General features: G+C 43.9%; 44 protein-coding genes (2 of these 44 only partly in view). 15 read left to right on the forward strand and 29 right to left on the reverse strand.

Translation table 11 applies throughout. From position 1 onward, the window contains the following. A protein-coding gene (locus tag ACFFGT_RS08980; protein ID WP_377022186.1) for a flavin monoamine oxidase family protein crosses the window boundary here: on the reverse strand, positions 1-1,449 show its 5' portion. 135 nt of this gene lie to the left of the window's left edge; the window shows 1,449 of its 1,584 coding nt (coding positions 1-1,449); its start codon is at positions 1,447-1,449; the stop codon falls past the left edge of the window. A 457-nt stretch (positions 1,450-1,906) separates the two neighbouring features. Between ACFFGT_RS08980 and ACFFGT_RS08985 the strand changes: the two genes are divergently transcribed. Together ACFFGT_RS08985 and ACFFGT_RS08990 are read left to right on the forward strand one after the other, a co-directional pair. Further along, complete coding sequence (locus tag ACFFGT_RS08985; RefSeq protein WP_377022187.1) at positions 1,907-2,263, forward strand: BlaI/MecI/CopY family transcriptional regulator; 357 nt, start codon at positions 1,907-1,909, stop codon at positions 2,261-2,263. Positions 2,264-2,274: 11 nt separating this feature from the next. After that, entirely contained in the window at positions 2,275-4,143 is a 1,869-nt protein-coding gene (locus tag ACFFGT_RS08990) for a M56 family metallopeptidase (RefSeq protein ID WP_377022188.1), read from the forward strand. A gap of 111 nt (positions 4,144-4,254) precedes the next feature. Here ACFFGT_RS08990 and ACFFGT_RS08995 read toward each other — a convergent pair whose 3' ends face one another. The 6 genes from ACFFGT_RS08995 to ACFFGT_RS09020 all read right to left on the reverse strand — a co-directional run bounded on the left by ACFFGT_RS08995 (position 4,255) and on the right by ACFFGT_RS09020 (position 16,728). Then, positions 4,255-5,340, reverse strand: coding sequence for a DNA topoisomerase IB (locus tag ACFFGT_RS08995; protein WP_377022189.1), 1,086 nt, complete (start codon positions 5,338-5,340; stop codon positions 4,255-4,257). Between the two features lie 248 nt (positions 5,341-5,588). Beyond that, complete coding sequence (locus tag ACFFGT_RS09000; protein WP_377022190.1) at positions 5,589-7,865, reverse strand: GH92 family glycosyl hydrolase; 2,277 nt, start codon at positions 7,863-7,865, stop codon at positions 5,589-5,591. Between the two features lie 69 nt (positions 7,866-7,934). Continuing rightward, entirely contained in the window at positions 7,935-10,052 is a 2,118-nt protein-coding gene (locus ACFFGT_RS09005; RefSeq protein ID WP_377022191.1) for an alpha-L-fucosidase, read from the reverse strand. Between the two features lie 9 nt (positions 10,053-10,061). Continuing rightward, positions 10,062-12,362 carry a family 20 glycosylhydrolase gene (locus ACFFGT_RS09010; RefSeq protein ID WP_377022192.1) on the reverse strand — a complete coding sequence of 767 codons (2,301 nt, stop codon included), beginning with the start codon at positions 12,360-12,362 and terminating at the stop codon, positions 10,062-10,064. 10 nt (positions 12,363-12,372) lie between these two features. Continuing rightward, positions 12,373-15,048, reverse strand: a complete 2,676-nt coding sequence (locus tag ACFFGT_RS09015) for a glycoside hydrolase family 2 protein (protein WP_377022193.1) — start codon at positions 15,046-15,048, stop codon at positions 12,373-12,375. 309 nt (positions 15,049-15,357) lie between these two features. Further along, positions 15,358-16,728 (reverse strand): alpha-L-fucosidase, encoded by a 1,371-nt coding sequence (locus ACFFGT_RS09020; protein WP_446686297.1) that lies wholly within the window; start codon positions 16,726-16,728, stop codon positions 15,358-15,360. Positions 16,729-16,979: 251 nt separating this feature from the next. Between ACFFGT_RS09020 and ACFFGT_RS09025 the strand changes: the two genes are divergently transcribed. From ACFFGT_RS09025 to ACFFGT_RS09040, 4 genes are all read left to right on the forward strand, one after another. After that, on the forward strand, positions 16,980-17,624 hold the full coding sequence (locus ACFFGT_RS09025; RefSeq protein WP_377022195.1) for an RNA polymerase sigma-70 factor: 645 nt from the start codon (positions 16,980-16,982) through the stop codon (positions 17,622-17,624). A gap of 51 nt (positions 17,625-17,675) precedes the next feature. Then, entirely contained in the window at positions 17,676-18,779 is a 1,104-nt protein-coding gene (locus tag ACFFGT_RS09030; protein ID WP_377022196.1) for a FecR family protein, read from the forward strand. Positions 18,780-18,965: 186 nt separating this feature from the next. Next, complete coding sequence (locus ACFFGT_RS09035; protein WP_377022197.1) at positions 18,966-22,286, forward strand: SusC/RagA family TonB-linked outer membrane protein; 3,321 nt, start codon at positions 18,966-18,968, stop codon at positions 22,284-22,286. An 11-nt stretch (positions 22,287-22,297) separates the two neighbouring features. Continuing rightward, positions 22,298-24,475 carry a glycoside hydrolase family 3 protein gene (locus ACFFGT_RS09040; protein ID WP_377022198.1) on the forward strand — a complete coding sequence of 726 codons (2,178 nt, stop codon included), beginning with the start codon at positions 22,298-22,300 and terminating at the stop codon, positions 24,473-24,475. A gap of 209 nt (positions 24,476-24,684) precedes the next feature. Here the strand turns inward: ACFFGT_RS09040 and ACFFGT_RS09045 are convergent, their stop codons facing one another. Together ACFFGT_RS09045 and ACFFGT_RS09050 are read right to left on the reverse strand one after the other, a co-directional pair. Next, a complete protein-coding gene (locus ACFFGT_RS09045) occupies positions 24,685-25,908 on the reverse strand; it encodes an RNA polymerase sigma factor (RefSeq protein WP_377022199.1) in 1,224 nt (407 codons plus the stop codon). 41 nt (positions 25,909-25,949) lie between these two features. Continuing rightward, positions 25,950-26,300, reverse strand: coding sequence for a YciI family protein (locus tag ACFFGT_RS09050; RefSeq protein ID WP_377022200.1), 351 nt, complete (start codon positions 26,298-26,300; stop codon positions 25,950-25,952). A gap of 215 nt (positions 26,301-26,515) precedes the next feature. On the opposite strand from ACFFGT_RS09050, the gene ACFFGT_RS09055 reads away from it, so the two are divergent. Beyond that, positions 26,516-27,502 (forward strand): aldo/keto reductase, encoded by a 987-nt coding sequence (locus ACFFGT_RS09055; protein WP_377022201.1) that lies wholly within the window; start codon positions 26,516-26,518, stop codon positions 27,500-27,502. 85 nt (positions 27,503-27,587) lie between these two features. Next, positions 27,588-27,938 (forward strand): TfoX/Sxy family protein, encoded by a 351-nt coding sequence (locus ACFFGT_RS09060; protein WP_377022202.1) that lies wholly within the window; start codon positions 27,588-27,590, stop codon positions 27,936-27,938. 129 nt (positions 27,939-28,067) lie between these two features. On the opposite strand, the gene ACFFGT_RS09065 is transcribed toward ACFFGT_RS09060, so the two are convergent. The 3 genes from ACFFGT_RS09065 to fbaA all read right to left on the reverse strand — a co-directional run bounded on the left by ACFFGT_RS09065 (position 28,068) and on the right by fbaA (position 30,151). Then, on the reverse strand, positions 28,068-28,493 hold the full coding sequence (locus ACFFGT_RS09065) for a GNAT family N-acetyltransferase (RefSeq protein ID WP_377022203.1): 426 nt from the start codon (positions 28,491-28,493) through the stop codon (positions 28,068-28,070). After that, positions 28,444-28,968 (reverse strand): low affinity iron permease family protein, encoded by a 525-nt coding sequence (locus ACFFGT_RS09070; RefSeq protein WP_377022204.1) that lies wholly within the window; start codon positions 28,966-28,968, stop codon positions 28,444-28,446. The genes ACFFGT_RS09065 and ACFFGT_RS09070 overlap by 50 nt, the downstream gene beginning before the upstream one ends. A gap of 103 nt (positions 28,969-29,071) precedes the next feature. Next, positions 29,072-30,151 carry a class II fructose-bisphosphate aldolase gene (gene fbaA / locus ACFFGT_RS09075; RefSeq protein ID WP_377022205.1) on the reverse strand — a complete coding sequence of 360 codons (1,080 nt, stop codon included), beginning with the start codon at positions 30,149-30,151 and terminating at the stop codon, positions 29,072-29,074. A gap of 268 nt (positions 30,152-30,419) precedes the next feature. Here fbaA and accD point away from each other — a divergent pair, with 268 nt between their 5' ends. Together accD and htpG are read left to right on the forward strand one after the other, a co-directional pair. Beyond that, positions 30,420-31,265, forward strand: a complete 846-nt coding sequence (accD, locus tag ACFFGT_RS09080) for an acetyl-CoA carboxylase, carboxyltransferase subunit beta (RefSeq protein ID WP_377022333.1) — start codon at positions 30,420-30,422, stop codon at positions 31,263-31,265. Between the two features lie 426 nt (positions 31,266-31,691). Continuing rightward, positions 31,692-33,575, forward strand: a complete 1,884-nt coding sequence (htpG, locus tag ACFFGT_RS09085; protein ID WP_377022206.1) for a molecular chaperone HtpG — start codon at positions 31,692-31,694, stop codon at positions 33,573-33,575. A gap of 98 nt (positions 33,576-33,673) precedes the next feature. On the opposite strand, the gene ACFFGT_RS09090 is transcribed toward htpG, so the two are convergent. Continuing rightward, positions 33,674-34,318, reverse strand: coding sequence for a hypothetical protein (locus ACFFGT_RS09090; RefSeq protein WP_377022207.1), 645 nt, complete (start codon positions 34,316-34,318; stop codon positions 33,674-33,676). A gap of 130 nt (positions 34,319-34,448) precedes the next feature. Here ACFFGT_RS09090 and ACFFGT_RS09095 point away from each other — a divergent pair, with 130 nt between their 5' ends. Further along, positions 34,449-34,964, forward strand: coding sequence for a DUF4251 domain-containing protein (locus ACFFGT_RS09095; protein WP_377022208.1), 516 nt, complete (start codon positions 34,449-34,451; stop codon positions 34,962-34,964). 122 nt (positions 34,965-35,086) lie between these two features. On the opposite strand, the gene eutC is transcribed toward ACFFGT_RS09095, so the two are convergent. The 15 genes from eutC to ACFFGT_RS09170 form a co-directional block, all read right to left on the reverse strand. After that, complete coding sequence (gene eutC / locus ACFFGT_RS09100; protein ID WP_377022209.1) at positions 35,087-35,845, reverse strand: ethanolamine ammonia-lyase subunit EutC; 759 nt, start codon at positions 35,843-35,845, stop codon at positions 35,087-35,089. A 221-nt stretch (positions 35,846-36,066) separates the two neighbouring features. Further along, a complete protein-coding gene (locus ACFFGT_RS09105; protein WP_377022210.1) occupies positions 36,067-37,437 on the reverse strand; it encodes an ethanolamine ammonia-lyase subunit EutB in 1,371 nt (456 codons plus the stop codon). Between the two features lie 70 nt (positions 37,438-37,507). Then, positions 37,508-38,857 (reverse strand): ethanolamine permease, encoded by a 1,350-nt coding sequence (eat, locus tag ACFFGT_RS09110; protein WP_377022211.1) that lies wholly within the window; start codon positions 38,855-38,857, stop codon positions 37,508-37,510. Positions 38,858-39,089: 232 nt separating this feature from the next. Next, positions 39,090-40,019, reverse strand: coding sequence for a sugar phosphate isomerase/epimerase family protein (locus ACFFGT_RS09115; protein WP_377022212.1), 930 nt, complete (start codon positions 40,017-40,019; stop codon positions 39,090-39,092). 540 nt (positions 40,020-40,559) lie between these two features. Beyond that, on the reverse strand, positions 40,560-41,159 hold the full coding sequence (locus ACFFGT_RS09120) for a Pycsar system effector family protein (protein WP_377022213.1): 600 nt from the start codon (positions 41,157-41,159) through the stop codon (positions 40,560-40,562). Positions 41,160-41,228: 69 nt separating this feature from the next. Then, on the reverse strand, positions 41,229-43,829 hold the full coding sequence (locus ACFFGT_RS09125) for an MGH1-like glycoside hydrolase domain-containing protein (protein WP_377022214.1): 2,601 nt from the start codon (positions 43,827-43,829) through the stop codon (positions 41,229-41,231). A 325-nt stretch (positions 43,830-44,154) separates the two neighbouring features. Then, positions 44,155-45,225 (reverse strand): dipeptidase, encoded by a 1,071-nt coding sequence (locus ACFFGT_RS09130; RefSeq protein ID WP_377022215.1) that lies wholly within the window; start codon positions 45,223-45,225, stop codon positions 44,155-44,157. A 12-nt stretch (positions 45,226-45,237) separates the two neighbouring features. Next, entirely contained in the window at positions 45,238-46,350 is a 1,113-nt protein-coding gene (locus ACFFGT_RS09135) for a D-TA family PLP-dependent enzyme (protein WP_377022216.1), read from the reverse strand. A 125-nt stretch (positions 46,351-46,475) separates the two neighbouring features. Continuing rightward, positions 46,476-46,940, reverse strand: a complete 465-nt coding sequence (locus ACFFGT_RS09140) for a RidA family protein (RefSeq protein WP_377022334.1) — start codon at positions 46,938-46,940, stop codon at positions 46,476-46,478. 105 nt (positions 46,941-47,045) lie between these two features. Next, complete coding sequence (locus tag ACFFGT_RS09145; RefSeq protein WP_377022217.1) at positions 47,046-48,122, reverse strand: hypothetical protein; 1,077 nt, start codon at positions 48,120-48,122, stop codon at positions 47,046-47,048. 93 nt (positions 48,123-48,215) lie between these two features. Further along, a complete protein-coding gene (locus ACFFGT_RS09150; RefSeq protein WP_377022218.1) occupies positions 48,216-49,322 on the reverse strand; it encodes a hypothetical protein in 1,107 nt (368 codons plus the stop codon). Between the two features lie 104 nt (positions 49,323-49,426). Further along, a complete protein-coding gene (locus ACFFGT_RS09155) occupies positions 49,427-50,242 on the reverse strand; it encodes a hypothetical protein (RefSeq protein ID WP_377022219.1) in 816 nt (271 codons plus the stop codon). Positions 50,243-50,271: 29 nt separating this feature from the next. Continuing rightward, positions 50,272-51,828, reverse strand: coding sequence for a vanadium-dependent haloperoxidase (locus tag ACFFGT_RS09160; RefSeq protein ID WP_377022220.1), 1,557 nt, complete (start codon positions 51,826-51,828; stop codon positions 50,272-50,274). 30 nt (positions 51,829-51,858) lie between these two features. After that, the gene (locus ACFFGT_RS09165; protein ID WP_377022221.1) at positions 51,859-52,791 is read right to left on the reverse strand and encodes a hypothetical protein; all 933 of its coding nucleotides are present in this window, start codon (positions 52,789-52,791) and stop codon (positions 51,859-51,861) included. A gap of 260 nt (positions 52,792-53,051) precedes the next feature. Continuing rightward, positions 53,052-53,606: a hypothetical protein gene (locus tag ACFFGT_RS09170; protein WP_377022222.1), complete on the reverse strand. Its 555-nt coding sequence runs from the start codon at positions 53,604-53,606 to the stop codon at positions 53,052-53,054. Positions 53,607-53,771: 165 nt separating this feature from the next. Between ACFFGT_RS09170 and ACFFGT_RS09175 the strand changes: the two genes are divergently transcribed. The 4 genes from ACFFGT_RS09175 to ACFFGT_RS09190 all read left to right on the forward strand — a co-directional run bounded on the left by ACFFGT_RS09175 (position 53,772) and on the right by ACFFGT_RS09190 (position 57,431). Further along, complete coding sequence (locus tag ACFFGT_RS09175) at positions 53,772-54,332, forward strand: YeeE/YedE family protein (RefSeq protein WP_377022223.1); 561 nt, start codon at positions 53,772-53,774, stop codon at positions 54,330-54,332. 1 nt (position 54,333) lies between these two features. Further along, positions 54,334-54,744, forward strand: a complete 411-nt coding sequence (locus ACFFGT_RS09180) for a DUF6691 family protein (RefSeq protein WP_377022224.1) — start codon at positions 54,334-54,336, stop codon at positions 54,742-54,744. Between the two features lie 371 nt (positions 54,745-55,115). Then, positions 55,116-55,703, forward strand: a complete 588-nt coding sequence (locus ACFFGT_RS09185) for a TlpA family protein disulfide reductase (protein ID WP_377022225.1) — start codon at positions 55,116-55,118, stop codon at positions 55,701-55,703. A gap of 177 nt (positions 55,704-55,880) precedes the next feature. Next, entirely contained in the window at positions 55,881-57,431 is a 1,551-nt protein-coding gene (locus ACFFGT_RS09190; RefSeq protein WP_377022226.1) for an alpha-N-arabinofuranosidase, read from the forward strand. A gap of 128 nt (positions 57,432-57,559) precedes the next feature. On the opposite strand, the gene ACFFGT_RS09195 is transcribed toward ACFFGT_RS09190, so the two are convergent. After that, positions 57,560-57,671, reverse strand: partial view of a redoxin domain-containing protein gene (locus ACFFGT_RS09195; protein WP_377022227.1) — the 3' end only. Its footprint extends 533 nt past the window's final position; only the last 112 of its 645 coding nucleotides appear in the window; its start codon lies beyond the right edge, outside the window — the gene reads right to left on this strand; the stop codon is at positions 57,560-57,562.

Here is a 57,671-nt window from a genome sequence, read left to right on the forward strand (position 1 = left end):
CTGCTTATCGGGTTTTAACAGTACCGGGTATTGTGTTTTACGGGTTTCGGTTGTATAAACCGCCCAGCCGCCTAAATTATATTTTGTTTTATGCCAGCTTACCGAAAACGAGCTCTCAAACTCCTTATCATACTGCGGGTGGATGAGCTTGCCTTTTTCCAATGCAAACTTTTCCCGTTCGGCGTAGCTTAAAGCGCCAATTTTCTGCGCTTTTTCGTTAAAGTTGTAATAACCAATCAAGATACCTTTTTTTCCTAAATAATCATAGGATGGGTAAAATATCTGCGTTAAATCATTGTTAGTGTGCGTTATACCACCGTACAAATGCTCATCCTCCTCCCAAAACCGGCGCTTAAACTGTAAGCCGATCTTCCCTGTTTGGTTATAGCTGATATAATCAATAGCCCGGCTAACATCACCGCTAAAATTATTGCTGATATTGCTTAGTACAGGCAGTGGAATGGTACAGATACACAGATCGCCGTTTAATATATGCTCTCCCGTGGCATCTTTGTAAGTTATCTTAACCCCATCGGCTACATTATTGATGGAAGTAACCTCTGCTCCCATTTTTATAAATGGCGCCACTTTCTTTTCCAGGGCTTTAGCTATCTGATCCATCCCACCTACAGCCTGGAACATGGTCATCTGCAGTTCGTAGGTATATTCGGCCACGTTATAAAAATCGGGATCCATCAGTCCGGAATGCAGCAGATCGGCCAGTTTATGCGGGTCGGCTATTTTACCGGGCTTATCGCCCGCACCAGGAGTTTCCGTATACCCCCGGCGCGCGGATGCTTTGTAGAGCTTATCGATATCCAAACCACCTTCGGCCTGCAGGTATTCAATGATCTTTTCGCCGTCCTCTTTGGTGAAGCTGCTGTCAAGACCGCCATGATCAATGCTTTTGGCCAGCATTTCGGTCATATAACCGCGGATGTCGTTATGTACCTCTCTAACTTTGATCTTTTTGTTTGATAATGGGCCTTTGCCTTCGGCAAAGTAATAAGTACCTTCGTTTACGTTATTATAAACCTGGATGGGCACACCCAGCTCTTTACAATAATGCAGCGTAAGTTCATGATTGTGAGGGATGCGCGAGGGCCCGGCATTAAAATACTGACCGGCATCAAAGCGGGCGGTAGCAGTGGGCTTATCAATTTCGGTATTGGTACTGCCGTTACGGATACTGAAACAGCGCCCGCCGGTACGCTGCCGTGCTTCCAGAATGGTACATTGATAGCCGAGTTTGCCAAGCTCATAGGCACTGGTCATACCGGCCAAACCGCCGCCTAAAATTATAATGTGTTTGCCTTTGCCGCTGCCTTCGAGGTTAAAGGCATGCGCGGGCGATGGTTTTAATAAGCCAAGGGCAAGCATGGCGGGATATGCCCCACCAGCCAGCATGGCCCCTTTTCCTAAAAAGTCCCTGCGGGTAATAGTTTTCAATAAGCGCGTATTTATGTTTTACAATCAACTCAAGCACTAAATATAATCTTTTCTATGTTTTTATGTTAAGCCAAAATCAACTTTTATTGCTGTTTCTATAAAATTAGCGAGGTTATTTTAGAGGTTGTTGATTTTAGGTTAAGATATGGTTGGGGGATTAGTGATTAGAGGTTGGAGATTAGAGGTTAGGTTTGTTTGGAATGATTTAGGCGCAGAGCGCTAAGAGGAAAAACTTTGTTCCGTGCATTGCTATCCGCAGTTATTTGTCTGAACCGGGATTTGGGGGATTTTTAGGAGGACAGGATTTTTCTTTGATTTTTTTTTACAAAATCCGATCAATCTGAAAAATCCAATAAAATCCCGGTTCAGACACCAAACGTTAAATTCTGTTAAAACGTAAAAATAAATTTGCTTTACTACGAATAGTTCGTAGATTTACGAAACAATCGTAAATACAATGGAAAAACTATCGCAACAAGAGGAAGAAGCAATGCAGGCGGTGTGGCAATCGGGTGCCGGATTTATCAAAGATTTTTTAGATCAGCTGGCCGAGCCAAAGCCACCCTACACTACTCTTGCCTCAACCATAAAAAACCTGGAACGCAAAGGATTTTTGAAAAGCGAAAAGCTGGGCAACTCGTTCCGCTACCTGCCAGTGATACAGGAAGAAGAATATAAAAAGCGGTTTATGAGCGGTTTTGTGAGCGACTACTTCCAAAACTCCTATAAAGACCTGGTAACCTTTTTCGCCAACGAAAAAAAGATCAGCGCTACCGACCTGAAAGAGATCATTAAACTCATTGAAAAACAATAAACCTTACGATCATGCCGGCAACATTTGTTTTTTTATTAAAAGTAAACATAGCCCTGCTATTGTTTTGCGCGGGCTATTACCTGGTGCTGAGGCCCCTCACCTTTTATACGCTTAACCGGATCTATTTGCTTGCAGCTATCCTGTTTGCAAGTATTTACCCGCAAATCAATTTTTCGGCCTTTGTGCAGCGGCACGGGGATCTGGCCAAACCAATAGAGCAGATCGCCATTAACTGGCAGTCGCAGGCACAGCTAATAAACCAGCCGGTGCAGGCTATTGATTACTGGTACTGGCTGAGTGTTGTTTTCTGGACAGGTGCGGGTTTGCTGTTCATCCGCCTGGCCATGCAGCTTTTATCCCTGTTACGATTGTATAAAAACTCCAAACCTCAATATATAGGCGAACATTTGGTTAGGGTGATGGATAAAGATGCTGCACCGTTCTCTTTTTGGCGCAGCATTTATGTAAACCCCACCAAACATGAACCTGCCGACCTTAAATCGATCCTGCTGCATGAGCAGGTGCATGTAAACCAATGGCATACCGCCGATATTTTACTGGCCGAGCTAAGCAGTATCTTTTACTGGTTTAACCCCGGCATCTGGCTTATTAAAAGGGCGGTAAGGGAAAACATCGAGTTTATTACCGACCGCAAGATCCTGAAAAACGGTATCGACAGTAAAACTTACCAATACAGTTTGGTGAACGTAAGCTTTAACAATACCCAACCCAGCATTGTAAACCATTTCAATATTTCAACTATAAAAAAACGGATAATCATGATGAACGCGAAAAGATCGTCGAAACTTAACCTCACCCGCTACGCTTTTGTAGTGCCGGCCGTTGTGGCCCTGTTACTGGTGTTCAGCATTTCAAAAGCTGATTTTGCCAAACCCGTGAGGATCACCCTTGCCAATGCGGTACAGCCCCTGGCCAGGATCATTAACATTAATACAGATGAAGTTCCACCAGCTAAACCGGTAAAAGCAGGTAAGCCAACCCACAAAACCCCGACTGCAAAGCCAGTGGTAACACCTGAGCCCGCGGCTGCACCTCAACCTGCAGCTACCCCATCAATAACTATTACACCAATGGCAATTAAACCGGATACCAACAAAAAGATCAAGATATTTTTAGCAGCACCTAAAAAAGATTCGGTAGTATTTGTGGTGAACGGGGTTATATCAACCAGTAAAAACTTCGACCCAACCAATATCGAAACCATGGCTCTTCTCGCTGGTGTACAGGCGGAGAAATTTATAAAAGATGCCGACGACAAAGCGATTAAAGTTGCCTACGTGATCACTAAAGACGCACCAAATAAAGAAGAACTTAAAAAAGAAATGAATAAAACCCTGATGATCAGAAAAATCACTATTAACAATACAAGTGGTGATATAATACAGGATAACGACAACAACAATGTTAACGTAGTTGCTATTGCTCCGGTTAATAAAAATGTTGATGTAAAAAATGTTAAAAGTGTTGTTGTAGTGAAAGGGATCAGCAGCACGGCAAGCGGCAGCAGCAGTAGTACGGTGACTATTAATGGTGTAAAAGCCAAACCGGTTGCTCTTTCATACAGCATCAGATCTGACGATGATGCCATAGTAGCCAGAGGCGGTGATGTTGTTGTTACCGGCTATGGTAAAAAAGCCAATATAAAAGCACTGAAAGTGAATGGATTGAGCATTGTAACCAATGGCGATAAAGACCCGCTGGTGGTTATAGATGGCAAAAACAGCTCGATGGAAGCATTGAAAAAACTGGATCCTGATAAAGTGGAAAGCATTTCAATACTTAAAGGCGATGATGCCACCAAAAAATATGGCGACAAAGCCAAAGACGGTGTGGTTGTAATAGGTACCCGTAAAAAGTAAAGTAATTGGTTGATTGGGTTGGATTAGGTGAGTAGTTTTATTTCGATAAGATCAGTTAATAGTTAAAAAGAAGTAACCCCTCTCTTAAGCAACCTTAAACATAATCAACCTTCAACTGGCCTCGGCCAGTTTTTCCGTTTCCAGCAGGTTGAGTAAAGCTTTCTCAGCAATATTAAGTTCGGCGGCTTTTACATCTTCGCGTTCATCAAGCTGGCTGATATATTTGAAAATGGTTCCCTCCTCATAGCTTTTAATAACCGATGGGTGCACGTAGTATTTTTTACAAACAGTACGCGTGTTCCCAAGGTTTATAGCCACCTCATCCAAAACACTCACTATCTTCTTTTTACACTCTGTAACGCTGTCAAACTCTCCGGCCTCTTTAAAAGCGTATAATGCACTTACGCTGCCAGCCCAGGTGCGGAAATCCTTAGCGGTAAAATCCTCACCGGTTATTTCATGCAGATAACTATTGATATCTCCCGAGCCAACACTGCATTTGGTACCATCCTCGTTATAATATTGAAAAAGCTCTTTCCCGGGGATATCCCTGCATTGTTTTACCAGCCGGGCAAGTTTGCGGCTTTGTAATTGTACTTTATGAAAAACACCTTTTTTGCCCTTAAACTCAAACCTGAGATTGGAACCTTCAACCTTCACATGCCTGTTTTGCAGGGTGGTTAAACCAAATGAACCGTAAAGCTTTTTGTACGATTCATTCCCCACCCTGATACTTGTGAGTTCCATTAACCGCACTACCAGCGCAACCACCTTTTCATGATCGAGATTACGCCTCGCTAAATCTTTATCCACCTGCTCACGAATTGCAGGCAGGTGCGCTGCAAAGGTTTGCATCCTGTGATATTTGGATTGGTTCCGGATCTGGTTCCAATGGGCATGGTAACGGTATTGCTTGCGCCCGGCGGCATCGGTACCGGTAAATTGCAGGTGGCCGTTTTCATACGGTGAGATCCAAACGTGGGTATATGCCGGTGGGATCACAAGTTTATTGAACCTTGTGATCAGCTCTTTATCTTTTACCAAAACGCCGTCCGCATCATAATAGCTCCAGCCTTTACCAGATTTTTTGCGGGTATAACCCGGTGATGAATCGGATACATAACGCAGGCCTACTGCCTTTGCAGTTACTTTCGGGTCGCGGCCAATTTTTTCGAGCTTTTTGAGGAGGCGGTTCATGGAGAGATAACATGCGGAGGGGAGATTAAGTTTTAATTAGGGATTTATCTTATGGAGATATTTTAGATTATTGCCTTAACACTCTTTAATGAAAAAGGGATGCCCGTCGGGCATCCCTTTTTCATTAATATAATTATGTCATTGCGAGGTACGAAGCAATCACATACTGTACAGGGCGGCTCTGCTTCTGTGCGGTTGCCACGCTGCGCTCGCAATGACATGGGGGAAGTGTGCTTTCATCAGAGGAATTACTTCAACACCGAAACCGCTTTATTAGCCTCGCCAACACCCCAAACCGTGCCAGGCGTATCGCCCATAGTAATAATTAACTCACCGCCTGCCATCACATCGGTATGTTTGATATAAGTTTTGGTATAATCAGCGCCGTTAAGCGTCATAGCCTGGATATACTTGTTTTTAGGGCCGTTATTTTTAACCACTACGTGGAATTTTTTATTCCCCTGCAATTGCAGTGTAGCTTCATTAATTACCGGGCTGCCAAATACGTACAGACCGTTGGCCGGGTTAACAGGGTAAAAGCCTACAGCTGATAACACATACCAGGCCGACATCTGCCCTACGTCTTCATTACCGATAATGCCATCCGGTTTATCGGTGTAAAAATCATCCAGGATAAACCTAACCTTTTCGGCAGTTTTCCATGGCTTGCCTGCGTAAGCGTAGTAGTAGCTCATCGGGTGGCTCGGCTCGTTGCCATGTGCGTACTGGCCAATCAAACCGGATACATCGGGCGATTTAAATTTACCCATATCGCCCTGGGCGATAAATAACGAATCGAGCTTGGTATTGAATTTATCTACCCCGCCCAGCATGCTGATCAGGCCTTCCACATCCTGCGGAACAAGGAAGGTGTACTGCCAGCCGTTACCTTCGGTAAAATCGCCTGTTTCATGGATAGAAATGAAAGGGCTATAAGGTGTGCGCCATGCATCCTGCGATAAACGGCCGCGCATAAAACCTGCTTTAGCATCGTAATAGTTTTTGTAATAGGCACCACGCTTGCTGAAATAAGCATAATCTTCAGTTTTGCCTAATTTTTTGGCCACCTGCGCCAGGCTCCAGTCGTCAATAGCATATTCAAGGCCCATTGAAACCGATTCGCGGCTGCTATCAGCCGGGATGTAGCCGTATTTTTTTACGTATTTAACGCCACGCTCATCGCCCATGGCGGTGGTTTTCATAGCCTCATAAGCCAAATTAGCGTCAAAGCCTTTATAGCCTTTTAACAAAGCATCGGCAACAACCGGTACCGCGCTGTAACCCACCATACAATTGGTTTCGTTAGCCATTAAATGCCAAACCGGCAGGTTGCCCTGCTGCTGATAAATAGCCAGCATGGAGTTGATCATATCGTTCACATGCTCGGGGTGGATGATGGTTGACAGCGGATTATTTGACCGGTAAGTATCCCATAACGAAAATGTGGTTACGTTATTGAAGCCCTCGTTTTTGTGTACCTTTTTGTCGGTTCCCCAATATTCGCCGTTTACATCGTTAAAAATAGATGGCGCTATCATGGTATGATAAAAGGCAGTATAAAACTTCTTCATCTGTGATAATGAATCGGCTTTAATAGTGATCTTTTGCAACTGTTTATTCCAGGCTGCATCGGCATCAGTAACTACTTTATTGAAATCCCAACCCGGTATTTCGGCTTTGATGTTAAGCATGGCATTCTCAGCGCTTACCGGCGAAATCCCCACTTTGGCATAAACTACTTCGCCTTTTGTAGTAGCAAAGCTTATTACGCCTTTTACTTTAGCCCCTTTAAGCTCGGTGCCTTTTACATTGGCAGTGCTATCATAAACGGCAAAAGTTTTGATAGGCTTAGAGAAAACCGCCGTAAAGTAAATCCGCTGATCATCTGCCCAGCCTTTTGAAAAACGGTAGCCGCAAATGGTATTTTGATCAACCTGTTTAATATAGGTTTCCATTGGTTTGTCCCAGCCAATGCCTTCCTGCAAATCAATAAGGATATGCGCATCTTTTGTTGCCGGGAAAGTGTACTTATGCATCCCGACGCGGGTACTGGCAGTAAGCTCAACACCGATATCGTATTTTTTAAGCTTTACCTTGTAGTAGCCTGGTTTTACAACCTCGTCCTTATGGCTGAACAATGATACATAACCGCTTTTTAAATTTTTGTTACTGCCTTTGTATACATTGATGGGCCCTGTTGTTGGCATAAAGGAGATATCGCCCAAATCGCCGATACCTGTACCGCTTAAATGCGTATGCTGAAAGCCGATGATGGTAGAATCAGAAATATGGTAGCCCGAGCACCAGTCCCAGCCTTCAGAGATATTGGTTGGGCCTAACTGTACCGCGCCAAAAGGAACACTGGCACCCACAAAAACGTGCCCATGAAAACCGGTACCAATGTATGGATCGACATATTGCGTTAAACCGGCCGCCTTTTTCATAGGCTGGGATTTGTGCCTTTGTGCGTACGAGCTTAAATTAACCAGGGCCAGCAAACCAGCCAAAACGAGTTGTTTTTTCATTCTTTATTTTAGATGATGGTATTGAGGTTTATATTGCTCACAAAGTAAACCCCGATACTTAATAGATTATTAATATACGCTTAATTCGGCCACGGTAATCCCATTTCCTGCAATTACATGCGTGGCTTCAAATTTAAAATACCTTGCGGATAATGCCTGCTTTAAAACTACAGGCTGCTCAATAGGGCTCGATTTGATATTGGCAAACTCTCCTGAAGCTACTTTCTCCCAGGCTTTGCCATCTTTACTAATGTAAAACACATAGCTGTCCACTATGCCATCGGCCTGCTTGTCCTGCCTTGGCAAATAGCCGAATGCTTTTATCTTTTGCTCTTTACCCAGATCAACGCTGATCTGCTGCGGGAATTGCGCATCTTCTTTTTTCAGCGTGCTGTAAAGGCTGCCGGTATTTTCATCGAAAGCATTTTCTGCTTTTCCCCAACCATCATTAGCAGCTGTAGCATCCAATACTTTCCAATCGGTTTTAGCGTAGCCGAAAGACACATAAGTACTTTCACTTTGCTGATCCTTGCCTTCAAAACTGCGGGCTTTAACCACCCCGCCTTCATTCAGTGTAAATGGCTTGCTGTAAACAGGTGAACTTAACGTTGGCTCATGCCCGTCAAGCGTATAGTGAATTGCGGTTACAGGAGCTTCGGTAGTAATGCTTATCTCCCCACTTTTGTTGCGTGACACCTTTGGCGCAGTTAAGTGAACGGGCTCTTTATAGATCCCAAAATCACTCAAAGCTATAGCTACCGGCGATGCGGTAATCCGCAGCCTTAATTTGCTGGCAGTTATATTTTGTGTTAAACGGATCAGCCTGTTACCGCCAATACTGGTTGCCGCGCCTATCTGCTCCCATTTGCCATTTAAATAAGCATCTACAGCAACAGATTCAATCCTTTGCCCTAATTTGATATTCTCGCGCAGGCGGATCACATTAAATGTTTTTGGCGAATGCAGATCGATGGTTAAAGATGGTGTAGTTACCTTATCGTCAGTTGCCCAATAGCTGTACCTATCGCCATCCAGCAAAAACTGCGGACCAAACTTTGCTTTATTCCCGCCACGTACATTACTGGCGGTAAGCGTAGCGCCCTTTGCAAGGTTAACCGCAAAAGTTTTTTTAAGCAGGTTACCAAATTCGGTCAGTGATTTTACGTCGATCTCATTAACGATACCGCGCGGATCGGGCGATAAACCCAAATCAAGCGCTGCACCGCGGCCAACACTTTTATAATACAGATCGAGCAAGGTATAGGGTGACTTTACACCTTCATCCTGAGCTTTATGATAAAACCATCCGGGGCGTAACGACACATCACATTCGGCAGGCATCCAGTATTTACCGTCGCGGGTACCCTCGGTACCTTCATAATCTTTTACGTATCCATTTGCCGGGATCTTGCCTTCATCCGGGGCATGAGGCGTATAGGTTGCCCAGCAGGTTTCACCTGCGTGGCCTTCCTCGTTACCTACCCAACGTACATCCGGGCCAACATCGCCAAATAATACGGCATTTGGTTGCAATTTGCGGGTAATGGCCCAGGTAGTATCCCAGCCATAATAAGTGGAACGGTCAATTTTCCTTACTTCGCGCTTGCCGCCATAATAGCCATCGCCGCCGTTGGCGCCATCATGCCATGAAATAAACAAAGGGCCATAGTTGGTGTACAATTCTTTCAGCTGTTCGCGATAGATCTTTACATATTCGGCGGTGCCATAGTTAGGATTGTTCCTGTCCCATGGCGAGCAGTACACACCCAGTTTCATGCACAGTTTGTCGCAAGCTTCGCGATATTCTTTCAGGATATCACCTTTGCCATTTTTATAAGGGCTTTTGCTGATATTATGTTCGGTAGTTTTAGTTGGCCAAAGGCAAAAACCATCATGATGCTTTGCAACAACCACCACGCCTTTAAAACCACCGGCCTTTGCCGCGGCGACTATCTGCAAGGCGCTGAACTGTGTTGGGTTAAAGATCTTCGGATCTTCGTCGCCGTACCCCCACTCCTTGTTGGTATAAGTATCAACTCCGTAGTGAATGATGCAATACATCCCTGTTTCCTGCCAGTTAAGCTGGCCTTGCGTGGGCAATGCACCATATGGCTTGAGGGGCTTTTGGCCAAAGCCATTTAAACCGGCGGCCAGTAACAATAAGGCAATGCCTGTAAACTTCTTCATAATTGGTTATTAGTTTTTAAACCATGACGACGGCACATCCTGCGGGGCCGAGCCATTAACACTATATTTCAGCAACAGCTTAAAGCCCCCACCACCTTCAATAAAATCAAGCTTAAACGGATGTGCACCCATTTTTAGCGCCACCTGTCCGCTGCGTTCCTGGGCCGAGTGGTTACCATCGTTATTTACCACTACGTTGTTGCCAATGTACAGCACACCTCCATCATCGCAGGTGAGAAAAAAGCTGTAAATGCCATCGGTTGGCACATCTATGTACCCTTTGTAAGTGATACCAAATGATGGCGCTTTTACTGTTGAAGGCACTTCAATTTTATCGGTTGTAAATGCGCTGTCAACTTTTGCATCCTTCATCAAACTTGTTTGTTTAAAAAACGCTTTGTAGTAAGTGGCGTTCAACCCTGGTTTTGGCGGGGCAATTTTAATCGGGCCAAGCATTTGTTGTTGCGTATAGTTCAGGCTATAGACATCGCCACGGGTACCGGCCGGTGTAAAAGCAGCCACTCTTATCAACTCTGTTTTTTTAATGCTTAAGGGCGATGGCAATACCGGCGATTTCATATCGGGCAAAGTGCCATCGGTAGTATAACGGATGGTAAGGCCTGGCAGCGGTGCGGTTATGCTCAGTTTACCTTCATCAGTAAAAACATATTCATTAAGCAGGTTTGGCAGATCGGGCAGGCGATAATTGATCTTCAGCGCATCCATCCTTTTATATTGTTCGGTTAAACGCTGCAGGTATGAATCATACTGATCTTCCCTGTGCGTCCAAAGCATTTCGGCCAAAGCGGTTAGCCTCGGCATGTACATATAATCGGCACGTTTTTCGGAAGGGATCATTTCAGACCACAGGTTAGCCTGCGCTCCTATAATTGACTTCGCTTCTTCGGCATTCAGCACTTTAGGGATGGGGTTAAAGTGATAAACCTTGCTTACCGAATACTGATCGGGCTGGTTATCAAAGTAAAGTGGCTCGCCAGGGGTCATAATCACAGTATTGCCGTTCTTTACAGCCTTAACCGGGGCATCGGGCACCCAGGTGCGCCAGTACATTACAATAGCTGTAGGGCTGATACCACCTTCAATGATCTCATCCCAACCTATCAGTTTGCGGCCTTTGGAATTAAAAAATTTCTCCATTCGGTTAATGAAATAGCTTTGCAGTGCGGGCAGGTCTTTAATGCCTTCACGCTCCATTAAAGCTTTACAGGCATCTGATTTACCCCAGTTGGTACGGTCAACCTCATCACCGCCGATATGGATATATTTCGAGGGGAAGATCTGTATGATCTCACTGAATACATTCTCTGCAAATTCAAAAGTGGTTTCGTTACAGGGGCAAATAGGTTTGGTGAACAACTCGCCCCACTTATTTTCGCCGTCGCAGGTTAAATATGGGTATGAATTGATAGCCGCCATCATATGGCCCGGCATGTCAATTTCGGGGATGATATCGATATGCTTTGCAGCAGCATAAGTTACCACACCTTTCATCTCCTCTTGAGTATAAAAACCACCGTACAGGGTTTTACCATTTTTTTGGATGATGTGCTCTTTATCTATCGTAAAATCAGGATTATCCTTAGCCCGTTTCATACAGGCCGAATCCTGGTTGTTGAACGTGCGCCATGCACCGGCTTCGGTAAGCAGCGGGTATTTTTTTATTTCGATGCGCCAGCCCTGATCATCAGTTAAATGCAGGTGCAGCTTATTCATTTTGTATAAAGCCATCCTGTCGATGAACTTTTTCAGGTAGCTGATAGAAAAGAAATGCCTTGATACGTCCAGGTGCATGCCTCGCCATTCGTAAGCGGGTTCATCTTCAATAGAAACTACCGGCAATGATAAAGTTTTTTGTACAGCACCTGTTTCAAGAGCAACAGGCAATAACTGACGGATAGTTTCAACTGCATGGAAAGCCCCGGCAGCTTCCTTTGCCTTAATGGTGATGCCACTTAAAGTAATATCCAGTTTATAACCTTCGGACGAGGAAATGCTGCTATCATAGGCAAACACTATTGAACGCATGGTGTTTTTGGCGACCTTCTTTCTGTTGCTGCCAAATGCTTTAAGAAGCAATTTGTTCATTTCATCAGCTTCGCTTTTAAACGGGGTGCCGCTTTCAACAATTAATGAGATCTCTGGTTTAATTATAAACGAGCCTTTACCTGCCACCAAATGCGTTGGATAAGGGATCAAGGGAAATTTTGAAGCTGTTTCCTGAGCGATTGCACCGCCAGCACAGGTAAGCATCAGCGCCGCTGCCGACAAATATTTTGAAATACTTTTCATTTGCTTCTGTTTATTGTTTGTCGATTGAGATGGTTCTTTCAGCAACATTCCAGCCGCCAATGGTTACAGCAAGGTTTTTATCAGCACCTGGATTATGGTCGATAACCACTTTTTTAGTTTGGCCTGGCAGCACGGTTATATAATTATCGCTGTAAAAAGCAGGCAAAATGCGTTGCTTACTCTCGGCATTAACTAATGACAAGCGGTTAAAAAATGCCAGCGCGCCGTTGCCTTCATTGGTCAAGGTCACTTCAACCTTACCGTTTTTCAGGTATTTGGCAGTAGCACCTAAATTACCGGCAGGCATTTTCTGCAGACCAGAAAAATCGCCCTTAGCATCAGGCAGCCAGTAAATATTTTCGCTGATCACTTCTTTATCCGACTTAAGCAACTGCAGGCAAAGGAATACGCCTTTGTCCTTAGCTTCTTTTTCAATTTCGTGTTTTAACGAAAGGTATCTTTTAGTAGTAGTGGGTGTTACATCGGCAAAAACCTGTGTCAGTACCTTTTCCTTGCCATCCATATCATAGGTTTTGGCCACCAGCAGCATATTGCTGTGTGTTTTAAAGGTATTGTTGGCTACCATTACCATACCATCTGTTTGGTTATACATGATGTGCAGGGGCTCGCTTCCGCTGTGCAAACCGTAAAGGCAGGCGTTAGGGTCAAGGTAATAATCATACATCTGGCCGCGCATGGCAGTCCATGGGTTTTGGGTTTTCCAGATGATGGTACCTGTATACCAATCCCACATGTGCGAGCTGAAACCTTCCATCAGCGCACGGTACTGGTCATAGTTTACCAGCTGTGCTTTTGTTGCAAAATCCTCAACATTTTTGGCTTTGCCGTATTTATCAATAAAGCCATCGTAACCAATATATTTATGATAATCCCAAACCGGATCGGTTGTTGTTTTGCCGGTTGATGCATCGTATTGCGGCAACACCATGTTTTCGGCGGGGATAAAGCGTTTTAACGATTCATAATCGCTTACACCAACCGAACCAACTTCGGAGTTGAACGGATAAGTTCTGTGATCCCAAAAAGTTGTCAGGCTTTGAACGCCGTAAGGCCCGTCACCATTGCCGCCCTGTACATTGCGCGACATTTCTTCGGAGTTTGAATACGGGATAAACCAGCGGGTATTATCCAGCTTTGGCATAATGGTATCACGCAGGGCTGCAAAAATATCCTCGGGCGGGGTGATCTCGTTACCACCACACCAAATAGCCAGCGACGGATAGTTACGTACCAGTTTAACCTGGTCGGCTACCGATTTTAAATACAGGTCATGGTCATCAGGGTATTTGCGGCGTGTCCATTGGTCGTCCAATTTCATTGGGTCGGTCCAGCGGCCATTACAATCACCTGATCCCCACATATCCTGGAAAACCAGCATCCCGTATTTATCACAAGCCTCGTAAAATTCAGGGCGTTCAATCAGCGCACCACCCCAAACCCGGATCAGGTTCAGGTTCATATCACGGTGAAAACGAACTTCGGCATCGTAACGGGCATCGCTGAAGCGCAGCATCTGATCGGAGATGATCCAGTTACCGCCTTTAATAAACACCTTTTGGCCGTTCACATTAACCTGGCGACTTTCAGTTTTGCTGTTCCACTCGGTAGTGATCTGGCGTACACCAACTTCAATATTTTTTTGATCGGATATCTTACCACCGGCAACAAACTGCAAATTAAGTTTATACAAATTTTGCGGACCGTAGCCATTTGGCCACCAAAGTTTAGGGTTTTTAAGGCTGTAATCGGCCAGTTTAACTTCCTGTTTTGAATTGGCTTTCAGCGTAACCGGCTGCGATACCAGCTTGCCATCTAAATTATATTGTAAAGTACCGCTTACAGCAGCGCCTGTAGCATTTTCAAGCTCGGCCGATACCTGTACAATAGCAGGTTGCTGCGCACCTTCCGGCAGGCGAACACCCGGAACCAGGGTAACTACATGCGGATCTTTAATAACTACAGCACCGGTATGTTCAATAGTTACTTTATCCCAGATGCCTGTATTACGATCACGGATGGGCTGGATCCAGTCCCAGCCGGCAGTATATTGAATCCCTACGCCACGGGCAATAGTACCGTCGCCGCCCTGGCCGCCATTGGGATTGCCAACAACATCCGGAGGATAAACAATAACAGCTAAACGGTTACTGCCGCTTTTGCTCAACCATTTGGTAATGTTATAGCTTTGGCGTAAAAACATGCCTTTATGCAGTTTGCTGTTCAGCTTATGGCCATTCAGGAAAACATCGCAGCTGTAATTTACACCACGAAAGTTAAGGTATGTTTGGTTGCTGCCTGCAGGTGCAGCTTCTTTAAAATCTTTGGCGAACCAGTAGGTATAATAATCACGGCCTACTTTATAAATATCAGGGATCTTTTCATTGTTCATGCCGTAAAAAGGATCAGGAACCTGTTTATTGGCAAGCTGGGTGGTTAATACCGTACCGGGAACAACCGCGGGGTTCCATGCAGCCAGATCATAATTAGATTGCGATATCGTGGCTCCGTTATCCTTAACACTATTCATTGAGGTACATTTCCAGCCGCTGTTTAGCTCATAACTGGTTTGGGCCTCCGCGTTTTGATAAACGCCTGAAGTAAGGATAGATAACACTAATGAAAATTTAAACAATGCAGATCTGCCTGCCGGACGGGTTGTTGTCATTTATTTAGATTGGATGAATGATCAAAATTATAAAACTGCCAAATCATTTTAGCTGTAAAAACTTGGCTATATTATGTGGTATTTTGTCTGATTGACGATGCAAAACCAATTGTCATTTCGACGAGCATGGGCGGGTTGTACGGTGGCGCGAGGAGAAACTATCTCTTGAGCGATAGCGAAAAATCTTATACGCGCGACTTAGCAGTTCGCTCATCGCTTGTATAAGATTTCTCCTCACTCCCATTACTCAGCCCTTCCCGTTCGTCGAAATGACATGATGTTTTTGTTTGGTGTTTGGTTACTATATAATTAATACACTATCTTAAACCCGGCCGCTTCATTAAGCCCACTCTCCCGCTGCAATTTTGCAGGGATACTGATGTCAATACCATCGGCTGCCTGTTTCCATTTAAGGCTTTGGGTACTGCCAAGCAGGGTAACTTTCTTTACCTTTTTAATATCCTTCAGTTTTACTGATACAGTAGCCGGTAAAACTACCTTTTCCTGATCGCTCAGGGCGAAGGCGTAAATGGTGTTGCTGCTTTTAGCTTTGGTATAGTATATATTACCTGTTGAATACGGTGCTACTGATTGGCTGGCATAGATTCCTTCGCCATTGATCTTCATCCACTGGCTGATCCCCTGCAAGCGTTCGTAAGCAACCGGGTCCCAGTCGCCGTCAGGGCCGGGACCAATGTTCATGAGCAGGTTGCCGCCGCGCGATACGATCTTCACCAATAACTGTACAATTTGCTGCACCGATTTATAATGATCGCCGGGAACGTAGCTCCATGAATTACCCATGGTTATACAGCTTTCCCAGGGATGATCGAGCGGCACTTCAGGTACTTCCTGCTCGGGAGTAGTGTAGTTTTCATATTTTCCGGCTACTGTACGGTCAACTACGATAAGTCCCGGTTGTTTTTGTCTGCCCATGGCGGCTATTTTAGGCATATCAATATCCTGGTCAAACTTGATACCGCGCTGCCAGTCAATAGTAGTATCAACACTGCTTTTCGGGCGTACCCATCCCCCATCCAGCCATAAAATGTCAACCTTTCCATAATCGCTCATTAATTCACCTATTTGGTTATAGGTAAAATCTTTAAACTTTTGCCAGCGCTCAGGGTATTTAGCCGGATCATAGTTTACGTTACGGTCTTTAGGCGGAAAGTATGGCCACCAGTAGTTTTCGGTATGCCAGTCGGGTTTGGAAAAATATGCGCCCACCATAAAGTTTTCTTTACGGAATGCGTTAAAGATCTCCTTAGTTACGTTACTCCTTGGGTTGGTTGAAAAAGGGGTTTTACTGCTTGTAATTTTATAATCGGTTTCTTTGGTATCAAACATGCAAAAACCGTCGTGGTGCTTGGTGGTGAAGATCACGTATTTCATACCGGCATCCTTAGCAGCCTTTACCCACTTTTCGGGATTGAATTTGGTTGGGTTAAAAGTGGTTTGCAAATTTTCATAAGCTGCCTTATAGCCATTATAGGTAGCACCATACGGACCGCGGCGTTGTGTCCAGCCTTCATCTTCGGGGCAAATGCTCCAGCTTTCAACCACGCCCCACTGGCTGTAGGTACCCCAGTGCATGAACAAACCAAACTTAAGATCCTGCCAGTTTGCTATTTTTTGCTCAACTGCGGGGTCTCCGGCAGGAACATATTGCTTTGACATATTGTGCTTTTGGGCCAACACGGCGAAACATCCAAAAACCAAAAGAAATACCGTAAATAATCGTTTCATCAAGCTATTATTTTATAAATTACTGACAATTTTATATGGTGTATTGCCTACACACTTTTTAAAATTTTTTAAAAAACATCGCAACTTACATCATAAAATTTTATTTTTCGGTTTTAATATGTTATTATTGTTACACCATTATTAAGTTTTAAATTTAGTTGATTAATTAAAAAATCGTCGGTTTGAGAGACAGAAAAGTTGATACGCTAAAATTATGGAATCTCATTTGCAACAATGATGACGAGAACGCCTTTGAGTTGATTTTCCACATCCTTAACAACTCGCTTATAAAATTTTGTGTATTATATGTACATCAACGGGAGATTGCCGAAGAGATAGTTTCAGACGTATTTGTAAAGTGTTGGCTTAACCGTAAAAACCTCACCGAAATTCAAAACCCCGAAACCTATCTGTTTGTAGCGGTAAAAAACCAATCGCTAAACCATATCAAAAAATATTCAACCATTCATCTTGTACAAATTGAAGAAACCAATTCGGTTGAATTTGTAAATACTTACAATCCTCAAAAAGAAATAGAAAACAAAGAGCTCATCTTCCGGATGGACCGGGCTATTGCGGGCCTTCCGCAACAATGCCGTATTGTTTTCAGGCTGATTAAAGAGGATGGCATGAAGTACAAGGAAGTGGCCGAAATTCTTAATATTTCGCCCCGAACAGTACAAACCCAACTTTTCAGAGCAATCAAGAAGCTTAGTGTCGTTCTGACACAATACAATAAACACAATGAAAATATGCCTAAAACCAATGCAATCAACATTTTAGGAGCTGTAATTGTGATTTTTCAATTATTTTTTTTAAACTTGTAGGTAATTAACCTAAATATTTTGTCCTATCACAAATAAGGATGCAATTTTACGATGGGCAATGATAAATTTATAGAGCTGGCGGGCAAAAAACTGTCCAATGAAATCAGCTCTGATGAAAATAACGAACTTCTGCGTTGCTTAGCTAATGATGCCTCCCTTCGTGAGCAATACGAGGCCCTTTCCGCTTACTGGAAACATAACGATGCCGAATATGCCGACAATGCCCTCGCTTTTCAAAAAATAAAATCGAAAATTAAGGCTCAGGAGGTTACCGAACCCGCAACTCCGGCAATACTTACACCCGTTAAAAAAAGCGTTACACGTTATCTTTGGCGTGCTGCCGCCGCAGTTGTTTTAATAGCAGGCTGCGCCTATATTTTTTACTCAAAACTGGCTGTTTCGGGTCATGAAATTGCGGGCACAGCCCCCAGCGCATGGCAACATAAAAATACTTTTGTTCGCGAAAAATCAACTATTGTATTAACAGACGGTACGCGTATTACGCTTAACTCACAAAGCTCATTAAAGTATCCAACAAGCTTTACAGGTAAAACCCGCGAGGTTTATTTAAGCGGCGAAGCTTTTTTTGATGTACATAAAGATCATGAACATCCGTTCATTATCCATACCGAAAAAATGAACATCAAAGTTTTGGGCACAGCTTTTAATGTAAAATCGTATCCGAATGATACATCAAGTGAAACAACCCTGATCAGGGGAGCTATTGAGGTTACACTTGATGACCGCCCGTCTGACAGGATCATTTTAAAGCCAAGTGAAAAACTGATCGTTAAAAAAGGTTCGTTTAGCACTGTTCATAAAAAGGAAAATAAACTTGCCCCCGTTACAGACAGCAGTGCGGGTACGCAATATGTTTTAACCAGCTTTACCCGGTTACACCAAGACGATAGTGCTGTTTTGGAAACTTCATGGACACAAAACAAACTCATTTTCAGAGATGAAAGCTTTGCCGACCTTGCCACCCGTATGGAACGCTGGTATGGTGTTGAGATCAAATTTAAAAATGACGGGATGAAGAAATACCGTTTTAGTGGTACTTATCAAAAAGAATCCATTACCGAGGCGCTTTATGCTTTACAACACACCGAAAACTTTCATTATAAAATTAAAAACTCAACCATTTACATTTACTGATTACCTTTCCGGAGCAACATCAGCCCCCTTTCATTCTTCCATTCTCTCCGGATATTATTTGCAATATTTATAATTGTTACATACCAATCTGGTCATTTTGTACTATTACCTGTGCTTATTATAAAATTTATGTAAATTTAGGCATCCCCAATGGATGTTGACGACAGGTTTAGGTTATCAGAATAAATGAAAATACGTTTTACGTTAATATTGTTCTTCAATTTACTGGCTATATTAACTGTATATTCCCAAACCCGCGTCACTATTAATTTAAAATCGGCCGATTTTAAAAAGGTGATATCAATTATCGAACACCAGAGTATTTATCATTTTGTTTACAGCGAAAGAAAGATCCCTATCTTAAATAAGGTTGACATAAACGTTGATAATGAAGATGTTAAAAGCATCCTGGATAAAATCCTGGCCAACTCGGGCTTTGCTTATACTGAGCTTGCCAATCACCTGATAGTGATAGCCCCTGTTGATGAAATAGTTAATGTGGTTAAAGTAACCGGTACTATTGTTGACGAAAATGGTAAGCCGCTCCCGGGAGCCACGGTTAGGGTACGGGGCTCAACCATGGGAGCGCCAACAGACCAACAAGGAGCATTTTCCTTTGAGGCGCCCGACCAATCCATATTAATTATCAGCTTCGTGGGCTATGTTACCCGGGAAGTAAAGGTGTCTGGCACAATTCCTCTTAAAGTTATCCTCTCGGTAAGTAATGTTTTAAACGAAGTTGTAGTAACCGCGCTCGGCATAAGAAAGGAAGAGAAAAAGGTTGGTTATTCGGTAACCACGATAGGCGGCGAAGTACTTGATAAAGCCAAAGAATCAAACGTGGCATACTCCCTGGAAGGCCGCATAGCCGGTTTAAGTATTAGTGGTGTAAATGGCGGGCCCGCATCGTCGGCGCGCATCCTGCTCAGGGGTGTTACCAGTTTTGGTGCAAGCGCCCCGCTTTTTATCATCAACGGTGTGCCCATTGATAATACGCAACGCGGTGCGGCCAATGAATGGGGCGGCGCTGATTTTGGCGATGGTATAAGTAACATTAACCCTGATGATGTTGAGAGCATGACTGTACTGAAAGGACAGGCTGCATCGGCATTATACGGGGCAAGGGCAGCCAACGGTGTAATTTTAATTACCACCAAAACCAGTAAAAAAAACTCGGGGTTTGGGGTTGAGTTTAACACCAACTATCAAACCGATAAGGCTATTAATACTTTTGATTATCAAACAGTTTACGGGCAGGGTTTATATGGCATAAGACCGGCAACTGTAAATAATGCTATAACATCTGGAAATTTTGGCTGGGGCGAAAAGCTGGATGGTAAACCAACCATACAATTTGATGGCAAGTATTATCCTTACTCGGCAGTTACTGATAATATAGATAAATTTTACCGCCGGGGTTATACCTACACCAATACAGTAGCTTTTAACGGCGGTAACGAAACAGGTGCCTTCCGCCTGTCTGTTTCCGACCTCAGGAATGGCTCCATCATTCGCAACAGCGGCCTAAACCGCAAAACGGTAAACTTAACCGCAACCCAGGGAATTAGCGATAAATTTAACGTAAATGTTATTGCTAATTATATCGATGAGTCATCAAACCTGAAACCAAACCTGAGCGACGGCCCGCTTAATGCCAACAACATCCAGTATCTTGCTGCCAACGAAAACCAGGCCGCCCTTGCCCCGGGATATGATTCAAACGGCAACGAGCTGCGGTGGACAGGTGATACATTTGTGACTAATCCTTATTTTGCGGTTAATAAATTCATCAACAACATAAGCCGGAACCGTCTCATATCGGCCATAACTGCCCGCTACAATGTTAAAGACTGGCTGTATGCCCAGGCGCGCTTAGGCGATGACGTACTATACGATAAACGCTTAACCATTACCCCTACCGGCACGGCCTATTCACCCGGGGGCGCAGGTTCCATGGATGAACAATCATCTACAGAGCGCTCTGAACTAAATGCCGACATATTGATAGGTGCCAAACACGATATCATAAAAAAACTGCTCAGCTTTGACTTATCTGCAGGAGCCAATCTTCGTAAAAACAGCTATGACTTTACACGTCTTTTCGGAGGCCCGTTCATTGTACCTGATTTTTATAGCTATACTAACCTCACTACAAAAAATAGCACCTACGATTACAAAAGCTCCGAAACCCATTCAACTTATTATTCGGTCGATTTTTCGTTAAAGGACTTTCTTACTTTAACCACTACCGGCCGTTACGATACTTACTCAACCCTTCCGGTCGACAACCGCAGTATTTTTACGCCATCGGTATCGGCAAGTATCCTGTTTTCGGATCTTGTACACATCCCCGGGCTTGATTTTGGAAAAATCCGCTTATCATATGCCCAAACCAGCGGCGAGCCTACCGATGTATATATCACATCCCAGTATTATACCATCAATAATCCTGTAAACGGGGTACCTGCCGGGGGCTTTAGCGATAGTTTACCTAACCTTTTTTTAAAGCCATACACCCTTACAGAAATGGAGATTGGTACCGATCTGAAATTTTTAAACGGCCGACTGGGGATTGATGTAGCGTATTTTCATCGTAAAACCAGGAACGAGATCATTAAAGGCGATCTTGACCTGGCAACTGGCTTTGCCCGGCGGTTTATACCAACAGGCTCTACCCAAAACAACGGTATCGAAGTTGAGTTAAACGGTACGCCTTTTAAAACCGCCAATTTTAGCTGGTCGCCCTCATTCAATTTCACTTATGTACAAAACAAGATCCTCCAAACAGACGGCACCCCCGAATCGGCCAATATAAGCTTTGGTACATACCGACCGCTCAATGCAGCCACAGCATTAGTTAAAGGTTTGCCCGGCCCGCAAATTATGGCTAATGATTACCTCCGAAATGATAAAGGACAAATCATTTTTGATGGCAATGGATTGCCCATGGCCGGTCCGCGGATACCAATGGGCAGCGCAGTACCTAATATTTACGGCGGGTTCAATAATAACTTTACCTATAAAAAACTCAGCCTGTCGTTTTTGATCGATTACCGGTTTGGGAACAAAATACTTTCGGCCACAAATTATAACAGCATTTACAGGGGCTTCAATAAGCTTACCCTGCCGGGGAGGGAAACCGGTGTTGTTGGCGATGGTGTAAATACCAACGGTAATAAAAATACGGTTGTTGTGCCGGCACAAACCTATTACCAGGCGCTTGCACAAAATGTTTCTGCATTAAATGTTTTGGATGGCAGGTTTATTAAATTGCGGCAGGTTACTTTTGGATATACATTTTCAAAAGGATTTCTTGACAAGACACCATTTGAAGCTATAACTTTTTCACTGGTAGGCCGAAACTTGTGGACCATCATGAAACGATCAGACAATATCGATCCTGAATCGGGCTTTTCGCCAGATATAAAATATGCGGGAATTGAGGGGGCAAGCCTTCCGCCAACCCATACTTACGGAATAAATATTAACTTTAAACTCAAAAAATAAATCATCTAAAAATGGCTTCCACCATAAAACACAAGTTCCTCTGCTGTTTGGTAATGCTTGCCGCGTTACTAAAGTTTTCTACCGTAAACGCACAGACCCCTTTTTACAAAGATGCTTCGCAATCGATTGATTTACGCGTAAAGGATCTTATTTCTAAATTAACCATTGAAGAAAAGATCTCCTTATTAGGTTACCGCAGCCAGGCTGTACCCCGTTTAGGCATCCCGGCATATAATTGGTGGAACGAGGCCTTACACGGTGTAGCCCGTGCCGGCGAGGCAACCATATTCCCTCAGGCCATTGGCATGTCGGCTACATTTAATGAGGACCTGTTAAAGCAGGTATCAACAGCCATATCAACCGAAGCCCGTGCAAAATATAACCTGGCTATTGCACAGGACAGGCACCTGCAATATATGGGCCTCACCTTTTGGACACCCAACATCAACATTTTCCGTGACCCGCGCTGGGGACGCGGACAGGAAACTTACGGCGAAGACCCATTTTTGACCGGCCGCATGGGCTCGGCCTTTGTTAAAGGCTTACAGGGCGATGATCCTAAATATCTGAAAGCATCGGCCACAGCCAAACACTTTGCCGTACACAGCGGCCCGGAAGCTACCCGCGATAAATTTGACGCTAAGGTTGATGAAAAAGACCTTCGCGAAACCTATTTGTATGCTTTTCATGAACTGGTTAAAAACCACGTTGAATCGGTAATGAGTGCCTACAACCGCGTTAACGGCGTACCAAACTCCATCAATAAAATGCTGCTTACCGATATTCTGCGGAAAGAATGGGGCTTTAACGGCCACGTGGTTACCGATTGCGGCGCTTTGGATGATGTTTACCTTACCCACAAAACCCTGCCAACCGCAGTTGAAGTAGCTGCAGCAGCCATCAAGGCCGGTGTTGACCTGGATTGTTCATCCATTTTACAAAACGACGGTATCAAAGCCATTAAACAAGGCCTGCTTACCGAAAAAGATGTTGACCAGGCCCTGAGCGCTATTTTACGCACCGAATTTAAACTGGGTTTTTATGATGATCCGGCCGCTAATCCATATCATGGGTACGGTGCCGATAGTGTTCACAACAATCAGCATTTGGCATTGGCCCGTAAAGTGGCACAGCAAAGTATGATATTATTAAAGAACAATAACAATGTTTTACCATTCAAAAAAAGTAACTTATCAAGTATCATGGTGGTTGGGCCAAACGCGGCCTCGCTTGATGCCATGATAGCCAATTACCACGGTACCAGCAGCAAGGTGGTCAACTTTGTTGAAGGCATTACCGGCGCGGTTGATAAAGCTACCCGTGTGGAGTATGACCTGGGCTGCGACTACAAAGATACCACCCATTTTGGCGGCACATGGGCTGCAGGTAATGCCGATGCCACCATCGCAGTGATAGGCCTTTCCCCAGTTTTGGAAGGTGAAGCCGGTGATGCGTTCCTGGCCGAAAGCGGAGGCGATAAAAAGACCCTGAGCCTGCCTGCCAGTGAAATTGCCTTTATGAAAGAATTGCGTAAAAGCGTAAAGAACAAGCCGATTGTAGCTGTAATTACCGCAGGCAGCGATGTTGATGTATCAGCCATTGAGCCTTATGCTGATGCCATCATATTTGCCTGGTACCCCGGCGAACAGGGCGGTAACGCATTAGCTGATATTATTTTCGGCGATGTATCACCCTCTGGCCACCTGCCGCTTACTTTTTATAAAGATATGAGCGATTTACCTGATTACAGCGATTACAATATGAAAGGCCGCACTTATCGCTACTATACCGGTCCGGTGCAATATCCATTTGGCTTTGGCTTAAGTTATACATCGTTTAACTATACGCTTGGCAGTAAATTAAAAGCTGCATATAAAAAAGCTGATACCGTTTCAGTAACCGTAAACGTTAAAAACACCGGCAAATTTAACGGCGATGAGGTAGTGCAGGCCTATATCAAATATCCAAATATCGACAGGATGCCGGTTAAAGAGTTAAAAAGCTTTAAACGCATCAGCCTGGAGCAGGACAAAGAAGGCTCGGTTACATTAAAGATCCCTGTTCAGGATTTGCAGAAATGGGACCTTGCCACGCACAAGTGGAAGCTTTATCCCGGCAGTTATAAACTGGTACTGGGCAGCAGCTCGCAGGATGAAAAGCTGACAGCTGATTTTAAGGTAACTAATTAACAAGCTGTTCAAAAGCGTCTTTAAAGAAATAGTAATATAAAAGCGTCCTTGCGAGGCACGAAGACAACCGACTGTAGGGAGCTCATTAATACCTATAAAAATCAAATTATAATTATTAATAATCCCCTATTAGCAGGTCCGCCCTGTATAGTTTGGGATTGCTTCGTGCCTCGCAATGACGTTTTTTTTGTAAGGTATGACTATTTATTTCATAATAAAGCCTTCAAATCCTTTCCTATCCTGCTTTTATCGGCCGGGGTCTTTGCCAGTTTTAAGGCGGTTTGCAAATGCAATGCAGCCTGTTCATTATCTACCCCGGTGTACAGGTAGCCCAGCAAAACATGGTACAGGTGATTTGTATCCAGCTTCAACTTTTCGGCCTCAACAATGGCTTTCTCCTTCCCTCTTACCTTTGCTAAGGCATAAGCCCGGTTCAATGCCGCTGCCGGCGAATAAGCAGCAATAAGCAACCTGTTATATAGCATCAATATATTTTCCCATTTTTCGGGGGTATCCGTTTTAACGGTATGCCAATAGGCTATAGCTGCCTCAATATGATATTTTCCTGCTTCGTTTCCTTTAGATGCAAGGTTTAAATAGTGCTTTCCTTTTGCTATCAGCTCGTCATTCCAAAGCATTCTGTCCTGGTCATCGTAACGGATCATTTCGCCGTTGTCATCTATCCGGGCATCAAACCGCGAGGCATGAAAACACATCAGTGATAATAAAGCGTTCACCTCTGGTAAGTTGGTTTGTTTATTTTCTATCAGAAGATAGTTAAGCCGCATAGCCTCTAAACAAAGGTCTTTCCGCAATGTGGCGCTTTGGCAACTGGAATAATAACCCTCATTAAACAGCAGGTACAAAGTTTTCAATACGATGCCCAGCCGGTTAACAATATCGGCCGGTGCCGGGAAAACGATCATCACTTTTTGCTCCCGCAGTTTTTCCTTAGCCCTGAACAGGCGTTTATTAATGGTTTCTTTATTTGATAAAAATGCTTCCGCAATTTCATCAATCCCAAAACCGCAAAGAATCCGTAATGCCAGGCCAATCTGCGCCTCGGCCGGGAGAGTGGGATGGCAAATGGCAAACATCATTTGCAACTGGCTGTCGCTGATGTTTTGATCGGAAAGGTCGATCTCCGCCTCGTAATTATCTTCAGCAACAAATCCTTCTGCTACTTTTTGATTAAACCTTGCGCCACGCCTTACATAATCAGTTGCTTTGTTGCGGGCCACGGTATATAACCAGGCTTTAGGGTTATCGGGCAGGCCCCTGATGCCCCATGTTTCGGCAGCTGTGAGGAACGTATCACTGGCAATATCTTCCGCGGCTTCCATATATTCAAAGCCGAAATAATGGCATAGCACCGCTATGATTTTCTGGTACTCGGAGCGGAATAAATGTGGTAAAAGCTGATCTTGCTGCATAAAACAAGCAGCCTCCCTTATATGGGAGGCTGCAAAATCATTTATACTTCCATCGGAATAATAGGGCGCACTTCAACACTGCCCCCTACCGATAATATCGGGCAGCCTTTTGATAACTCGGTGGCTTCCTCCAGCGATGGCGCTTTGATAATAGTGTAACCGCCTATTGCCTCTTTAACTTCAACATAAGGGCCGTCAGTTACCACATTGTCGGGTTTTATTACGCTGCCGGTTGTATCCAGCCTGTTACCAACGGCAACCAGTTTGTTTTGCGCAGCAATGCCGCCAATCCATTCGCGCCAGTAATTCATCATGGTTTGCATCTGCTCGGGCGACCGTTGTGCCGCGCTGGCTTCTACATCTCTTCTGAAAATCAATAAGAACTCGTTCATGTTTTTTGAATTTAATGGTTAAAAACCAAAAGACGATCAGCTTGGGTTGAATTGGACAAGCGTGTGATTTTTTTTTCAAATTACTCAGAAAAACTTAATCGGCATAACAAATATTTGCCTCCCGCAATGCATAACCTTACATAATACTTATAAATGGAGGTTGATATGCTTTTGTTATTTCACGTACTTTGATGATACACTAATACTACCAAACCATGAAATACAGGAAATTAGGAAACACCGGAGTTGAACTCTCGGCCATTGGATTGGGCTGCATGGGTATGAACCATGCTTACGGCCAGCCGGATGATGACGAATCAATAGCAACCCTTGAAAAATCAATAGAAATAGGTATTAACTTTTGGGACACAGCCGATGTTTACGCCAATGGCCGTAATGAAGAACTGGTATCAAAAGTATTGGTACCTAACCGCGATAAGATCTTTATTGCTACCAAATTTGGTTTCAGGGCCGGTGCTGATGGCAGGCTTACCGAATTTGACGGCTCACCGGCTTATATTAAAACAGCTGTTGAGCAAAGTTTGAAACGCTTAAAAACAGATGTGATAGACCTGTACTACGCCCACCGTATTGACCCGAACGTACCCGTTGAAGATATGGTTGGTGCCATGGCCGATTTGGTAAAAGAAGGTAAAGTAAAATACCTTGGCTTATCTGAAGCTTCCGTCAACTCTGTTCGCCGCGCGCATGCAGTACATCCTATCAGCGCTTTGCAAAGCGAATATTCATTATTAACCCGCGATGTTGAGGCTGAGATCCTGCCTGTTTGCAAAGAGTTGGGTATTTCCTTTGTTCCTTTTAGTCCGCTGGTGCGTGGCCTGGTGACTAATGCATTGGATGTAACCAAACTGGCTGATAATGATTTCAGGAAAAGTCTTCCCCGTTACCAGGGTGCCAATGCCGAAAATAATATGGGCCTGGCCCAGGAGTTTGCGCAGCTTGCCGCTCAAAAACAATGTACACCTGCCCAATTGGCGCTTGCATGGGTATTAGCACAGGGTGATAACATCATTCCTATCCCCGGTACAAAAAGAAGAAAATACCTGCTGGATAATGCAGGCTCAGTTGATGTGGAATTAACAGCGACTGATCTTCAGGACATTGAAACTATTTTAGCCAAATACCCTGATACCGGCGACAGGTACAATGAGGCTAATTATAAATTCGTTGATAAAAATTAACAACAACCATATCACGCAAAGACGTTAATCTGCAACCCGAATAAACTTTGCGGCTTAGCGCCTTTGCGTGAAATAATATATCCTCATGGCTTACAATGAACAAATGGCCGATCGCATCCGTGAAGCATTGATGGATCTGCCCGTAGTGGAAGAAAAGAAAATGTTCCAGGGCGTTTGCTTTATGGTGGATGATAAACTGTGCGTTTGCGTGCGCCAAAATGATATTCTGTGCCGCATTGGCGAACAACAGGCACAACTTGAACTTGAGAAAGGCAATTGCAATCAAATGGTAAGTGGTGACCGGGTAATGAAAGGCTATGTATATGTTGAGGATTTCAACTTACAAACCAGCAAAGATTTAAACTATTGGATTAACCTGTGCCTTGAGTTTAATCCGCTTGCCGAGGCTTCTAAAAAGAGAAAAAGTAAAAATTGATTGGAATAACCGTCATTGCGAGGTACGAAGCAATCCCCTATAAGCAGGTCCGCCCTGTATAGTTTGGGATTGCTTCGTACCTCGCAATGACGCTTTTTTGTTTTTAATATATTTAAGAGTTACACTTTTTTAAGACTTCACCATTTTATAATGCTTAATCCCTGCTTCTTCAAACTCCGGCCCTGATGTTTCAAATCCCAGTTTTTCATAAAAAGGCACAGCATGGGTTTGCGAATTAAGATAAATATAACCGGCACCGGCAGGCAAATCTGTTAACACCGCTTTCACCAGTTCCCCTCCTACACCATATCCCCTAAAAGTTTTCAATACGGCAAAGCGCTCAAGTTTATAACCATTATCGGTTTTACGCCAACGACAGGCTCCGGCAGGTTCGTCATCAACGGTAGCTAAAAAATGATGTGATACGTCTTCGTTCTCATACTCCAGCTCGGGTGGGCAATTTTGTTCAACAACAAATACTTCGCGCCTTATGGCATGTACTATATCAAGTTCTGCTTGTTCCGTTGCTTTTTTTACTATGATTTTTGCGGGCATTGATGTAATGCGGTTTTGTTTTAAAATTGTTAAGCTTGGTAGTATGATTTTCCCTTGCCGCATCTATAGAGTGCGTACAGGTGATATCGTCCTCTTCTTCGGCAAGCTCAGACAGTTCAACATAAAACTTATGCAGCTGGTCAAGCTCTTTTTCGGTAATATCCTCAATATCAACCATCCGGTTGCTTGCCCCCTGGTGCGATGCAAGCAGCTCATTAAGTTTCAAATGTATTGCTTTTGAATCTTTGTTTTGCGATTTCTGGATCAAAAAAACCATCAGGAAGGTAACTATGGTAGTACCCGTATTAATAACCAGCTGCCAGGTATCCGAATAATGGAACAAAGGCCCGGTTATACCCCAAACAATGATAACGCCAAAAGCCGTGATAAATGCGCCCGAGCTTCCGGTAGCTATGGTTGCCCAATTAGCAAAGCGCTCAAATAAATTCTTTTTCTTGTTGGTATTTGTAACCATGGTAGCAGATTTTTAATTTTTGTGGGAGGATAGCCTGCTGCCTGTAAACAACAAAGCGCCTGTACAACAAATGTACAGACGCTTTGTTAGTTTTTGATGAATATTATAACTTGCTGTATACGTCGATACAGTTAAGGTCTTCAAAAGCTACAGAAAGCCTTTTAACAAAGTTTTCTTCACCTTTACGTAACCAAACACGTGGATCGTAGTACTTTTTGTTTGGAGAATCCTCGCCGTCCGGGCTGCCGATCTGGCTTTGCAGGTATCCTTCTTTCGATTTGTAGTAATCTTTAATGCCTTCCCAGTAAGCCCATTGCATATCGGTATCAATGTTCATTTTGATAGCACCATATGAAATAGCTTCGCGGATCTCTTCCTGGCTTGAACCAGAACCACCGTGGAATACAAAGTTGATCGGTTTTTCGGCAGTTAAACCAAATTTTTGTTTAACATACTCCTGTGAGTTATGCAAAATAACCGGTTGTAACTTAACGTTACCTGGTTTGTATACACCATGTACGTTACCAAAAGCAGCAGCTACGGTAAAACGCGGGCTTACTTTTAAAAGGTGCTCATATGAGTAAGAAACTTCCTCAGGCTGGGTGTATAAACGTGAGCTGTCAACGTCTGAGTTGTCAACGCCATCTTCTTCACCGCCGGTAACACCTAATTCAATTTCAAGGGTCATGCCCATTTTAGCCATACGCTCAAGGTATTTGGCCGAAATTTCGATATTCTCTTCAATAGGCTCTTCCGAAAGGTCAAGCATGTGCGATGAAAACAGTGGTTTACCTGTTTCGGCAAAAAACTGCTCACCATAATCAAGCAAGCCATCAATCCAGGGTAATAATTTTTTGGCAGCATGGTCGGTATGCAGGATAACTGCCACGCCGTAATGCTCAGCCAGCAGGTGAACGTGCTTTGCAGCAGATACACCACCTAAAATACAGGCCTGAAGTTTTGAATTATCCAATGATTTGCCGGCGTAAAATTGCGCACCGCCATTTGACAGCTGAATAATAACCGGAGAGTTAACAGCCTTAGCTGTTTCCATAACTGCATTGATAGTGTTAGTACCAATAACATTTACTGCCGGTAAAGCAAACTGATGCTTTTTAGCTGCTTCAAATAGTTCCTGCACCTGATCGCCGTGCAGAACACCTCTATAATTTTTTAAATCCATTAGCGTTTATTTGGGGCTCGAAGTTATAAAATTTCTTTAAATAGGCTAAGCAATCTTAAAAGTATATTAAAACGATAGTAAAAATAGGCTTAATTTGAAAATATGATATAATTCGTTAATAATCCAATCCTTTTATTACAAAATTAGCATTAAAAATCATTTATAATTTAGGCAAACAAATTACCCCGCTATAACTTTTTATATACGGACACCACATGTTTAATATTTTTCGTTTCTTTGTACCCAATTGAAAGAGTTAGACACAGATATGGCATGGTTTAAACGAGAGTTGAAAGGGATAATTACGACCACTGAGGAAAAGAAGGAGGCCCCCGATGGCATCTGGAATAAATGCCCTAATTGTAAGAAACCTTTACACTATTCTGAACAGGTAGAAAATCAATATGTGTGCCATTACTGTGGCTTCCACCTGCGCATAGGTTCAAAAGAATATTTTTCGGTACTATTTGATAATAACGAGTTTACAGAACTTTTCCCTGATCTTACCTCAGGTGATCCCCTTCATTTTGAGGATACCAAAAAGTACGTTGACAGGCTTAAGGAAACTCAAAACAAAACGGGTTTAAAAGATGCTATAAGGGCCGGTGCCGGTAAAATTGACGGGCAGGACCTGGTTATTGCCTGTATGGACTTTAACTTCATAGGCGGCTCAATGGGCTCGGTTGTTGGTGAAAAGATAGCACGCTCTATTGATTATTGTATCCAGCACAAAGTTCCGTTCCTGATGATCTCTAAATCGGGTGGTGCACGTATGATGGAAGCCGCATTTTCATTAATGCAGATGGCTAAAACATCGGCCAAACTGGCGCTGCTTGCACAGGCAAAAATTCCTTATATTTCTTTACTTACCGACCCTACTACAGGTGGTGTAACGGCATCATACGCCATGTTAGGTGATATCAATATTGCCGAACCGGGTGCGCTGATAGGCTTTGCAGGCCCAAGGGTAATTAAAGAAACCATCAAAAAAGACCTCCCTAAAGGTTTCCAGACTGCCGAATTTGTGCAGGAGCATGGTTTCCTTGATTTTATTGTAGACAGAAGAGAAATGAAAGAAAAATTAGCTTCATTTATTAAGATGATGGCTCATTAATGATATAATCAATCTTTTATATGGTAAGGGATAAGCTTAAATGTTTATCCCTTATTTTTTTGTCCTTACTTTAAAATCGTCATTGCGCGGTACGAAGCAATCGCGAACTGTGCAGAGGCACTTACATAGCCGCTCTGTAAATCGGGGATTGCTTCGTGCCTCGCAATGACGCGTGGTGATGTCTTAATGTCCCATCAGGGTCTCTCGCAGAGGACCCTGATGTATCCGCCATGCATATTCGCTGTTCTAAATATTATGACAGGTATGAACGCGGGGAACCTCAAGGTCCTCTGCGAGAGACCCTGAGGGGACGTGAAGTCTGTTTGAAAAAATCACCCCTGCCAATTTGACAATACATTAACAATTGGAACATACATTGATGGTACAGTTGCGACAATCATTAATTCAACCATATTAAATATAGTTATGCAAGAAAAAGGCAGCATTTCGATCCACACCGAGAACATTTTCCCGATCATTAAGAAGTTCTTATACTCTGATAACGAGATATTTTTGCGCGAGCTGGTATCAAACGCGGTAGATGCTACCCAAAAAATCAAACGTTTAGCTTCATTAGGCCAATACACCGGCGAACTTGGCGACCTGCGTGTTGAGGTAGCTTTTGATGCAGACAAAAAGACCATCACCATTAGCGACAACGGCCTTGGTATGACTGCCGAAGAGATCAAGAAATACATTAACCAGATCGCTTTTTCAGGTGCTACCGAGTTCATGGAGAAATTCAAGGAAGCTAAGGATGCTAACGAGATCATCGGCCGTTTTGGTTTAGGTTTTTATTCTGCATTCATGGTAGCTGATAAGGTAGAGATCCAGACCCTATCGTACCAGGAAGGTGCAGAACCAGCTTTCTGGGTTTGCGACGGCAGTACAGAATTTGAAATTGGCGAAGGCATTTTAGAAGAGCGCGGTACCGAAATTACCCTGTACATAAACGATGAATCGGCCGAGTTTTTAAGTGAGCACAGACTTCAGGAAATTCTGGATAAATATTGCAAATTCTTACCCGTACCTATCAAATTCGGCACCAAAACTGAGTCTGAAGAGGATGGCGTTGATGAAGAGGGCAAACCAAAATACACTTCGGTTGAGGTTGATAACATCATCAATACCACCAACCCTATCTGGACAAAATCACCATCTGAATTAAAGGATGAGGATTACCTCGACTTTTACAAACAGCTTTACCCTTTCAGCGAAGATCCATTGTTCTGGATCCACCTTAATGTTGATTATCCTTTCAACCTTACCGGTGTACTATACTTCCCTAAGCTGAAAAACGATTTCGAGTTTCAGAAAAACAAGATCAAATTATTCAGCCGCCAGGTATTTATTACCGACGAAGTAAAAGACATTGTTCCTGAATTCCTGATGCTGTTACATGGCGTTATCGATTCACCAGACATTCCGCTTAACGTATCAAGAAGCTTTTTACAGGCCGACAGCAACGTTAAAAAGATCAACAGCTACATCACCAAAAAAGTAGCTGATAAATTGGCAGACCTTTTCAAAGCCGACCGTAAAGCTTATGAAGAAAAATGGACAGACATTGGTCTGTTTGTTAAATACGGAATGGTGAGCGAAGACAAGTTTTATGACAAAGCCAAAGATTTTGTTTTGGTTACCAATACCGAAAAGGAAAACTTTACCCTGCCCGAATACAGGGATAAAGTAGAAGCCAACCAAACAGATAAAGACGGTCAGCTGGTTTACATTTACACCAATGATCCGGCTAAGCAGGATTCGTTTATCCAGTCGGCCAATAAAAAGGGTTATGATGTGCTGGTGATGAACTCACCTATTGATAACCACTTTATCAGCCAGTTGGAACAAAAACTGGAGAAAACATCATTAAAACGTGTTGACGCTGATGTTGCCGATAAGCTGATCAAAAAAGATGATGCTCCTGAAATAGTATTGACAGAAGAGCAAACAACCAAAGTAAAAGGCATTTTTGATAAAGCCATTAACAAACCTGCATACAGCGTTCAAATTGAAAGCCTTAACCCCGATGAGTTACCGGTTACCGTAACAATGGACGAATTTATGCGCCGCATGAAGGATATGGCAGCTATGGGCGGTGGTATGAGTTTTTATGGTAATATGCCTGATAATTACAAGGTAATTGTAAACGGTAACCACAAACTGGTAAGCCGCATTTTACAGGAAGAAGACGAAACCGTACAGGCCCAGCTTTCAAAACAAGCCTTTGATCTGGCCCTGTTATCGCAAGGTTTATTAACAGGCGCTGAGCTTACTGAGTTTGTAAAACGCAGTGTTAGCTTGATATAATATTAAGGAAATTAACCTATAATATTTTTAAGGCCATCCGTTTAGGATGGCCTTTTGATTTTTATCATTTGTTTTTCTTATGCGGGCCAAACCTTATCCTACTTTGAAAGAAACGCTGTTAAACTTTGGTCAAGGGGAATAATTTCAAAGGGATCGTGTGTTATTTTGCAAATTTGACCATGGCTTTCAATTCCTATAAAGTCGCCGTCTTCCAGATCTTCTATATGATAAAACACCCTGCCTTTTAAGTTTACCTCGTAAACATTCTCCGGCTTAATCAATTTCAATGCTTCTTCACTTATTAACTTTTTCAAATTTTCGTAATCAGCATTGTTATTATCATAAAACTTCCTGATAAAAGTATCTGTATCAGCACTAATTATATCTATAACATGTTTATCGAATCCCTGTATTGCATACCCCGCGATAACCGCGTCAGATACGTATATCGTGTACATGAATATCTTATTCCCGCTAACATCCCGTACTTTTATATTTGTAATTTTATACCCCCGTTCGCGTTTACGCTCAAAGTCTCTGATCTGATCAGAAAAAGAAAATGCAACATAATCAGGATCGGAAGTACTGTAACCAACCAGCGATGAAGTAAATAACCCGGATTCTATTTGCTCTTTAAGAGGCTTAAACTCATTGGGCAATTTCTCAAGAGTTTTATACATGAGCATCAATTCCCAATCCTGTACAGGGCGCTTAAACTTCTTTTTTTTGAATATTCCGAACATACTTTTACAATCGAATTTTGGTATTTAAAGCTATGCAATTACGCATAATTTTGTTTAAAAGATTGTTTAAATTTGAGTGTAATTAAACCTAAGCAAGCCATTATCGTCTAAACACTTAAACATTTATATCATGAAAATATTGAACAAAATAGCCCTGGTGGCTGCATTTATATTTATTGGAGTTAACGTAACCAACGCTCAAACCAAGGCCGAGAAAAAAGCGGCCAGGCAGGCTGAGATTAAAAAGATGATTGAAGATCAAAACTTTGTATTTAAAGCAAACTACGCCCTGCCGATGCGGGGAGGCAGCCGCCCTTTAACATCTGATTATGATTTGGTAATCACTAAGGATACCATCATTTCGTTTCTTCCTTATTTTGGCCGGTCATATGTGGCACCTAACATTGGGTCAAGTGATGGCGGCATCAAAATCAACACAACTAAATTCGGCTATTCGTTAACCACTAAAAAAAGCGGTAATTGGGTGATCATGATCAAACCAAAGGAAAGAAACCTTGCCGACTGGCGTGATGTACAAACCTTTAATCTTAATATTTCACCGGATGGTTACGGCTCACTACAGGTAACCAGCAGCAACCGCGACCCGATATCGTTTAACGGTTATGTTGAAGCGAGGAGGAAATAAGTTGGGAAAAGCTTAAAGCGGAAGGCTAAAGGCCGAAAGCAAAATAAGCCAATGGTGGAAAACTTAAAATAAAGAGCAAAAGAAACATAAGCCCTGAGCATAAAGCTTTGGGCTTTTTGCTTTCAGCCTTCAGCGATCAACCCCGCATTATCTTTCAATTCCACACCCGAAAGCTTGCGTTTAAACGCTTCGCTAATTAAATAAAAAATCTTTTTTGCAGCCTTTTTATAGGTAAGGCCCTTATGCCGGATATTGGAAACGCAATTACGTGATTCATCGGTTAAGCCGGGTTTAGGATTATAAGTAAGATAAGCCCCCAAACTATCGGCCGAGCTTAAACCAGGACGCTCGCCGATAAGGATCAGCGAGAGTTTAGCATTTAATCCGTAACCAATATCATCACCGATAGCCACCCTACCCTGCTCAACCAGGCTTATTGGCGCCAGCTTTAAGCCATTAGCTATCAGCAACGGAATAAGCGCGTCAAGCAAACCGATGGTATTTTCATTTACGGCAGTTGCCGAAAGGCCATCAACTATCATAATAGCTACATCGCTTTCAGTACTGTAACCATTTAATTCATTTAACGAGGCTTCGTTAAGCCTTCGTCCAAGGTCGGGCCGCTGCAGGTATTGCCGCCGGTCGGTTACGCGACTGTGCAGGTGCAAAACCGGCTGCTCAAAATGCTTAAGGGCTTCCATAAGTTTAACCAAATTCAGTTCGGAATAAACAGCATCCCTTGCATGTGCATGCGCCAGCTTAAACTCAAGCGACTGCTTCAGCGGGATACTCGTCCCCACCCGGCCAATAGCTATCCGCGCAGCAGTAAACTCCTGCAAGGCCTTCAATGGCTCAATTTCATGTGGGATGTTTCGTTTCATTTGTTATTTCAGTATTTACAATACCATGGTTTTTATTTCCACTGCCGTCGCTCGGCTCCAGCCGAGTGACCATTATTCACAGGCTTCTGGCCTGCGTACCATGTGGGCAGCTTCGTCGGCCAGAGGCCGTGGAATAGCTGACACTCGGCTGGAGCCGAGCGACGGCGGGAGTTCAAAAAACCTTTTGCCTTTCGCCTTTATCCTTTCACCTCCTAATCATCCTAATAAAATCCCCCCAACAATCCATGCTCACTCACCGGCAGCATATTCCCCTTATCATCAACTATCCCCTGCTTTATCAGCCAAGCTTCAAACTCGGGGGCAGGTTTCAATCCCAGCACTTTACGCAGGTATAAGGCATCATGAAAGGAGGTCGACTGGTAATTAAGCATAATATCATCCGAACCGGGAATGCCCATTACAAAGGTACAACCCGCCACGCCAAGCAGGGTAAGCAGGTTATCCATATCGTCCTGGTCGGCTTCGGCATGGTTGGTGTAGCAAACATCAACGCCCATGGGCAATCCTAAAAGTTTTCCGCAAAAATGATCTTCGAGCGCGGCACGGATGATCTGTTTGCCATCGTACAAATATTCGGGACCAATAAAGCCCACTACGGTATTTACCAGTAAAGGGCTAAACTTACGCGCAACAGCATATGCCCGTACCTCGCAGGTTTGCTGATCTACCCCGAAATTGGCATTGGCCGATAACGCGCTGCCCTGCCCTGTTTCAAAGTACATTACGTTATTACCTACAGTACCCCGCTTTAACGACAAGGTAGCCTGGTAGGCTTCCTCAATCAGGCTCAGATTAACCCCAAAACTCGCGTTAGCCTTTTCGGTGCCTGCTATGGATTGAAAGCAAAGATCAACAGGCGCACCCTCATTAACTAATTGCAGTGTAGTAGTAATATGGCTCAGTACACAGGTTTGTGTCGGGATCTCGAACCTGTGGCGCAACTCGTCCATCAACGTGAGCAGGCTGCTTACCGCCGCCGGACTATCAGTTGCCGGGTTAATACCGATAACGGCATCGCCGCTGCCAAACAATAGGCCATCGATAATACTGGCCGCCACACCCCGCGGATCATCCGTTGGATGATTGGGCTGTAAACGGGTACTGAAATGACCTTTTAAACCAATGGTATTGCGAAAGCGGGTAATCACCTGGCATTTATTGGCCATAGCAATCAAATCCTGGTTGCGCATCAGTTTGGATACTGCCGCCACCATTTCGGGTGTTAAGCCGGGAGCAATAGTTGTTAAAGTGGCACAGTCGGTTTCATCGCTTAATAACCAATCGCGCAGTTCACCAACGGTTAAATGGCTGATGTGGCTAAAGGCTGCAAGGTCATGATCGTCAATAATGAGGCGGGTAATTTCATCGTTTTCATATGGGATCACCACTTCGTTCAAAAAGTTTTTGAGCGGCACGTCGGCCAGGGTAATTTGCGCAGCCACACGTTCCTCATACCCAGCGGCACAAAGCCCGGCCAGTTCATCGCCCGAGCGATAAGGCGAAGCCTTGCCCAGCAATGTTTTCAAGTCGGGAAACTTATAAACCCGGTGATGTATATTGTGACGGTACATAATTTATATCATTATTTCATTGGGTCATTATGTCATTGTTGTAAAGTGGTCAAACCAATGACCAAATGACTTAATGATTAATGACCTCCTCACTTGGGGCATTCATCATATCTTCGGTTAAAGCAACTTTGTGCTTGCCCATTGCTACAAAAATCAGCAATACAATTGCCAATCCGCCTGCAAAAATGAGGCTCATGTCCGGGTTAAAATATATTGTTGCTATTAAACATACCACACAAATCACCAAAGCTATTGCCGGAAAAACCGGGTATAACGGGGCCGAAAACGGCCGGCTTAAGCGGGGCTCCTTTTTGCGTAGTATAAAAAGACTTACCATGCTCATAATGTACATTACCACTGCGCCAAGCACCGATAACATGATGATCTGGTCTGTTTTAAATTTATAAATAAAGATGGAACTCACTACCCCGCTAACCACAAGCGCCCAGTGCGGTGTTTTAAATTTGTGGTTAATATCAGACAGCATCCGGGGTAAATAACCGCTGCGTGCCATGGCAAATACCTGCCGCGATGAGGCCAGGATAATACCGTGCAGCGATGCAATCAGCCCAAACAAGCCTATGCTGGCAAATATTTTGGTTAAACCGCTACCCTTGCCCAACACTATCCCAATGGCTTCGGGAAGAGGGTAATCCAGCTTACTTAAAATGCGCCAGTCGGTAAGCCCGCCGGTTATGATCATTACCCCCAGGGCCAGTACTACCAGGGTAATAATAGCCGAAATATAGCCCCGTGGAATATTTCTTTTGGGGTTCTCCACTTCTTCGGCCACCATGGCAACTCCTTCAATGGCCAGGTAAAACCAAACGGCAAAAGGCAATGCTGCAAATACGCCCGCCCAGCCAAAAGGCATCGGGTTGGTGAGGTAATTTACCATTTTAAAATGCGGGGAAACAATCCCCAGGTAAAGCATCAGCTCAACCACGGCAAGTATGGTAATAAATACTGAAAAAGTTGCTGATTCCTTTACCCCCAGCATATTAAGCAGAATGAAAAGGATATTAAAACCCATTGCGGCTTCGGTTATAGGAATGGCCGGATATAAAAAATGTAAATAACTCCCTAAAGAAACGGCTACAGCAGGTGTAGCCACCAGGAAATCCACAAGGGTAGCGTAACCGGCAATTAAGCCGCCAAAAGGGCCCATTGCCCGGTATGCATAAGCAAAAGCACCACCGGCATGAGGTATGGAAGCGGTAAGCTCGGTATAGCTAAAAATAAATGTAATATACATCAGCGTGATAACCAGGGTGGCTATCAGTAAACCTATTGTGCCAGAAACGGCCCAACCCAAATTCCACCCAAAATATTCGCCCGAGATAACCAGCCCTACGGCTATGGCCCATAAATGGATAGGTTTTAAAACCCTTTTTAAATGTTCTGTAGATGTTTCCGCCATACGCCTCCGTTAAGGAAAATGATTTGCCCCTTAAATTACTTAAACACGGGGTTAAATCAAAATTGACGAATGTTATGGAATTGTTAAGAGGAATGATGTATAATAAAAAACGTCATTGCGAGGTACGAAGCAATCCCAAACTATGCAGAGCAAACCTACTTAGCTGCTCTGTCAATCGGGGATTGCTTCGTACCTCGCAATGACGCTTTTTTGAAAGATTGTTATCCATCACTTACACCATCAACTTATCCTTCAAATAACCCATACTTGCTGTTATACTTGCAAAAGCATCTTTAGGCATATCATGTTCTACAAAAAAGTGCTGCATCCCAGCTGATTTTGCTGCTGCAAAAATTGGCTTAAAATCAATAGTGCCACCACCCACAGGTTGAATATTCTCCCGGCTGGCATCCAAATCTTTCACATGCCATAGGGGGAAACGACCGGGATGTTGCTTAAACATTTCAACCGGGTTTTTACCTGCTTTAACAGCCCAGGCCAAATCAAGCTCCATTTTTACATTATTCGCATCGGTTTCGCTTAACAACAAATCATAAGGAACTTTACCATCAACCGCATGAAATTCCATATCGTGGTTATGGTATGCAAACTGGATGCCTACCTTTTTTGCGGCCTCTCCAGTTTTGTTCAGCACCTCGATGGTTGCTTTTATTTCGTCGAGCGTAGCCGTAGGCGAATTAGCGCAAACCAGGTATTTAACACCACCCTCGGCAACCTCATCAATTACCTGCTGCATATTATCGCGCAGGTTCAATACAGGAGGCAGCACCATGGGTTTGCCATCAGCGCCAACAGGCATTTTTGCTCCCGGAGGCAGTTTAAATGGAGCGCCAAGTACGTGATGCGATGTCCAGCTCATACCCAGGTCGTTTACTGTGGCTTTAAACTCTTTGGGCTTCATGCCATAATAACCGCCCTTTTTACTAAAGGCCGATTCCATTTCCTTGTATCCGATAGCTGCAATTTTGCTCAGCGTACCTTTAACATCTTCGTCGATAATGCCGAAAAAAGTAAACAACTGCAGCCCTACAGGATGATGCTCCATGTTACTCAAAAAACTTGCCGCTTTACCCGATAAGGCCATGCCGCCAAGCACCAATGCGCCGGTGCCTTTAATAAAATTTCTTCTGCTGTAAATCATGCTTGATAATGGTTAATAATTAACTGGTACAGTAAAGCTAATTAATTAATAATGAGCAAAGAAATTTTATTGTGTCTTTTTTACACAATAGTTTTTTTTAAAGAATTTAGGATATGGAGGTAGGATATTTTATAGTAAAGGTTATGAGATAAATATCCCCATGTCATTGCGAGGAGGCATCAGGGAAATCCTGGAAAAAAAACGTAATGACGTATAAAATATATTTTAGCGATGGTGTGCGGGGGGCGCGTTAGTGATAGGAGCGGATACCGGCCTTGTGGCTAATGCCTTGTGCAGTATGAGCGGATAGCACGGGCCGCAGGCAACGCCCTTATTTTATAAACCAATCAAAAAAAAACATACCTAATAATCAATAACTTACAATCTCGTCATTATATGGAGGCACGACAAAGCAATCTCGTAGCTATACAGATCGGACATGCATTGGCTACGAGATTGCCGCGCTACGCTCGCAATGACATATTTTTTTAGAGATAATTTCATCTTCCGAACACCATAGTCCCTAACGGAAAAAATGCATCAAACAATTTCAGGCAAGCTGTTATGCACCATCGATGATACAATAAAAGTTATAATGGCAATGATCAGTCCGAACATAAAAACATTATAGGCAGCCCTGAGCAGGCGGTATTTGCGGCCAAGAACTACGCCCTGGGTATGAATATCTTTAATAAGGCTATCGTATAAGTATTCTTTATCGTGCAGTACGTTTTTCATCCCGGCTGCAAAGTCATCCAGTTTCATACGGTAAAAATTGCCGAAAAACAGCAGGTTAACTTTTTTATCGTTAATATCCTTAGTACTGAATTTCCCTCTTGGTATCGATGGCCGGGTTGATAAAATGGCAAGGATCATGGTAGCCAGGCTAACCGTAAGCAGCAAATACGATGGCAATACCAAAAACGAGTTGTCCTTAAGCTTTCGCAACAACAAGCTGATAATGGCCGAAATGATAATGGAATTAACCGTGATCAGGATCTGCGCCTTGTTATCGGCCATATCGCTCAGGCGCTGATCGGTACTGGCGGTAACCTTCAGCAGGGTTTCAATACCTAAATCTATATCTGATACCTCTGTAGCTTTTTGCGGTATTGTTTCCTGGTCTGTCATTGTTTTCATTTTATCCTGATAAATTTAAGCGTTTTTTGGGGATGTTGATAATACAGGTTTACCAGGGGCATATACACGCTACTCCAGGTACAAACAGTTAGCTATCAAGCCTGTCCAGCCGGTTTGATGGGCTGCGCCCAGTCCCAGGCCGGTATCACCGTCAAAAAACTCGTAAAACAGGATATGATCTTTAAAATGTGGATCGGATTGCAGCTTTGAATTTTTACCGTATACAGGTCGCTCGCCATTTTCGTTTCTCATAAACAACTTAGAAACTCTGGCATAAAGTTCGTTAGCAACCTCCTTCAGGTTCATAAAATTGCCCGAGCCGGTTGGGCATTCTATTTTAAACTCATCACCATAAAACATATAAAAACGGTGTAAGCTATCAATGATCAGATAATTGATGGGCATCCAGATAGGGCCTCGCCAGTTGCTGTTACCTCCAAAAAGCCCGCTATCGCTTTCACCCGGCACGTACGAGATGCCAAATTCAACGCCATTTACCGAAACATGATAAGGATGCTTGAGATGATATTTAGATAGTGAACGAATCCCGTAATCGCTTAAAAACTCGTTTTCATCAAGCATATATTTAAGCAGCGATTTCATCCTGTATCCGCGCAGCAAACTAATAAGGTGTTTGCCATTGCTTCCCTTCTCGTTCCAGCGCGAAACCAGCGATGCCAGGTCGGGCCGGTTTTCGGAAAACCATTTCATGCGGTCTTTAAATACCGGGCTTTCCATAATATCTTTTTCGTCCAGCACTTCGGTAGCAAACAGGGGGATCAATCCCACAATGCTCCTTACCCGCATTTTTACCGAACCATTATCCGGAAAACGGATCTGATCATAAAAAAAGCCGTCTTCATCATCCCAAAGCCCTTCGTTATTCTCTCCCAGGTTCGACATTGCATCCACAATGTAAATGAAGTGTTCAAAAAACTTGGAAGCGATATCGGCATAGGCACTGTCAGTTTCGGTAAGCTCAGTTGCAATGCGCAGCAGATTAAGCGAATACATGGCCATCCAGCTGGTACCATCGGCCTGTTCCAAATGCTGACCGGAAGGCAGATGCATATTACGGTCAAAAACACCGATGTTATCCATCCCCAGGAAACCGCCTTCGAAAATATTATTCCCCGATTGGTCTTTACGGTTAACCCACCAGGTAAAATTGAGCATCAGTTTATGAAAAACCCGCTCCAGGAAATAGGTATCCCCCTTGCCGTTATTGTTTTCCTTATCGGTTTTATAAACGTTCCATACAGCCATGGCATGTACCGGAGGGTTTACATCGCCAAAATCCCATTCATAGGCAGGCAACTGCCCGTTAGGGTGCATGTACCAATCGCGGGTAAGTAAAATCAATTGGTTCTTGGCAAAGGCCATATCAATGGTTGCCAGCGGCAGACAGTGAAAGGCCAGGTCCCAGGCAGCAAACCAGGGATATTCCCATTTATCGGGCATCGAAACAATATCTCTTGTATTGAGGTGTTTCCACTTGCTGTTTCGGGCGTTTAGTCTTTGTGCCGGCGGGCGTGGCATCCCTTTATCGCCGCTAAGCCAGTGACGCACATCAGTATAAAAAAATTGCTTGTTCCACAACATGCCCGCAAAAGCCTGCCGCTGAATAAGGCGGCGGTCGGGGTTCATGGTGGCACCGTGAACATCGTTATAAAACTGATCGGTCTCAGTTTGGCGAACGGCAAAAAGTTCGTCAAAATCCTCGAAACTATAATTGGCATCTTCAGACAGGCGCAGGCGCAACGTTACGCTTTGCCCGGCTGGGATCTTCAAATCATAATTCACAGCCGCCTTGGTGCCCATATTTCTTGGGTTTATGGTATCGGCCCCCTGAACAATATAATCGTTTATGCCATCCTTATAATACGAGCGGCCATCATCATAATTATAAAGTTTGCGCGAGTTGGTTTCATTGTCGCAGAATAACAGTTGCCCATTGCCCTCGGTATGCAGCCACATCTGGCCAAGGTCTTTATGAAAAACACTGATCACATTTTTGGAAGAAGCTGAAAGATCAGGCTTGCGCGAATCATAGCCCCAGCCCCAGGTGTTGCGGAACCATAAAGTGGGCATTACGTTAAGCGGTGCATCTTTACCACTGCGGTTGTGAATGGTTATTTTGATAAGGATATCTTCCTGGGCGCTTTTGGCGTATTCGGTAAAAACATCAAAGTATTCGTTTTGATCAAAGATCCCGGTGTCCATCAGCTCAAACTCAGGGTCCTGCCTGCCCCGGCGTTTATTTTCATTCACCAGCCAACTGTAAGGGAATTCGTTTTGAGGGTATTTATACAGCGTTTTCATGTACGAGTGCGTAGGCGTACTATCCAGATAATAATACATTTCTTTCACATCCTCGCCATGGTTACCTTCGGGATTACTGAGACCGAAGTAACGCTCTTTAATAATAGGGTCTTTTTTGTTCCACAACGCAATAGCGAAGCAAAGGTATTGCTGCCTGTCGCAAATGCCGGCTATGCCTTCCTCGCCCCAGCGATAAGCTTTGCTGCGGGCCATATCATGGGTAATGTAATTCCAGGCATCTCCGTTTGCACTGTAATCCTCACGCACCGTTCCCCACTGGCGATCGCTCACGTAGGGCCCCCACTTTTTCCAGCCTGTATCTTTTAACCTTGATTGTTCAGCATTCATAGTATAGATGGCAATTTACACTATCCCCAATTTAAGGTAAGCGTTTTGCAAAGTAGATTTAATTAAGGAAAGTTACAGATATAAAAGGCAGGTTTTACTGTTTAATGAAGAAAGCGGCGGATTTAGGGATTGTGCTTTTTTAAAATCACTTTCTGTTCGAAGTTGCACTATCGTTAAACTTCGAACAATGGAAGAAAAATATATTTGTTAAAACCCGTCATTGCGAGGTACGAAGCAATCCCCGATTAGCAGGTCCACCCTGTATAGTTTGGGATTGCTTCGTTCTTCGCAATGACGTGGTTTAAGAAGATACTGCAAACCGAACCTACGCCCAGGCATTCCTTAAAAACCGCAGCCAGTTGCCGTGCATCATATTTTGAATATCCCCGTCAGTGTAACCGCGCTTTTTTAACAGACCAGGAACCTTTTGCAGATCGGCAATGGTTTCCAGATCATAAGGGCATTGCTCCCTGCCGAAAGCACCATCAAGATCAGTACCCATGCCTACATGCAGCGCGTTACCGGCTATCTGGCAAATATGATCGATATGGTCAACCATAACTTCCATATTGCAGTTCATGCCTTTGGGTGTGGATACGCCCCTCACCCAACCCGGCACCATCATCCAGGCATCAAGGGCTGCACCTATTACAGCACCGCGGTCGATAAGTGCTTTAATCATTTCGTCGCTGTACTGGCGGTTGTGGTTCACCAATGCGCGGCAATTGTTATGGCTGGCCCAAACGTGACCGTTAAAATGATCGAGCGCTTCCCAAAAGCTGTCATCGCAAAGATGGGTAGCATCCAAAATAATATTCAGGCGCTCCATTTCTTTCAGCAGCTCATGGCCTTTAGGGCCCATATATCCTGTAGCATCGGTTCCCTGTGCATACCTTCCCGGGCCATAGTGCGCCGGGCCAACAGCCCTCAAGCCATAGTTATAAGCCCGCTCCAGATGTTTGATAGTCACTATGGAATCAGCCCCCTCCAAACTTAAAATATAGCCAACCGGCTTTTTTCCCGTTGGTGTACCGTCATTCCAAAGTTGTAAATGCTTTTCAAGTGAAGACAAATCGTTCACCTGAACCATTTCACCGGCATCTTCCATGGCTTTGTACCAGGCTACCTGTCCTTGCGTTTGTGCCCAGGCCTGCTCAGGAGAATGCCAGCCCGGTAAAGGATTATCGGGTGCAACGTAGCGCCCTATCTGGGTGGCTACTACCAGGCCGATATTGCCTTTACGTAACTCGGGCAGCGTAACAACAGCTTTGGCGCGGTCGGGTTTATCAGTTAAGCCTTCTTCGCGCTGATTTACCTCAGCAAGGGGGCGCGTAAGGTCGCGGTTCCATTCCAGAGCGTTCATGCTTAAATCCAAATGGGCATCTATAACAAACATGTGTTGGGAGATTTAAATGGTGATCTTGCGGTCGCGGGCCTTGTTGAGCCACTCGCCGCTAATATTTTCGTTCTCGATAGTATAAACGCGCTCGTACAGCGCAACAGTAGGGCAAACATGATGCGGGATGCCATAAAGTACATCACCTATATGGTATTGATGATCATCTCCCGCCTCAACTACTAAATGCTCTTCGCTTTGGCTTACCGGGTAAAGCTCAGGTGCATTTAAAAAGTAAATGCGCTTGCTCAGTTCGTTTTCAGCCGAAATCGACTTATGCCCCACATCCAAACAAAGCTTTGTTGGGCCTGGCAGAGAAATTACCCGGGTAATAACCAGCGCTGCGGGTAAAAAGTCCTGTTCGGGCATTCCCAGCTGGTAACCTTTATCCCAGTAAACAAACGTACCGGGACTGCACTCAATATATTCACGTTTGGCGTGGATAGGAAAAGTAGGCGAACCACCGGCCACAATTACAGGCTCGGGATAACCCTTGCTTTTTATAGTTTGCTGCAGCTTAAGCACAGGGCTAAACGCGAAATCACAACGTTCTGCCCGCTTTTGTAAATCAACATCATGAATGTGGCCATCATAAGCGTGCAAACCTACAGGATTAATGCCAGGCAGTACGCCGCAATCCATATAAAGCTGCAGTGCTTCAAAGCCCGGCACTATACCGGTACGGTTCATGCCCACATTCAGATCCAAATACACATCGATATTGGTTTTAAACCTCACCGCGGCATCAGAGATCTCCGTTGCAGACGCCGAGTTATCTACCAAACACGAAAAATGTGTTTGCGGATAAGCATGGATCAACCTGATGAAACGGTGCAGCTTTGGCCCTTCGGGCTGATAAGCCAGCAAAACATCAGGCGCTTTGCTCATTGCCAGCAGTTCGGCCTCGGCAATGGTAGCGCATTTAAACTTAGTGATGCCGGCAGCCAGCAGTAAAGCGGTAACCTCGGCATTTTTATAGGTTTTAACATGCGGGCGCAAGCGGGCAATATCATCAATCATGCCCGTAAGTGTGGCTATGTTTGCTTTAACCCTGTCGGGATAAACTACCAGCGCCGGGGTATCCAGCTTATCAATATCCTGTATATTATACCAGTTAGGGGTCATGGTTTATATATTTTTTTTGTGTAGAGACGCATAATTGCGTCTCCGAACATACAAAGCCGCCTGCATGGTGCCCCTGCAAACGGGACACGCAATTATGTGTCTCTACAAAATGGGAATTGCAGATTTTATTCTAATTCAAACAGGGCTTCAATTTCAACGGGGATATTATCGGGTAATGACCCCATACCAACCGCACTGCGTACGCCAATGCCGTTCTCTTCGCCCCAAATTTTGGCAAAAAGTTCGCTGGCTCCGTTAATGATAAAAGGGTGTTTTTCAAATTCGGGTGTACAGTTAACCATACCCAGCACTTTTATAACACGCTTTATTTTATTAAAACTGCCGATGTTGGCTTTTATGGTGGCTAACATAGTTAAAGCAACCTGTTGTGCTGCAAGTTTGCCATCTTCCTGGCTTACGGTATCGCCTACGCGGCCGATGATCAAAGATGCATCATCCTGCACAGGGCCGTGACCCGACAGGTAAAGGTATTTGCCATCAACTAAACATGGTTTATAAACGCCAAGTGGCTTTGGGGCAGGCGGCAGGTTCAAACCCAGCGCTGCAAAGTTTTCTTCGGGAGTGTTCATGGGCATAAAACTATCGTTTTTAAATAAAAAAGTATCATAAAATACAAAAAAGCCGGGGATCTCACTCCCGGCTTTACCACAATCAACTAAGTAGAATATATAATCTCAAAATTTAAACGACACTCCAAAATTGATAGCATAATCGGCAAATGCCGCGTCGCCGATAACGTATGTACCGGTAGCTATCGAGTTTTCTTTATCAGTAACGCTTTGTGTGCGGTCGCGTTTCAGGGCGATTGGCACGCTGGCAAAAATATTCACCCTTTTAAACGCGTAGCTAAGCGAAGGCTCGGCAGAAATGATATATCCCGGGCGACGGAAGCCATCACTTTTGCCAATAAGGTCATGAACAGGGATCCCTTCAATACGGCCACCGGCAGAGATTGTGAATACATGTGCTATGGTATAATTAACCCCTAAGCGGGCAAGATATTGATCGGGCACACTTGAAATTGCCTCGTTGGCTAATGTAGCGCTCAGTGTTTCACGGTAAGTACGTGTGCCGTTCATGTTACGTGGGTTACTCATGTAGTATAAGTTGCTATAACCACTAAAGCCACTGCCAAAACCCAGGTAACCATTTGCTTCAGCAATGATACCAACACCGCCATCGCCTAACTGGATCGACTGATCAACAGGCCGTTCGGACGGAATAACATTGTAGAAATGTGATTTGTAATTAAAATCGCCGGTAGGCAGCTTGATACCTAAACCAACCTGGATATTACCATTGCTTTTACGGCTGTCAAACAACCACCTGTTAACAATAATCCGTGAATCGCCGATACCATCCGAGTATGATTTATGACGCTCTTTACCCCCATGCTCGTATAATGACGAGCGGGTGTTTACCAGGTATGGGATACCAACCGAAACTGACCAGTACTGGTTAAAATTACGTGTAAGGTTGATATCAATAGTATGCTGATGATTGATCACTTCGTTACCTATCACCTGGCGCTGCTTCTGCTCGTCGGTACCTTTAAAGTGACGGAACGATTTAAAATAGCGCCATGAAGCGGTAAGCTCCCAGCCTTTGTATGAAGTATCCTGCGTGGTATGTTCCATGTTGCTGAACGGGCCATCGGCTTTGATGGCAACGCAGCCTTGTGCATGTACACCGGTATAAGTTAATAACAGGCACATTGCTGTGAAAAAAAGAAATTGTAAAGTATGTTTCATAATACGTTGTTATGTGTAATTGTAATTTGTAAATAACCGGTTAAATAAAGCCGGGGATCTCACTCCCGGCTTTAATTCAACAAAACCAATTCACTATTTAATTCTAAAAGTTATTCCTACGTTAATGGCGTAATCAGCAAATGCGGCATCGCCCTGGGTGTAAACACCGGTTAAAGTGGTCGAAATTTTATCCGGAACACTTTGCGTACGGTCGCGTTTCAGTGCTACGGGTACAAAGGCATAAATTGAAAATGATTTAACACGATAAGTAACACCGGGCTCGGCCGAGATAATATATCCAGGCCTGCGGAAACCGTTACTGCCACCTACAAGGTCATGCACCGGCAAGCATTCGTAACGTACCCCTGCCGAAAAATCAAACTTGCTGATGCCGTAGCTTGCACCGCCGCGGATCATTACCTGATCGGGCACGCTCATCACATCGCTGCCGTTAGCAACCGCTTTGGTGCTTGGCACGCTGCCGCGGGCCGATGACACACCATTTTGCTCCCTCGGGCTGATGAGATAGTAAAAGCCGCCATACAAACCAAACCGATGTGTAAAATTGTAATAGGTATTGATCTCGGTAGTGATACCTGTACCGCCATCACCCAACTGAATAGACTGATCAACAGGCCCGAGCGTTCTGGCATCGTTAGCGGCTGTATGATAAAAATAATCCTGGTAGTTGTAGGTTCCGGTTGCCAGCTTGATACCCAAACCAACCTGGATATTTCCGCGGCGGGCTTTTGCAGGGTTTAACAACCATGCATAGGTGGTTAGGCGTATATCGCCCAAGCCAAATGAATGGGTTTGTAAACGCTCTTTACCGCCATGCTCATACAGTGATGAGCGGCTGTTATCAAGTATCGGCAAATCAACAGCAAACGACCAGCGGTTATTAAAAATACGGGTTAAAGTTAAGTCCTGGGTGTAAGAATGATTAATAACATTGGTACCCTGTTCAATACGTTGTTTTTGTTCTTTAGTACCGACAAAGTGTTTGTATGACCGGAAGTAGCGGTTATTGCTGTTCAGCAACCAGCTGCCGCTGTTTGTAATACTATCGGGATGCTCATCCATAGTGCATAAGCCCCCCGTGCTCCTGATAGCAACACAGCCTTGTGCATTTACTTTTGCATAGGTTGTACATATGATGATAGCTGTAGCGCAAATAAGTTTCAGTATAAGTCTTTTCATAGTTTTAGTAGTATTTGGATGCATTTTCAATTGTTTAGATAATAGATTTACAAGACAGGGTGATTTTTTGCCCTGCACAATAAGGTTTTATATGTTTTGATGATTTAGCCTACTTTTAAATACGATGTTTGTTTAAAAGGCCAAAGTATATAACCAGCCGGTGCTTTTTTAACCGCAAACCACAAGGCCAGCAGTACACCATAGCTCCCGCCGCGTTCTATCCATTCAAACATTTCGTATTTGGGATAAAAGAGCTCGCTGGATATTTTCCATATGATAAAAACGAGGAGTATATTTTTAAAAGGACGAATAAGCACCATTGCAGCAGCCAACACCTCAAACAAGCCAACAAGCTGCGCTGTTTTAGCCGGATCGGCAAAACCGAGTGCATGGTACTGATTCAATAAACCTTGCTTTTGGATGAGGTTAAGCCAGCCATGCCCTGTCAGCAGCATAAAAGCAAATACCCTTAACCAGGTAATAACTTTAGCCAGGGTATCGGCATTGATACTAACGTTATCATCCATACGGGCAAACCACTGCTTTTTCCCAATCATGAAACCGCCCTGCAACAGCAGCAACACAAACGGAGCTCCATAATTGCCGGCCCGTTCAATGAACTCGGCAAAAGGCTCGCCCGATAATGGGCGCATAGATGCAGTTGCCAGTCCCCAGATCACCAGCCACGCGGCTACGGCCCGGGTGGGATAAACCAGCATGGAAATCCCCATCAATATATCAACAGTACCTACAACAGGCATCAGGGTATAGGCCATTTCTTTGCCTATACCAAAAACACCAAAGTAGTTGCACCAGATCTGCTTGGTGATAATACCGAAGCAACCATGCCCTATGAAACACATAGCTACTGCAAGGCGAAGCGTATAATATATTTTTTGATCGTTTGTTAAGCTGCGCATTGTTTATTCGTCCTCAATTCAACATCCTGTTATTTTGCGTCGGCACCATCAGCCTTGCCCCTGTTAACTGCGTACTGACCAACTTTATTGCCGGTTGTTAAACCAACTTCACAATCACTGCGGTAGTGAATAGCTCCGTATAACCTTGACATGGCAGCTGCATGCGCCATATCATTAAACTTACTGCCCCTATCCGGCAGTAAATAGGTTAACACCGTAGCAGCCGCACCGCTAAAGTTAGAGTGACCTGATGTATAAGCCGGAAAGTTTGGCACCCCGGTTAAGGTTTTGATGTTAGGATTAGCCTGCGACGGACGCTGGTTAAAGTAAAAATATTTGGTATCCCAGCATACAATAGCGGCATCCATTTCGGCCATGTTCAATAATGCAAAGTTACGTGCCCAGCGTACTTCGCTGTAGTTTTGTTTTACAAATTCATCGGCTGCAATTGCATTCCAGTGGCCGGGAGGCGTATAAGTACCAACCCCATCAGCCCAAAAGGCAACCAGTTCCTCGTGATCGCGGCTGCGGTTCTGGCTAAATGAAAGCACCTCTTCTGTTTCCTTTTTAAATTCGGCCGAGTTAGTTGCATATGGAGCCGGAGGCCTGATGGCAACTACAGTAAGCGTATCAAACAGGAAAGGAATAACCTTTGAAAACAATGGCAGCATCGGCGGCCTTTTGGGGGTTTCCAGGCTCACCCAAAATTGTTCGCCTTTTGCTGCGGTAACGGTTTCAAAGCTCTTCCAGATAGCAGGTGTGCCAATAGCTTTACCTGCACGGTCGGCACGGGCACGGGTTGCAAATATGGCAGCAACCTGCCTGCCTAATGATTCGCCTGCTGTAAATTCGCCACGGGTGTTAACCCCTGCCGAGATCCTGTATAACCGTTCTTCGTCAACTTTGCTCTGTATGTAAGCAATTTCGGTTGGGAACAATAATTTCATGATCTCGGATGTAGCACCTGATACAACAGCGTCCTCACTTGGGTAAGTTGGCAAATCAGTTGCCGGGATTAATGCTTTAATGCCCGAATCATTTTTATAAGGCGCTGTACGTTTGTACGTGTTTTTAAAATGCCACGCAGCCACCAGCGCATCATATTGCGCGGCACTTACATAAGCGTAAGCACGGGCAGCATAAGGCGGGTTGGAGAATGGAAACTCCGGGTAACTGAACGGATTGGCCGAATTTGGCGCCGGATAAGTACCATCAGGGTTTTGGTATGGCGGTACGTTATGTTTAGCTACCAGCTCGCGCAAAATCTCGTTCCATCTTAACACCGAACCAGCACTCCAGTATTGAATTTTTGCCTGCTGATCGCTGCTCATGTTTTTCTGCAATGCCTTGATCTCGTTCAAATCGGCCACATAAGCAGGCGATGTAAGCGCATCCGGCGCAGCCACGTTCAACACACTGAAATCTGTAACCAGCACCGGTTTCCAGGTATCGGCAGTAAGGTCCAGATTTGAGGGTTTAAGCGCGGGATATAGTGCGGTACGGTCTAAAATATCTTTCCTGCACGAACTAAAAGTTACTGCCGCCAGTGCTGTAACTGTAAATATATTAAGTATAGTTTTTTTCATTTCCTTGATCATTGATTGTCCAACCTCTAATTACTTCTCCTTTTTTGTGCTAAACACATAATACACTCCCGCAAATCCCGACCGGGTTTGCCCTACGTTACGTCCGTCTACAACATAATTGCCACCCGCCGTAAACTCAAGCCCGCTGATAGACTGGAAGCTGTATTTAAGGATTAACCCAACAGCAGTAGTATTCATGCGGTTACTTGGGAAAGGCATATCGTTTTTACGGATATCAAAGCCGCTTGTGCTTGTAATTTTAGTAACCGTGGCTTCGGCATTAAACTTAAGGCTGCGGTAACCGCTGCTAAACATAAAGTTGGTAGCGTTTGGTAACTGCACCTCGTTGGTATAATGCATTTCGGTAGTGTAGTATGAATTTCTGTCGATAGTAATGTTGTCACGGCGGATGTACTGGCCCGAACCCGCTACGAAGAACCTGCCCGTTTGGTAGTTAAGCAATGCGCGTAAGGCTACGCTTTTACTATGTAAACCTACAGATAAAGGTAGAAAATCGGCTTCATAATTGGCCAAAGGCAAAGTACCGGTAGCAATAGCATGAACGCTGAATAAGCCACGGCCTATCTCCTCTTTTACAGCCATCCATTTAACCGAAACGGTAAGGTCCTGAAATGACTTTTCGCCACGTAAAGTACCTGCCGAAGCATTGGTAGTTATATAAGGCACCATAAACAGCAGGTTGATCCGGTTTGAAAGACCATAGTTACCACCCAGGCTGTAAACATTGGTGCTCACGGTACCTAAATTTTGATTATCCCGTTTAAAAGTGCCTTCCCAATAATGGTCCCAACTCCCATGGGTGTATACTGCGGCAGCACAAAAATAATTTTTAGGGATCATCAATGCATCAGCATCGGTTTGAGCTTTGGCACATTGTGTTACAGCTAATAAAAAAGCAACAACAATAAAACATCTGTAAAAATACAGCGACATAAATTTCATTACGTTTAAATAATAAGGGTAATAACTAATAATAAAAATGGGTAAACAAGCCGGTTCAGTATCATCAACTTCGGTTTAACCGGTGATTGACAATACATCAGCATTAAGGAGCATGATCAAAGCCGTAAAAAGGAGCTGTTTTAACAGAACCCGGCAACACAGATAATGTACCGGTTCAAACAGCTAAATGATAAAAAACGGTTTGTATCCTTAAAATACAGGCACACAAATCAATTTAACTCATAATTTACAGGCAATAATCAGCAGGCAGAGTTTGGCGGTTTGCCGGGTGACTCGATGAAGGGTGAATTCAAATGGTAGGCTATAGGGTTTGGTTTTACCTTTAACGTCCTTCCGTAAGATAAGAATTGGTAGTGCATAACCTGGAAGCTGTATTCGCCCCCGGTGTTTATTTTCTTTTGCGATGAGTCATGCGCTCCCTTTTTACTCAGGGGCACATCGCTTATTTCTTTGGCAATAATAAGGTTTGCATTAACCAAACGGGTTTTAACGCTGTTGGCTATACAAATAAATGACATGGTATCCTGTGTAACCTTATAACGCAGGTAATTATAATAAACGCCTTTTAACTGCAGCTGCCCCTGATCGTGCACATAGCCATTCCAATTGTGAATTTGGGGAAGATGTACTGGGATCTTAATCTCGACAAGCTTGGTAGCATCAACCTTGTTTTCATAGATCTCCTTTACAATTTGTACTTCAGACTGGTGAATAAAATACTGGAATACTAAATTGTATCCGCCCAAATTGAACAGATGTACATTTAATAGTAGTATCGCTATAAGCTTTTTCACCAAAATAAAATATCGTCAGGGTATATAATTGACAGTAAATATATGTAACAATATTGTTAAAACAAATAAAAAGTAAAATTGTATAAATCACAATTGTACCCGTTCATTATTCATATTTTGCCAATTTACATTAGATATATTTGCAGGGTAAGCAATCTGTAAACTATGGATCTGATAACCCAACCCTGGCCCTGGTACGTGGCCGGCCCGCTGATAGGCCTCGTTGTACCTGCCCTGCTCATCATCGGCAATAAAACTTTTGGTATCTCATCATCGCTAAGGCATATCTGCGCGGCATGTATTCCGGCCAATATTTCATTTTTTAAATACGACTGGAAAAAAGAAAGCTGGAACCTGTTTTTTGTTGCCGGTATTGTTTTAGGTGGCCTCATTGCTGCGCAATGCCTTTCGGCCAATCACCCGGTTAATATCAACCCGCAAACCCATTCTGCGCTGCAACAACAGGGTGTTAAAGATTTCAATGGTTTACTACCTAAGGATATTTTCAGCTTTGATCAGCTGCTTACTTTAAGAGGTTTCATTTTTATGGTGATTGGCGGCTTTTTGGTAGGCTTTGGAACCAGGTATGCAGGCGGCTGTACATCAGGTCATGCTATTATGGGCATTTCAAGCCTGCAATGGCCATCGCTGTTGGCTACCTGCTGCTTTATGGCAGGCGGTTTTGTCATGACCTGGTTTATTTTACCTTACCTTTTACATTTATAATATGCGTAACATCAAATACCTGTTTGCAGGCTTGCTTTTTGGCATCGTGCTGGTAAAGTCAGAGGTGATCTCCTGGTTCAGGATCCAGGAAATGTTCAGGCTGCAATCGTTTCATATGTACGGCATCATCGGCAGTGCAATTATTGTTGGGATGATCTCCGTTTTGATTATCAAACGTTTTAATATCAAAACAATTCATGGCGAGGCTATTGTTATCCCCGACAAAAAATTTAGCTGGGGCAACGTATATGGCGGGCTGATATTTGGTTTAGGCTGGGCAATTACAGGCGCCTGCCCCGGCCCGCTGTTTGCGCAGATCGGGAGTGGCTTTTTGGTTACTTCGGTTACGCTTTTAAGCGCTATTTTGGGTACCTGGGTTTATGGAGCGGTAAGGGATAAATTACCTCAGTGATTTTTTTCCCTCAAAGGCGCTAAGCCGCAAAGATTTTTGAAGTTCTTAAGAGACTGTTGTAAAACGAATGAAAAGTTTTTGTAGAGACGCATCACATGCGTCTCCGGCGAACAGGCCGATTTAAAAGGCTTCTAATTCCGTCGGAAATTGCACGCGGGAGACGCATGTGATGCGTCTCTACATTTAAAACTGATAAAACTTCATTGCCGTTGGTTTTAACCAACGGAATAATGAGTAGCAATAAGAGGGCTTCAGCCCAAATCCGCTTGCATAATTAGGCTAAAGCCAAGACTTTTAACTTTTTTACCGTTGGTTAAAACCAACGGCAATGAATATTTTGCATTTTTAAACAGCTTCTTAAATAGCATACAATGATCCAACGGAAAAAGATATCGGTTTCAAACATTTTCAGTATGTTGATTATGGCATTGGCGCTGCTTGTTATTTTTAACCCCAATGCTAAAGGCTATCTGATCAGGGGATTGATGTCGTTGGGCTTTTTTCAGCCAGATACAGAAGGGTATACAGATCATCACGAAAATTTGACCAATATTCCGGATATTCAGTTTAAAGATGCCAGTGGCAATACCACATCATTAAGTTTATTGAAATCCAAGGTAGTATTTATAAACTACTGGGCTACCTGGTGCCCACCCTGCATAGCCGAAATGCCTAAAGTGAACGAGCTTTACAAAAAGTTCAGGAACGACCCAAAAGTAGCTTTCCTTTTGGTTGATGTAGATAACAACCAGCCCAAAGCCAAAGCTTTTATGCTCAAAAACGGCTACGATCTGCCGTTATATACCCAAATAAGCAACGTGCCCGAAACTTTGCTTGATGGCACCATCCCTACCACCCTGGTATTTGGTAAAGATGGCAAGCTCATTTACAAACACTCCGGTGCCGCTGATTATAGCAGTGAAAAGTTTGAAGCGTTTATTAAAAAGAACCTTGATTAGCCTGATTAAAGGATTTCCTGATATTGGTTGACCCTGCATTTTAATTACGTCTTGCTTATAAACTCAAGGTAATCCTCAAATCCAGCAAATCATGGTTCATAATTTTTTATTGTTATTTTAACACTTATTAACAAATTTTTCTTTTCTTTACTGTACAATTAGCAAACTTAAGTTTTAATGAAAAAGAACCCGTTTTTACACCTCGGCGTTATCGCTTTGTCTTTATTGAGCTCGGCATCCTTCGGGCAAACAGGTACACTTAATATCAGTACCGATTCAAAAACCACTATTAGCAAGCACATTTACGGTCAATTTGCCGAGCACCTGGGTCACGGCATTTACGGCGGTTTTTGGGTTGATAAAACCCTGCCCGTAAAAAAACAGGACCGTATCAGGCTTGATATTGTTGATGCCCTTAAAAAGATAAAGATCCCTAACCTACGCTGGCCCGGCGGCTGCTTTGCCGACGAATATCACTGGCGCGACGGCATTGGCCCGGCTGCAGAACGCCCGCGCATGGTAAACACCAACTGGGGCGGCATTACCGAGGATAACAGCTTTGGCACACACGAGTTCCTGGAACTTTGCGACCTGCTGGGTTGCGAGCCTTACATTGCCGGCAACGTAGGCAGCGGTACGGTTGATGAAATGTCGAAATGGATTGAATACCTCAACTCCAACAGCACAAGCACCGTTGTGCAGCTGCGTAAAAAGAATGGTCACCCCGCTCCTTATAAAGTAACGTTTTGGGGTGTAGGTAACGAAAGCTGGGGCTGTGGTGGCAATATGACACCTGAATTTTATGCCGATCAGTTTAAACGCTATGCTTCATTTGCTAAAGATTATCCGGGTGCCCAACTTAAAAAAATAGCCAGCGGACCAAATGCTGACGATTATCACTGGACGGAGGTTTGTATGAAAAATATTTCAAGCGGGATGATGTCAGGCTTGTCGTTACATTATTACACCATACCAACAGGTAACTGGGGCAAAAAAGGTTCGGCAACTGATTTTAGTGAGAAGGAATACTTTGGCACTATGGTTAACTGTCTTAAAATGGAAGAGCTGGTTACCAAACATTCGGCCATTATGGATAAATATGACCCGGAGAAAAAAGTAGCCCTTGTTGTTGATGAGTGGGGTGTTTGGACCGATGCTGAACCAGGCACAAACCCGGGTTTTCTTTTTCAGCAAAACAGCCTTCGCGATGCTTTAATAGCAGGCACAACCCTGAACATATTCAACAACCACAGCGACCGTGTTAAAATGGCCGCCCTTGCACAAACCATTAACGTATTGCAGGCATTAATTTTAACCGACAAAGAAAAAATGGTGCTTACCCCTACTTACCACGTGTTTGATATGTATAAGGTGCACCAGGATGCCAAATATCTGCCCATTAAGTTAAGCGTACCCGATTATGAAGTTGATGGTAAAAAGATAGAAGCAGTAAATGCCTCTGCCTCGCAGGATGCTACCGGCAAGGTGCATATCTCCTTAGTGAACCTTGATCCGCATAATACCATCACCATTACAACCAGCCTGAACGATGTAAAATGGCAAACCGTTAGCGGACAGGTATTAACCTCGGCTAACTTAACTGATGTTAATGCATTTAAAGATGCCAACAAGATCCACCTGAACGCTTTCGCCGGTGCTAAAAAAGACGGCGACAAACTGGTAGTCAGCCTGCCTGCAAAATCAATAGTAACACTTGAATTGAAATAAAACCCTTTCTCCTAAGAAAGCAAACGGCCGGGCAAATTGCCCGGCCGTTTTTATGGTAAGATTTTATTAAAATTGTCATTTCGACGAATACGAATGGGAATTGAGCGTGGTATGAGGTTAAGTGGGTTTTAAGCTGATTTACGGCTATTGCTGATCAGCGCAGATTCATAAACCGCACTAATGATATCTCCGGCAGAGAAGGTGCCCAGGAAATCCCAGTCGATATGACTGTATATTACC

Origin of the sequence: Mucilaginibacter angelicae (assembly GCF_042434235.1) — a bacterium.
In the GTDB taxonomy this organism is placed as follows: Bacteria; Bacteroidota; Bacteroidia; order Sphingobacteriales; family Sphingobacteriaceae; genus Mucilaginibacter; species Mucilaginibacter angelicae.

Bases quoted from the DNA above. Each gene is read 5' to 3' on its own strand.
- ACFFGT_RS08985 (WP_377022187.1), top strand. From the start codon at position 1,907: ATGGAAAAACTATCGCAACAAGAGGAAGAAGCAATGCAGGCGGTGTGG.
- ACFFGT_RS08990 (WP_377022188.1), top strand. From the start codon at position 2,275: ATGCCGGCAACATTTGTTTTTTTATTAAAAGTAAACATAGCCCTGCTA.
- ACFFGT_RS08995 (WP_377022189.1), bottom strand. From the start codon at position 5,340: ATGAACCGCCTCCTCAAAAAGCTCGAAAAAATTGGCCGCGACCCGAAA.
- ACFFGT_RS09000 (WP_377022190.1), bottom strand. From the start codon at position 7,865: ATGAAAAAACAACTCGTTTTGGCTGGTTTGCTGGCCCTGGTTAATTTA.
- ACFFGT_RS09005 (WP_377022191.1), bottom strand. From the start codon at position 10,052: ATGAAGAAGTTTACAGGCATTGCCTTATTGTTACTGGCCGCCGGTTTA.
- ACFFGT_RS09010 (WP_377022192.1), bottom strand. From the start codon at position 12,362: ATGAAAAGTATTTCAAAATATTTGTCGGCAGCGGCGCTGATGCTTACC.
- ACFFGT_RS09015 (WP_377022193.1), bottom strand. From the start codon at position 15,048: ATGACAACAACCCGTCCGGCAGGCAGATCTGCATTGTTTAAATTTTCA.
- ACFFGT_RS09020 (WP_446686297.1), bottom strand. From the start codon at position 16,728: ATGTCAAAGCAATATGTTCCTGCCGGAGACCCCGCAGTTGAGCAAAAA.
- ACFFGT_RS09030 (WP_377022196.1), top strand. From the start codon at position 17,676: ATGGGCAATGATAAATTTATAGAGCTGGCGGGCAAAAAACTGTCCAAT.
- ACFFGT_RS09035 (WP_377022197.1), top strand. From the start codon at position 18,966: ATGAAAATACGTTTTACGTTAATATTGTTCTTCAATTTACTGGCTATA.
- ACFFGT_RS09040 (WP_377022198.1), top strand. From the start codon at position 22,298: ATGGCTTCCACCATAAAACACAAGTTCCTCTGCTGTTTGGTAATGCTT.
- ACFFGT_RS09045 (WP_377022199.1), bottom strand. From the start codon at position 25,908: ATGCAGCAAGATCAGCTTTTACCACATTTATTCCGCTCCGAGTACCAG.
- ACFFGT_RS09050 (WP_377022200.1), bottom strand. From the start codon at position 26,300: ATGAACGAGTTCTTATTGATTTTCAGAAGAGATGTAGAAGCCAGCGCG.
- ACFFGT_RS09055 (WP_377022201.1), top strand. From the start codon at position 26,516: ATGAAATACAGGAAATTAGGAAACACCGGAGTTGAACTCTCGGCCATT.
- ACFFGT_RS09060 (WP_377022202.1), top strand. From the start codon at position 27,588: ATGGCTTACAATGAACAAATGGCCGATCGCATCCGTGAAGCATTGATG.
- ACFFGT_RS09065 (WP_377022203.1), bottom strand. From the start codon at position 28,493: ATGCCCGCAAAAATCATAGTAAAAAAAGCAACGGAACAAGCAGAACTT.
- ACFFGT_RS09070 (WP_377022204.1), bottom strand. From the start codon at position 28,968: ATGGTTACAAATACCAACAAGAAAAAGAATTTATTTGAGCGCTTTGCT.
- fbaA (WP_377022205.1), bottom strand. From the start codon at position 30,151: ATGGATTTAAAAAATTATAGAGGTGTTCTGCACGGCGATCAGGTGCAG.
- accD (WP_377022333.1), top strand. From the start codon at position 30,420: ATGGCATGGTTTAAACGAGAGTTGAAAGGGATAATTACGACCACTGAG.
- htpG (WP_377022206.1), top strand. From the start codon at position 31,692: ATGCAAGAAAAAGGCAGCATTTCGATCCACACCGAGAACATTTTCCCG.
- ACFFGT_RS09090 (WP_377022207.1), bottom strand. From the start codon at position 34,318: ATGTTCGGAATATTCAAAAAAAAGAAGTTTAAGCGCCCTGTACAGGAT.
- ACFFGT_RS09095 (WP_377022208.1), top strand. From the start codon at position 34,449: ATGAAAATATTGAACAAAATAGCCCTGGTGGCTGCATTTATATTTATT.
- eutC (WP_377022209.1), bottom strand. From the start codon at position 35,845: ATGAAACGAAACATCCCACATGAAATTGAGCCATTGAAGGCCTTGCAG.
- ACFFGT_RS09105 (WP_377022210.1), bottom strand. From the start codon at position 37,437: ATGTACCGTCACAATATACATCACCGGGTTTATAAGTTTCCCGACTTG.
- eat (WP_377022211.1), bottom strand. From the start codon at position 38,857: ATGGCGGAAACATCTACAGAACATTTAAAAAGGGTTTTAAAACCTATC.
- ACFFGT_RS09115 (WP_377022212.1), bottom strand. From the start codon at position 40,019: ATGATTTACAGCAGAAGAAATTTTATTAAAGGCACCGGCGCATTGGTG.
- ACFFGT_RS09120 (WP_377022213.1), bottom strand. From the start codon at position 41,159: ATGAAAACAATGACAGACCAGGAAACAATACCGCAAAAAGCTACAGAG.
- ACFFGT_RS09125 (WP_377022214.1), bottom strand. From the start codon at position 43,829: ATGAATGCTGAACAATCAAGGTTAAAAGATACAGGCTGGAAAAAGTGG.
- ACFFGT_RS09130 (WP_377022215.1), bottom strand. From the start codon at position 45,225: ATGTTTGTTATAGATGCCCATTTGGATTTAAGCATGAACGCTCTGGAA.
- ACFFGT_RS09135 (WP_377022216.1), bottom strand. From the start codon at position 46,350: ATGACCCCTAACTGGTATAATATACAGGATATTGATAAGCTGGATACC.
- ACFFGT_RS09140 (WP_377022334.1), bottom strand. From the start codon at position 46,940: ATGAACACTCCCGAAGAAAACTTTGCAGCGCTGGGTTTGAACCTGCCG.
- ACFFGT_RS09145 (WP_377022217.1), bottom strand. From the start codon at position 48,122: ATGAAACATACTTTACAATTTCTTTTTTTCACAGCAATGTGCCTGTTA.
- ACFFGT_RS09150 (WP_377022218.1), bottom strand. From the start codon at position 49,322: ATGAAAAGACTTATACTGAAACTTATTTGCGCTACAGCTATCATCATA.
- ACFFGT_RS09155 (WP_377022219.1), bottom strand. From the start codon at position 50,242: ATGCGCAGCTTAACAAACGATCAAAAAATATATTATACGCTTCGCCTT.
- ACFFGT_RS09160 (WP_377022220.1), bottom strand. From the start codon at position 51,828: ATGAAAAAAACTATACTTAATATATTTACAGTTACAGCACTGGCGGCA.
- ACFFGT_RS09165 (WP_377022221.1), bottom strand. From the start codon at position 52,791: ATGAAATTTATGTCGCTGTATTTTTACAGATGTTTTATTGTTGTTGCT.
- ACFFGT_RS09175 (WP_377022223.1), top strand. From the start codon at position 53,772: ATGGATCTGATAACCCAACCCTGGCCCTGGTACGTGGCCGGCCCGCTG.
- ACFFGT_RS09180 (WP_377022224.1), top strand. From the start codon at position 54,334: ATGCGTAACATCAAATACCTGTTTGCAGGCTTGCTTTTTGGCATCGTG.
- ACFFGT_RS09185 (WP_377022225.1), top strand. From the start codon at position 55,116: ATGATCCAACGGAAAAAGATATCGGTTTCAAACATTTTCAGTATGTTG.
- ACFFGT_RS09190 (WP_377022226.1), top strand. From the start codon at position 55,881: ATGAAAAAGAACCCGTTTTTACACCTCGGCGTTATCGCTTTGTCTTTA.